General features: G+C 55.4%; 45 protein-coding genes (1 of these 45 cut by a window edge). 23 read left to right on the top strand and 22 right to left on the bottom strand.

Annotated elements, in window-relative coordinates; genetic code table 11:
- The first annotated feature begins 105 nt into the window (after window positions 1–105).
- Both CGZ80_RS08995 and CGZ80_RS08990 read left to right on the top strand, forming a co-directional pair.
- Complete coding sequence (locus CGZ80_RS08995) at window positions 106–723, top strand: PDC sensor domain-containing protein (protein WP_143543815.1); 618 nt, start codon at window positions 106–108, stop codon at window positions 721–723.
- Window positions 724–897: 174 nt separating this feature from the next.
- Entirely contained in the window at window positions 898–1,470 is a 573-nt protein-coding gene (locus CGZ80_RS08990) for a DUF1579 domain-containing protein (RefSeq protein ID WP_143543814.1), read from the top strand.
- Window positions 1,471–1,531: 61 nt separating this feature from the next.
- Here CGZ80_RS08990 and CGZ80_RS08985 read toward each other — a convergent pair whose 3' ends face one another.
- Complete coding sequence (locus CGZ80_RS08985) at window positions 1,532–2,392, bottom strand: hypothetical protein (protein WP_143543813.1); 861 nt, start codon at window positions 2,390–2,392, stop codon at window positions 1,532–1,534.
- Window positions 2,393–2,414: 22 nt separating this feature from the next.
- Window positions 2,415–3,932, bottom strand: a complete 1,518-nt coding sequence (locus CGZ80_RS08980) for a hypothetical protein (RefSeq protein WP_143543812.1) — start codon at window positions 3,930–3,932, stop codon at window positions 2,415–2,417.
- Between the two features lie 209 nt (window positions 3,933–4,141).
- On the opposite strand from CGZ80_RS08980, the gene CGZ80_RS08975 reads away from it, so the two are divergent.
- From CGZ80_RS08975 to CGZ80_RS08935, 9 genes are all read left to right on the top strand, one after another.
- On the top strand, window positions 4,142–4,444 hold the full coding sequence (locus CGZ80_RS08975; RefSeq protein ID WP_094413482.1) for a hypothetical protein: 303 nt from the start codon (window positions 4,142–4,144) through the stop codon (window positions 4,442–4,444).
- A 17-nt stretch (window positions 4,445–4,461) separates the two neighbouring features.
- Window positions 4,462–5,400: a DUF6745 domain-containing protein gene (locus tag CGZ80_RS08970; RefSeq protein WP_094413480.1), complete on the top strand. Its 939-nt coding sequence runs from the start codon at window positions 4,462–4,464 to the stop codon at window positions 5,398–5,400.
- A gap of 253 nt (window positions 5,401–5,653) precedes the next feature.
- Window positions 5,654–6,832, top strand: a complete 1,179-nt coding sequence (locus CGZ80_RS08965; protein ID WP_158222619.1) for an STM4015 family protein — start codon at window positions 5,654–5,656, stop codon at window positions 6,830–6,832.
- 4 nt (window positions 6,833–6,836) lie between these two features.
- On the top strand, window positions 6,837–7,973 hold the full coding sequence (locus tag CGZ80_RS08960) for an STM4014 family protein (protein ID WP_103296396.1): 1,137 nt from the start codon (window positions 6,837–6,839) through the stop codon (window positions 7,971–7,973).
- Window positions 7,973–8,581 carry an HAD family hydrolase gene (locus tag CGZ80_RS08955; protein WP_094413474.1) on the top strand — a complete coding sequence of 203 codons (609 nt, stop codon included), beginning with the start codon at window positions 7,973–7,975 and terminating at the stop codon, window positions 8,579–8,581. Before CGZ80_RS08960 ends, CGZ80_RS08955 begins: the two co-directional genes overlap by 1 nt.
- Window positions 8,575–9,369 carry an STM4013/SEN3800 family hydrolase gene (locus CGZ80_RS08950; RefSeq protein ID WP_094413472.1) on the top strand — a complete coding sequence of 265 codons (795 nt, stop codon included), beginning with the start codon at window positions 8,575–8,577 and terminating at the stop codon, window positions 9,367–9,369. The genes CGZ80_RS08955 and CGZ80_RS08950 overlap by 7 nt, the downstream gene beginning before the upstream one ends.
- On the top strand, window positions 9,350–10,684 hold the full coding sequence (locus CGZ80_RS08945; RefSeq protein ID WP_198953659.1) for an STM4012 family radical SAM protein: 1,335 nt from the start codon (window positions 9,350–9,352) through the stop codon (window positions 10,682–10,684). The genes CGZ80_RS08950 and CGZ80_RS08945 overlap by 20 nt, the downstream gene beginning before the upstream one ends.
- Complete coding sequence (locus tag CGZ80_RS08940) at window positions 10,681–11,610, top strand: STM4011 family radical SAM protein (protein ID WP_198953658.1); 930 nt, start codon at window positions 10,681–10,683, stop codon at window positions 11,608–11,610. Before CGZ80_RS08945 ends, CGZ80_RS08940 begins: the two co-directional genes overlap by 4 nt.
- 89 nt (window positions 11,611–11,699) lie before the next feature.
- Window positions 11,700–12,812: an alkene reductase gene (locus CGZ80_RS08935; RefSeq protein WP_094413468.1), complete on the top strand. Its 1,113-nt coding sequence runs from the start codon at window positions 11,700–11,702 to the stop codon at window positions 12,810–12,812.
- On the opposite strand, the gene CGZ80_RS08930 is transcribed toward CGZ80_RS08935, so the two are convergent.
- The 3 genes from CGZ80_RS08930 to CGZ80_RS08920 are packed head-to-tail and all read right to left on the bottom strand — an operon-like array spanning window position 12,788 to window position 15,858.
- Window positions 12,788–13,885, bottom strand: coding sequence for a hypothetical protein (locus CGZ80_RS08930; RefSeq protein WP_094413466.1), 1,098 nt, complete (start codon window positions 13,883–13,885; stop codon window positions 12,788–12,790). The two genes, CGZ80_RS08935 and CGZ80_RS08930, sit on opposite strands and share 25 nt — an antisense overlap.
- Window positions 13,886–13,922: 37 nt before the next feature.
- Complete coding sequence (locus CGZ80_RS08925; protein ID WP_198953657.1) at window positions 13,923–15,131, bottom strand: hypothetical protein; 1,209 nt, start codon at window positions 15,129–15,131, stop codon at window positions 13,923–13,925.
- A 34-nt stretch (window positions 15,132–15,165) separates the two neighbouring features.
- Window positions 15,166–15,858, bottom strand: coding sequence for a YqjF family protein (locus CGZ80_RS08920; RefSeq protein WP_094413568.1), 693 nt, complete (start codon window positions 15,856–15,858; stop codon window positions 15,166–15,168).
- A gap of 175 nt (window positions 15,859–16,033) precedes the next feature.
- On the opposite strand from CGZ80_RS08920, the gene CGZ80_RS08915 reads away from it, so the two are divergent.
- Window positions 16,034–16,882 (top strand): PEP-CTERM sorting domain-containing protein, encoded by an 849-nt coding sequence (locus tag CGZ80_RS08915; protein WP_094413464.1) that lies wholly within the window; start codon window positions 16,034–16,036, stop codon window positions 16,880–16,882.
- Between the two features lie 7 nt (window positions 16,883–16,889).
- Here CGZ80_RS08915 and CGZ80_RS08910 read toward each other — a convergent pair whose 3' ends face one another.
- The 3 genes from CGZ80_RS08910 to CGZ80_RS08900 are packed head-to-tail and all read right to left on the bottom strand — an operon-like array spanning window position 16,890 to window position 18,621.
- Window positions 16,890–17,213: a hypothetical protein gene (locus tag CGZ80_RS08910; RefSeq protein WP_094413462.1), complete on the bottom strand. Its 324-nt coding sequence runs from the start codon at window positions 17,211–17,213 to the stop codon at window positions 16,890–16,892.
- On the bottom strand, window positions 17,213–17,572 hold the full coding sequence (locus CGZ80_RS08905; protein WP_094413460.1) for a 4a-hydroxytetrahydrobiopterin dehydratase: 360 nt from the start codon (window positions 17,570–17,572) through the stop codon (window positions 17,213–17,215). The genes CGZ80_RS08910 and CGZ80_RS08905 overlap by 1 nt, the downstream gene beginning before the upstream one ends.
- A 32-nt stretch (window positions 17,573–17,604) precedes the next feature.
- Window positions 17,605–18,621, bottom strand: a complete 1,017-nt coding sequence (locus tag CGZ80_RS08900) for an alpha/beta fold hydrolase (RefSeq protein WP_094413458.1) — start codon at window positions 18,619–18,621, stop codon at window positions 17,605–17,607.
- A 92-nt stretch (window positions 18,622–18,713) separates the two neighbouring features.
- On the opposite strand from CGZ80_RS08900, the gene CGZ80_RS08895 reads away from it, so the two are divergent.
- Window positions 18,714–19,169 carry an FxsA family protein gene (locus tag CGZ80_RS08895; protein WP_094413456.1) on the top strand — a complete coding sequence of 152 codons (456 nt, stop codon included), beginning with the start codon at window positions 18,714–18,716 and terminating at the stop codon, window positions 19,167–19,169.
- A 10-nt stretch (window positions 19,170–19,179) separates the two neighbouring features.
- Here CGZ80_RS08895 and CGZ80_RS08890 read toward each other — a convergent pair whose 3' ends face one another.
- The 4 genes from CGZ80_RS08890 to pepT all read right to left on the bottom strand — a co-directional run bounded on the left by CGZ80_RS08890 (window position 19,180) and on the right by pepT (window position 24,466).
- Window positions 19,180–21,150: an ABC transporter ATP-binding protein gene (locus CGZ80_RS08890; RefSeq protein WP_094413454.1), complete on the bottom strand. Its 1,971-nt coding sequence runs from the start codon at window positions 21,148–21,150 to the stop codon at window positions 19,180–19,182.
- A 391-nt stretch (window positions 21,151–21,541) separates the two neighbouring features.
- Window positions 21,542–22,075: a SpoVG family protein gene (locus tag CGZ80_RS08885; protein ID WP_233148318.1), complete on the bottom strand. Its 534-nt coding sequence runs from the start codon at window positions 22,073–22,075 to the stop codon at window positions 21,542–21,544.
- A gap of 60 nt (window positions 22,076–22,135) precedes the next feature.
- Window positions 22,136–23,122: a 4-(cytidine 5'-diphospho)-2-C-methyl-D-erythritol kinase gene (locus CGZ80_RS08880; protein ID WP_094413452.1), complete on the bottom strand. Its 987-nt coding sequence runs from the start codon at window positions 23,120–23,122 to the stop codon at window positions 22,136–22,138.
- Window positions 23,123–23,218: 96 nt separating this feature from the next.
- Complete coding sequence (pepT, locus tag CGZ80_RS08875) at window positions 23,219–24,466, bottom strand: peptidase T (RefSeq protein ID WP_094413450.1); 1,248 nt, start codon at window positions 24,464–24,466, stop codon at window positions 23,219–23,221.
- Between the two features lie 197 nt (window positions 24,467–24,663).
- Here pepT and CGZ80_RS08865 point away from each other — a divergent pair, with 197 nt between their 5' ends.
- Window positions 24,664–25,488, top strand: coding sequence for a 3'-5' exonuclease (locus CGZ80_RS08865; RefSeq protein WP_094413446.1), 825 nt, complete (start codon window positions 24,664–24,666; stop codon window positions 25,486–25,488).
- A gap of 190 nt (window positions 25,489–25,678) precedes the next feature.
- On the opposite strand, the gene CGZ80_RS08860 is transcribed toward CGZ80_RS08865, so the two are convergent.
- Window positions 25,679–26,557 carry a DUF1571 domain-containing protein gene (locus CGZ80_RS08860; RefSeq protein WP_094413444.1) on the bottom strand — a complete coding sequence of 293 codons (879 nt, stop codon included), beginning with the start codon at window positions 26,555–26,557 and terminating at the stop codon, window positions 25,679–25,681.
- A gap of 192 nt (window positions 26,558–26,749) precedes the next feature.
- Here CGZ80_RS08860 and CGZ80_RS08855 point away from each other — a divergent pair, with 192 nt between their 5' ends.
- A complete protein-coding gene (locus CGZ80_RS08855) occupies window positions 26,750–27,988 on the top strand; it encodes a serine hydrolase domain-containing protein (protein WP_094413442.1) in 1,239 nt (412 codons plus the stop codon).
- Between the two features lie 3 nt (window positions 27,989–27,991).
- Here CGZ80_RS08855 and CGZ80_RS08850 read toward each other — a convergent pair whose 3' ends face one another.
- Window positions 27,992–30,262 carry an efflux RND transporter permease subunit gene (locus CGZ80_RS08850; RefSeq protein ID WP_143543811.1) on the bottom strand — a complete coding sequence of 757 codons (2,271 nt, stop codon included), beginning with the start codon at window positions 30,260–30,262 and terminating at the stop codon, window positions 27,992–27,994.
- Between the two features lie 5 nt (window positions 30,263–30,267).
- Window positions 30,268–31,074 (bottom strand): alpha/beta fold hydrolase, encoded by an 807-nt coding sequence (locus CGZ80_RS08845; protein ID WP_158222618.1) that lies wholly within the window; start codon window positions 31,072–31,074, stop codon window positions 30,268–30,270.
- Window positions 31,075–31,519: 445 nt separating this feature from the next.
- On the opposite strand from CGZ80_RS08845, the gene CGZ80_RS08835 reads away from it, so the two are divergent.
- Window positions 31,520–32,854, top strand: a complete 1,335-nt coding sequence (locus CGZ80_RS08835; protein ID WP_094413434.1) for a PQQ-binding-like beta-propeller repeat protein — start codon at window positions 31,520–31,522, stop codon at window positions 32,852–32,854.
- Here CGZ80_RS08835 and CGZ80_RS08830 read toward each other — a convergent pair.
- Both CGZ80_RS08830 and CGZ80_RS08825 read right to left on the bottom strand, forming a co-directional pair.
- Window positions 32,851–33,516, bottom strand: a complete 666-nt coding sequence (locus CGZ80_RS08830; protein ID WP_143543810.1) for a tetratricopeptide repeat protein — start codon at window positions 33,514–33,516, stop codon at window positions 32,851–32,853. The genes CGZ80_RS08835 and CGZ80_RS08830 overlap by 4 nt on opposite strands.
- A 187-nt stretch (window positions 33,517–33,703) precedes the next feature.
- Window positions 33,704–35,068, bottom strand: coding sequence for a hypothetical protein (locus CGZ80_RS08825; protein WP_233148317.1), 1,365 nt, complete (start codon window positions 35,066–35,068; stop codon window positions 33,704–33,706).
- Between the two features lie 229 nt (window positions 35,069–35,297).
- Here CGZ80_RS08825 and CGZ80_RS08820 point away from each other — a divergent pair, with 229 nt between their 5' ends.
- Window positions 35,298–37,394: a redoxin domain-containing protein gene (locus CGZ80_RS08820; protein WP_094413430.1), complete on the top strand. Its 2,097-nt coding sequence runs from the start codon at window positions 35,298–35,300 to the stop codon at window positions 37,392–37,394.
- A complete protein-coding gene (locus CGZ80_RS08815) occupies window positions 37,394–39,733 on the top strand; it encodes an efflux RND transporter permease subunit (RefSeq protein ID WP_094413428.1) in 2,340 nt (779 codons plus the stop codon). Before CGZ80_RS08820 ends, CGZ80_RS08815 begins: the two co-directional genes overlap by 1 nt.
- A gap of 57 nt (window positions 39,734–39,790) precedes the next feature.
- Here CGZ80_RS08815 and CGZ80_RS08810 read toward each other — a convergent pair whose 3' ends face one another.
- A complete protein-coding gene (locus CGZ80_RS08810) occupies window positions 39,791–41,290 on the bottom strand; it encodes a vitamin K epoxide reductase family protein (protein ID WP_233148316.1) in 1,500 nt (499 codons plus the stop codon).
- Window positions 41,291–41,477: 187 nt separating this feature from the next.
- On the bottom strand, window positions 41,478–42,125 hold the full coding sequence (locus tag CGZ80_RS08805; protein ID WP_158222617.1) for a BON domain-containing protein: 648 nt from the start codon (window positions 42,123–42,125) through the stop codon (window positions 41,478–41,480).
- Window positions 42,126–42,599: 474 nt separating this feature from the next.
- On the opposite strand from CGZ80_RS08805, the gene CGZ80_RS08800 reads away from it, so the two are divergent.
- Genes CGZ80_RS08800 through CGZ80_RS08785 form a run of 4 tightly spaced genes read left to right on the top strand, consistent with a single transcriptional unit; the run spans window position 42,600 to window position 45,328 of the window.
- The gene (locus CGZ80_RS08800) at window positions 42,600–42,830 is read left to right on the top strand and encodes a hypothetical protein (RefSeq protein WP_094413424.1); all 231 of its coding nucleotides are present in this window, start codon (window positions 42,600–42,602) and stop codon (window positions 42,828–42,830) included.
- A 29-nt stretch (window positions 42,831–42,859) separates the two neighbouring features.
- Window positions 42,860–43,390, top strand: a complete 531-nt coding sequence (locus CGZ80_RS08795) for a TIGR03067 domain-containing protein (RefSeq protein WP_094413422.1) — start codon at window positions 42,860–42,862, stop codon at window positions 43,388–43,390.
- Between the two features lie 55 nt (window positions 43,391–43,445).
- The gene (locus CGZ80_RS08790) at window positions 43,446–44,429 is read left to right on the top strand and encodes a diacylglycerol/lipid kinase family protein (protein ID WP_103296395.1); all 984 of its coding nucleotides are present in this window, start codon (window positions 43,446–43,448) and stop codon (window positions 44,427–44,429) included.
- Window positions 44,429–45,328 carry a diacylglycerol/lipid kinase family protein gene (locus CGZ80_RS08785; RefSeq protein ID WP_094413418.1) on the top strand — a complete coding sequence of 300 codons (900 nt, stop codon included), beginning with the start codon at window positions 44,429–44,431 and terminating at the stop codon, window positions 45,326–45,328. Before CGZ80_RS08790 ends, CGZ80_RS08785 begins: the two co-directional genes overlap by 1 nt.
- Here CGZ80_RS08785 and CGZ80_RS08780 read toward each other — a convergent pair.
- The 3 genes from CGZ80_RS08780 to CGZ80_RS08770 form a co-directional block, all read right to left on the bottom strand.
- Window positions 45,275–46,375, bottom strand: a complete 1,101-nt coding sequence (locus tag CGZ80_RS08780; protein ID WP_094413416.1) for a YheT family hydrolase — start codon at window positions 46,373–46,375, stop codon at window positions 45,275–45,277. The two genes, CGZ80_RS08785 and CGZ80_RS08780, sit on opposite strands and share 54 nt — an antisense overlap.
- A 99-nt stretch (window positions 46,376–46,474) precedes the next feature.
- Entirely contained in the window at window positions 46,475–49,459 is a 2,985-nt protein-coding gene (locus CGZ80_RS28565) for a sulfatase-like hydrolase/transferase (RefSeq protein WP_233148315.1), read from the bottom strand.
- A gap of 362 nt (window positions 49,460–49,821) precedes the next feature.
- Window positions 49,822–50,037 carry a hypothetical protein gene (locus CGZ80_RS08770; protein ID WP_094413414.1) on the bottom strand — a complete coding sequence of 72 codons (216 nt, stop codon included), beginning with the start codon at window positions 50,035–50,037 and terminating at the stop codon, window positions 49,822–49,824.
- A 523-nt stretch (window positions 50,038–50,560) separates the two neighbouring features.
- On the opposite strand from CGZ80_RS08770, the gene CGZ80_RS08760 reads away from it, so the two are divergent.
- Window positions 50,561–57,671 carry the 5' portion of a cadherin-like domain-containing protein gene (locus CGZ80_RS08760; protein WP_158222616.1) on the top strand. It continues 5,438 nt past the right edge of the window, so the window shows 7,111 of its 12,549 coding nt (coding positions 1–7,111); the start codon lies at window positions 50,561–50,563; its stop codon lies off the right edge, out of view.

Below are 57,671 nucleotides of genomic sequence, written 5' to 3'. Positions count from 1 at the left end.
GCGGTCCGGCATTTCCGCTTTGATCAATCTTTGAACGATGATGACTAAGCAATGAGCAAATCTATTTACTTCGCCGGCTGTTTGACGCTGTCAACCGTTTGGGTGATGTCGCTTCCTGTTCGAGGCGACAATGCGTTTATCAACATGCCTGATGAGATCGGTGAGAAAGAAACGATCCAAATCGCCAAGCATTACGCGAAAGATCACCTGGAGCCAGCACTGCGTGCCTCTGAAACACTTGTCGACGAGCTGAAAAAGGTAAACAGGGATCGTGCGGAGTGGCAGCCATTTAGCGATCGGTGGAAAGCTTGGAAGCCCGACGAGGTGGAGTTGCATCAAAACAGCTATGACTATGCTGAATACGTTTGGTCGGCACGAAAGGATCGACGTTTCCGCAATCATCATTTGCGGTCCGGTCTTGCAAATGAACTGCGTCGGATCGCGGAGGAGTCCGAGGGTGTCATTTCCGAATTGTTCGTTGTCGACGCGCTCGGTGGAAATGTGGCGGTTACCTCTTGGACGTCAGATTGGTTTCAGGGGAACGAAGCAAAATTCATAGAGCCGGCGAAATCGCTGGATATTTACGTCTCTGCTTCCCGGCGTGACGACACCGTCGGCAAAACCGTGGTGCAGGCGAGCGTGCCTGTAGTAGATCAGGACGGGGCCCTTCTGGGTGTAGCCATCGTTTCTCTTGATGTTGAGCTGTTGTCGCTGCACAATTGAGTTTCGTCGAGTTGGATCAATTCACGCGACTGAGCAGCTGTTTTGCAGGGTGATCTTGAAAAGATCCTAAATCGACGGACAGGGATCAAAAATTCTCGGCTCGATGTCGAATTGTTGAATCTCCGTTCGACCAGACTCAAACAGCTCTCTCCTTCTAAAACTTTGGAATCAACGATGAAGTTCTTTTGTGCGCACGCAGTAGCGATCGGATTGTTGGTCGTCGGATTTTCGGTCCAAGGCGGACGCGTGATGGCGCAGGAAATGCCTCCTGCCGCAAAACCGACTGCTGAACATCAATGGCTAGAAAAGTTCGTCGGCCAATGGGCGACCGACTGCTCGGCGAACATGGGGCCGGATCAACCTGCGATGGAATGCAAAGGGACGATGTCGTCGCGGAACTTGGGCGGATTCTGGGTCATCAACGAAATGAAAGGCGAGATGTCGGGTGCACCGATGGTTGGGATCCAAACGGTCGGCTTTGATCCCGACAAAGAAAAGTTCGTGGGAACCTGGATCGATTCGTCGACTTCATTCATGTGGAAGTACGAAGGGTCACTCGATGAAGACAAAACGACATTGACGCTGAATGCCAAAGGCCCAAACTTTTTTGCCGAAGGCAAGCTGGCAAACTTTCAGGACATCTATGAATTCACATCCGACGACGAGTTCTTGCTGAAGTCGCAAATCCAAGGTGAAGACGGAAAGTGGATCGTCTTCATGAGCGGCAAAGGCACTCGTGTGAAGTAAACACAAACATCTGATTGCCAGTGCGTGTCTTGCAAGGCGAGACGTTGCGATGATTGATCGTTTAGTTCAGCGGGACAGTTTTGTCTTGGAACCGAAAGTACAGATCATCCGAGTCTCGCCAACTGGTATTGGTGACTGAGCGAACGTTCTTCCAAATCTCGCTGCCGTCGAATTGCAAATAAGTCTCTTTGTCCGTCATTCGAATCGGCGAGAATGACCATTGCCACGCCGTCGACGAGTCTTGCAACGCTTCGACAATCAAGCCACATTCCAGGTCGTTGCCTAAGTCTCCCATCATGCCGACGAGGGCACCGAAGCCCGATTGCTCGCCGCGGGTGATTGGATAGATCATCAGCGGAGTGGGGAGCAGACGCAGTTCCCAACGCTTGCCGCTCGGTTCCAAGCAGTAGCCTTCGAATCGACGCGCGATTTGTCGTAGCGCCAGATTGAACCGTCTTTCCGTTGGTGCTGATGTGATGATGCCCGAAAGATTGATTCGCGTCGCTGGCGAACGTGGATTCCAGAGGGTTCCGCTATCGGAGCGGCTTACCTGCAGCAGTGTCGGCGCCAACGCATGCAGCTCGTGCACCACGCGTCGCTGTGATGCGTCGCCTTGCCAGGGGAACGAATAAATCGCGGCAATCGCAACCGGCTCTTTTCCTACGTTCCAAACGAACACATGTCCCAGTTGACCGCTGTTTCGCCGGGTATTGGTCCACTGTGAAACCGGTGTGGGTTGCAGCTTGATCGTCGTCTTCGGCTGCCCTTCAAGAACGAAGGAATACGCCTCGGCCGATTCCTTGTGGATCGGCAACAGGCGTTCGAGAGTGATCGAAGATGGCGGTGTGTCTTGTGATTGAGAATGCTCGGCGTCCCAACACAGACAGCCCCAAAGCAGGATCATAACGCTGGACCAACGCATGGCGGATTCCTCTAGTCGGTGACTACACGTCTTGTTGCAGGACTCGCTTAGCTAGTGATGTCGTGGGGGCTTTGTCACCGTGCAACAGATGCGAGCAACCGGCGAGATAATGGGCTCGCCATTGCGGGGCGATTTGTTCGTAATCTTCGAGTGCGGCGGAGCTGAACTTGTAGTCGTGGGCGTCGTTGCCTTTGAGGAAGACCATCTCGCGTGCGCGGGCGATCAGCGCTTGGGCGGAATCGTTTTGCTGTGCCAAAGTAAACGTTGACGCGGCAGCGGCTTCGGGGTTGGCACCGATTTGTGCGAACAGCCCGTCCAGACTGACATCGCCGGCAGGGGCGCCTTCGAGGCTTAACAGGTCGGCGCTCGCCAAATTGCCGCGTGACTGGGCCGATTGTCGGAAGTGTGAAATGAACGCCGCGTTTTGCAGCAGCAACCACTGCCGGGTGCGATCGTCATAGACGCTGCGGTACAAGTGGCGCATGGCGTTGGACGTTGTCACAGCGTGCAGCGGAACGATAGACGCTTGGCGGGCGACCAGTTCGGCGGCGGCCAGCATCACGCCGTCATAGATGCTGTCCGGATCTGTGCCGGAGTTGACCAATTCGACAACCGTCTGGGAAGCCTCTTCAGGCGATGCGGTGCGAAGTGCCTTGGCGAGCGTCGCCGACTCGACAGGCTTGCGTTTGGTCGCGAACCAATTCGATGACAACTGATCGACACGTTTCCAATTGCTCCGTCCAACCCGATCAACCTCCAGATCTGATTTCGCCGGATTGGGGTCACCGGTGTGATTCAAGATCGCATAGCAAAGCGACCGGACGACTGGTTCGGCGTGTTGCCAACCGATTACATCAAGCGTCCGAAACGCGTTGGCCAAGTAAATGGATTTGTGACCGATGCTGCGATAATCGCGTGCGGCGTGCTTGGCCAGTAGGTTCAGGATTTGGCCGGCGGTGGCGGTGCGGGCAACGACGGTTGCCGCGGCATCGGCGGCTTCGATATCCCAGTTCGCCATCGCTTCGTCGAGTGCCCCGAGGGCTTTCGCTTGGTCGGGCAGATCACCGGTGGGGGCGGCAGCCATCGTCCAGTCGCCTTCTTCGACGTCGGACTGTTGAGCGCGTTTGAAGTAATCGATGCTCCATAACAGCGGCGTCCAGCGATGCTCATTGGCCGCGGCCAAAGAAGCTTGGTGGGCGGAGTGAACGACCAAGACGCTGTGAAATTTAAAACCGACCGCAGGTCGCGGCTGGACGTTGCGGATTCCGGCCAATAGCAACGCCGCAAGTAGGTCTTGGTAGCTTCGTCCGGCATGGATTTCGCTAAACACTCGATCGACGATTCGGTCGCGAGGCGTCGTTTCCAGCAGTCGCACGAGAGGCTCGATCTCGGGATTAAATAGCACGCGGTCGGGCGTGACGGCGACGTCGTCCGCGGTCAGTTTGGGCAGCCATGCGAGCGCCGATGCGCCGCCGGCAGCAGCGGCAAGCGTGTTGCGGACAAACCGACGTCGATCGTGAGCGTGATGGTGGCCAAGCATAGCGAATTCCGGTGGGGAGAATGTTGGGGAGGATTCGAGTTCGGGCGGGGAAGGATTCCATTGTAGCGCCTTGTCGATGTGGTTGCCGAAATTGATTGACCAATTTGATTTTGATGAAACATTCGGCAGGGTGACCAAAGGCGTCCGCAGTGGGCCTATCATGGCGGAGTCAGAACGGTCTGATCCCTCGAATCACATGGAATGCAAGCATGGCCCAATACCGTCATGGCGATGTCATGGTCGAATCCGTCAAAGCGATTCCCGAGACGCGTCGCAAAGCCAAGCACACGATCCTTGCACACGGCGAATTGACCGGGCACTGTCACCGCATCGCCGAATCAGGTGCGGCAGCACTTTACGAAACGCCCGAGGGAATGTTTCTGCATGTGACCGCAAAGCAGGCGACTTTGGTTCACGACGAACACGATTCGATCCGGTTGGACGCCGGCTACTACCGTGTCTGGCGACAACGAGAGTATTCGCCTGAAGAAATCCGTATCGTCCGCGACTAAGCAAGGGAAATTGTGCAATGAAAACGCTCTCCCCCGAAGAAGCCCGCCAGCATCTGCTCGCCGAGGAGAAGGCGGCGATTTGCGTGGAAGGCAGCATTGACCTGCGGCAAACGAAACTGTCCTCGATCGCCTGTCGCTTGCAGTGCAATGATTTGGACTTGTCCGGGACACCGATCGAATCGTTACCAAAGTCGCTCAAGGTTCGGTCCAGACTGACGCTCGACAACTGCACCTCGCTGCAACGATTGCCCAAAGGCCTAACGTGTGGATCGCTCAGTCTGCGTGGTTGTGTGTTCATTGACCGTTTGCCCGAACAACTGAGCACTTGGTTTTTGAATGCGAGTGGTTGCCCAAGGCTATCGAGCTGGCCAAAGGAAGCGACGATTCGCAACGGAAATGTCAACTTGCGGAACTGCGTCGAAATTCGCGAGCTGCCGGGTTGGCTGGGGCCGCTCGGCCAATTGGATCTCGGCGGATGTGTGAACTTGCACGCGTTGCCCGAAGGCTTGCAGGTTTCCGGTTGGATCGACATCGGCGGCTCTGGCATTCAATCGTTGCCGAAGTCACTGGCCAATTCACCGCTTCGGTGGCGAAGCGTCCCCATCACGCACCAGATCGCGTTTGAGCCCGACAAGATCACTGCGAAGCAAGTCTTGGACGAACGGAATGCCGAGCTTCGGCGGGTCATGATCGAGCGAATGGGTTATTTAAAGTTCGCCAACGATGTCGAGGCAAAGGAACTTGATCGTGACACCGATGCGGGCGGCCAACGTCAATTGCTAAAGATCGATATCGACGAAGACGAACCGCTGGTCGGTCTGGTTTGCAATTGCCCGTCAACGAACAGACAATACTTTTTGCGCGTCCCACCGCAAATGCAAACCTGTCATCAAGCAGCCGCATGGATGGCGGGATTTGATGACCCAAAGCGATACCGACCGGTCATCGAAACTTGAGTCTGTGCCTTGAGTCTTGAACGACTGCTACGTCAGTCATGCAGTCTGCTAAACTGACGCGTTCTATCGGCCTGTTGATTTTCAAATAAACTCTCCCCGATGTCGCTTTCTGCTGTGTGAAAGCGGTGGTTGAGAACGCTACTCCCGCGGATCGAAAGGTGACGCTTGAGAATCAACAGCCTGTTACACCGGCCCCGATACGCTTGCATCGAAGAAACAGGAATTGTTTATGGATCGCCGCGAGTTAGTTTTCATGGATTCGACATCCAACAAGTTTTGGCGGATCGAACTGAATGGTGATTCTCACACGGTAACTTTTGGCCGTGCGGGAACGGACGGCCAATCCAAAACAAAAACGTTCGCCGATGCCGATGCGGCAAAGAAGGATTATGACAAACTGATTTCGGCAAAGCTCAAGAAAGGCTATGTCGATGCGGACAGTGCGTCGGCCGCGACAGGTGAGGACGCCGACGCGCTGCCGGTGCTTGCGTTCCGATCGATCTTGAAAGAAGACGATGTCGGACACAACGCGAAAACGTTTATCGGCAAACGCATCGCGGATTACGACCCAAACAAAAAACCGACTGCGGGAGGCAAAACTGTCTACCGTTTCCGCAGCGACTGGGACTCACAGGATTGCGTCCCCAATTTGAAACACTTCTTGGAGACGGATGCTGCCCGTGAAGCGGTCGGCATTGTGATCGGTAACTGGACCGGTGATGACACCGGCACCGATCCTAGCGAAGTGATCGAATTGCTTTGCCAGAACAGCAAACGGCTCGCTGCTCTGAAAGCGATTTACTTGGGCGATATCATCTCCGAAGAATGCGAGATGTCTTGGATCCAACAAAGTGATATCGGCCCGCTGCTAAAAGCGTTTCCGAATCTCGAACTGCTGCGCACACGTGGCGGTGAAAACCTAAAAATTGGACATCTGAAACACGATAACTTGCGAGGTTTGATTTGCGAGTCCGGAGGACTGCGAGCCGAAGTCGTCCGCCAGATCGGACGATCCAAGTTCCCTGCACTGGAACATTTGGAATTGTGGCTTGGCACCGATGAGTATGGTGGTGACAGTTCCGTCGAAGATCTGCAGCCGATTTTGAGCGGCGACTTGTTTCCGCAACTGAAATACCTAGGTCTGCGCAACTGCGATTTTGTCGATGACATCGCTGCCGTGATTGTGAACAGTCCATTGATCCAACGGATCGAGACGCTCGATCTGTCCTTGGGTGTTCTCACCGACGAAGGCGGCCGAGCGCTGCTGTCGCTACCGACCGACGGAACGCTGCAGCACGTCAACCTGCACTTCAATTACATGACCAACGACGTCATCAAAGAACTCAAAAAGCTGCCTTTGAAAATGGATCTGTCGAAGCCATCTCACATGGATCAAGACGACGAATGGCGGTTTGTCGCGGTCGGTGAATGATTTGATGCAGTCGGATGCAGAAAAAAGATCTCGGATCGACCGTGAATGCTGGGTGATCGGCGATCCGGAAAGTCGTCGGGTGCAGGACTTTCAACGATCGGCGATCGGATTGGGGATGCGAGTTCCCAATTGTCTTGACTGGAATGATCTGATCGCGAGCGAAGGTCGTTGTCTGGAACAGATCCCGCCACTGGCACGCGTAAGGATCGATTCCTTCGGGCAACGCTGTGAAACGATCGCAAGCCTGATCGAACTTGGCGGCGGAGACGTCTTTCCAAAACGAGGCCAAGTCCTTTCGCTCGATCATCAATACCAAGGCATCGTGCGTGCCATGGAGATGGTTGAGTGCTGGAGATGTCGACGGTTGGAGTCAAAACATGATGTCATCATCGACCAAGTTCCTGGCGATCTTGCGGTGATGTTCGATAAGTGGGCGACACATCAACTGATGCTGCCCTATCGTCCCAAAACCGTTCTATTGCCGACCGAAATCGATGCGGCTGGTCAAGCGATTCAATCGTTCGCCGATTGTTGCGGTGGACGTGTGTTTGTCAAACCACGCTATGCCTCGTCAGCGTCTGGGGTTTGTTGCTACCGAACACAACGTGGACGTCAACAATTGATCGCGGCAATCGAAATCGATCGTTGCGGCGATGACATCCGTCTGTTCAATTCGTTGCGTGTGCGTTCATTTACCAACCCCGCGGACATCGATGCGATCTTGCGTGTCTTGATTCCGCAAGGCATGATCGCCGAAGCTGCGGTCAGCAAAGCCCGGTTGGATGGTGAGCGATTTGATTTACGAATCGTTGTGATCGACGGCAAAGCGGATCATTTGGTGGTGCGTCAAAGCCCTTGGCCGATCACGAATCTGCATCTCGGAAACCGGCGTGGTGACTTGGAACTGCTTTATGATTCCGTGGGCATTGATCGAGTGAATGACTGTCGTCAGCTTGCGATTCATGCGGCGGCGCAGTTCCCACGAACACGGTACAGCGGTGTTGATATCCTGTTGCCACGAGTAAATCCGCCGCTGGTTTGCGAAGTGAACGCGTTCGGTGATTTCTTGCCGAACTTGACGGCCTCTGGGAAAACGGTTTACGCATCGATTCTGCAAATCGATGCGGGGGCTTTTGTCTAATGGCTCGCAGCGTCCTCGTCTTTGACCTCGACCAAACACTGTTCGATCGCCGGCAAGCGTTTACGGATTGGATTCGCACCTTTGGATTGAAACCGGAAACACAAGCGGACTTGCAGCGAATCGACCAAAACGGATACGGCGATCGATCGTATTTCTTTGAGACGTTTAGAGTTCAGACGGGGTTGCGTCTGGACCAAGCAACATTGACTGCTGGCTTGCTACAGCACATTCACAGGGATCACGTGCTGCTCGACTGCCTTTCAAAGCTTCGGTCTCGATACACCCTTGCGGTACTGACCAACGGCGGTATTGAAACGCAACATGCCAAGTGGCAAGCCTTGGGTTTGGAAAATGTGATCGCTGCGGACCATTTCTTTGTGTCGGAACAAATCGGCTTTGCGAAACCGGATCGCCGTGCATTTGAGTTTGTAGCGGACCGGCTCGGTACTGACGTCGCCCGTTGCACCTACTTTGGTGATCAACCAACGATCGATGTCGACGGGGCGATCGACGCGGGGTGGAACGCTTGCCTCGTGACCGGGCCAGGCGAATTGCAAACGCAGCTTGAAGTGCGATTGCAAGCGACGGGAGAACCGATTCAATGTTAGACCATGTCGGCCGCAGCAATCTGTTGATGTTGACGTTGGACACGCTTCGCTACGACGTCGCACAAGACCTTTGGAAACAAGGACAAATCCAAAATCTGGCCCGCTACTTGCCGGCGACCGGATGGGAACGTCGTCACTCGCCGGCCACATTTACTTATGCGGCGCACCATGCGTTCTTTGCAGGATTCCTGCCAACACCGACAGGACCCGAACTGCACACACGGCTGTTCGCATCCGAGTTTGGTGGCAGCGAAACGACGGGGCCAGAGACATTCGTGTTTCCGCAAGCGACGCTTCCCGAAGCGCTCGCGGAGATCGGCTATCGAACGATCTGTGTCGGGGGCACGGGATTTTTCAATCCCAGCAACTCGCTCGGACGCGTTTTGCCAGCGCTCTTTCATCAGTCGTATTGGACGGAGGCGATGAGTGTCGTCGGTCGAGATTCGGCGGCTTGCCAGGTCGATTGTGCGATCGGGGCGATTGACGAAGCGGGCGACCAGCCAGTGTTTTGTTTCATCAACTTCTCTGCCATCCACCAACCAAATTGGTTCTTCGCGTCGGCCGAACCACCCGAAGATGGACGTGACACGGTGGAAGGTCACGCAGCGGCGCTGATCGAAATTGATCGCCAATTGCCACGACTGCTGGACCATCTCAAAAGTCGCGGCAGCCTGTTCGCGATGGCGTTTTCCGATCACGGCACGGCGTACGGCGAAGACGGTTATTGGGGACACCGTGTGGCCCATCCTTGCATTTGGGAGGTGCCCTATGCCGAATTTGAATGGTGAAATGACAACGCGTTTATCCGACGCAATCGCGGGCGATCACTATGCGGGTTATGCGTATGCCTATCCGCACAAGACGTCGTATCGTTTGTTTGATCATCCGGTCGACTTACCAACCGCATGGTCGGACGAGGACAAATCGCGGTTGTTCTTGTATGTGCATCTGCCGTTCTGCGAGATGCGTTGTGGGTTTTGCAACTTGTTTACCGCGTCGCAGCCGCCAAGCGAGCTGGTTCGACAAACGTTGGATGCTATCGAGACGCAATCTCGCGTGGTTTCGGGGCGTGTCGAACCGCAGCGTGTGGTCCAAGTTGCCTTTGGCGGTGGGACACCAACTTACTTGACCGCAGACGAGCTGGAACGCTTGTTAGTGATGATGCGTTGTGATTGGCCGATCGAATCGGAGGCCCCGTTCTCGGTCGAAGTTTCGCCGGCGACGGTGGATGCAACCAAGCTGACCATCTTGCGCGACCATGGCGTCCGTCGGATCAGTATGGGTGTGCAAAGCTTCGTGTCTCGAGACCTCAATCAGCTCGGGCGACCTCAAGATCATCAAACCGTCGAGCATTCGATCGAGCTGATCCGTCAGAGTGGAATCGACTTGTTCAACTTGGATTTGATCTATGGCAACCAAGGACAAACCGAATCAGATTGGTTCGCCACGGTCCGCAAAGCACTTCAATACGATCCAGGGGAACTGTTTCTCTACCCGCTTTATGTTCGCAAACTAACGGGCCTTGGCAAAACCGGACGCAGCCCGGCGGAGAACCGGCGTCACATGTATCGGCTTGGGCGAGAGCTGTTGTTGGATGCGGGGTACCGACAGATTTCGATGCGAATGTTTCGCAAGAGCGGCACTGACTACGGCACACAACACTGCTGCCAAGAAGACGGCATGATCGGGCTGGGACCGGGAGCGAGAAGCTACACCAGGGAACTGCACTACAGCAGCGAATACGCGGTCAGCGGATCGAGTATTCGCAAGATCATTGACAAGTTCAATCGTCGCGATCCAGAAGACTTCGCACTAGCGGACTACGGTGTTTGGTTGAACGCAGAGGAACAATCGCGGCGATACCTGATCCGATCGTTATTACAAGTCGACGGTTTGGACCGACAGGCATTTGCATCGCTTTTCGGTGCTGACGTCTGCTTGGTGCTGCCACAAGTGGAACAGCTTCTGGAGTCTGGGTTTGCTGAGCTGACAGCCGAGCGTTTGATGCTGACTGCCGAAGGACTCGCTCATAGTGATGTGATCGGGCCGTGGCTGTATTCGGATGCCGTGTTGTCACGCATGGAGCAATTTGAACTGCAATGAAATTTGCCCCGTCAACGACAAGACTTCTCTATCGCGGTTCGTTATCGAGCTGCAATTATGCCTGCGGTTATTGCCCGTTCGCCAAGACGCGGAACACCAAAGCCGAGTTGGATCGTGACCGGCAGCAACTACACCGCTTTGTCGATTGGGTCGAACGCGGCGATCGACCGCTCGGAGTGCTGTTCACGCCGTGGGGCGAAGCGATCATCCTTCGCTATTACCGCGAGGCGATGGTACGACTTTCGTTGATGTCACACGTCCGGCGAGTCGCGATTCAAACCAATTTGAGCGGTCACCTGGACGATTTGGGCGGAGGCGACGTTGAACGCTTGGCGATATGGGCGACCTATCATTCGAGTGAAACCGATCCCGATCGTTTTCTAGCGCGTTGTCAGAAACTGGACCTGTTGGGAATCCGATACAGCGTCGGTATGGTTGGCTTCCGCGAACACTTTCAAACGATTGCGGAATTGAGGAAACGACTGCCTTCGCACGTTTACCTTTGGATCAACGTTCCCAAGAGCAGCGGGATCATCTACAGCGACGAAGAACAGCGGTTCTTAGAATCAATTGACCCGTACTTTCGTTGGAATGGCCGGCGTTGGTCAAGTCGCGGCAGAGCTTGCTCGGCGGGTACTTCATCGCTGTCGATCGACGGTGAAGGAGACGTGCGCCGCTGTCACTTTGTTGATGAAGTGATCGGCAACATTCACCGTGATGACGTCTGGCCTCGGTTGAAAGAACGGACCTGCCCAAATGCAACCTGTGGCTGTCACATCGGGTACGTCAATCGCGATGACTTTCCATTACGACGAGTCTTTGGGGATGGTTTGCTGGAGCGAATTCCCGCGGAATGGCCGGAGGTGAATGCGGAAATGATGATTCCGAAAGCGGTGCAGAGCTTGCCGGTGGTTGACGACTGCTAATGCTTTTCTGTCGGCGAAGTGTAAGACTGGCGATCCGCTTCGGTAGACCCAGATAACTTCTGACGCACCTCATCCAATCCGGTTCAACGATGAATAATCCTAATCAATCCAGCGAATTGTTTCGTCCTCTGCAGATCGGCTCGCTTGAGCTGAAAAACCGAGTGGTGATGGCACCTTTGACGCGTGCCCGGGCGGGGGAAAGCCGAGTGCCGAACGAAATGATGGCGGAGTATTACGCACAGCGTTCGTCGGCAGGCTTGATCATCAGTGAAGCGACAACGATCTCTGAACAAGGCATCGGTTGGCCGGACACACCAGGGATTTACACCGACGAGATGCAGGCAGGCTGGAAACGCATTGTCGATACGGTACACCAGCACGGCGGCCGAATCTTTATGCAGCTTTGGCATACAGGCCGATCGTCACACAGCGATTTTCATCACGGCGAACTGCCGGTTGCGCCATCGGCAATCGCGATCGACGGCGATGGGGTTCACACATCGAACGGTAAAAAACCGTACGAAACGCCGCGGGCACTCGAGACCGACGAATTGCCGGGTATTGTCGACGACTACCGAAAAGCGACCGAGCGTGCCAAGGCGGTCGGGTTCGACGGCGTCGAGATCCACTCGGCCAACGGATACTTGCTCGATCAGTTTCTGCAATCGAAGTCCAACCATCGCACAGACCAATATGGTGGCAGTGTCGAAAATCGATACCGCTTGCTGGGCGAAGTCGTCGATGCGGTGACGTCAGCCTGGTCCGCCGATCGAGTTGGCGTGCGGTTGGCTCCCAATGGCGCGTTCAACGATATGGGATCGTCCGACTACCAGGAGCAATTCCTCTACACCGCACAGCAATTGGATGCTTATGGGCTGGCGTACTTACACGTGATGGACGGCAAAGGCTTCGGTTTTCACAACCTGGGTCCGGCGATGACGCTTAAGGATTTCCGCAAAGTCTTTTCTGGCAATTTGATGGGCAATGTTGGTTACACCAAGGAAGCTGCCGAGCAGGCAATTGCCAGTGGCGATGCAGACTTCATCGCGTTCGGGCGGCCTTACATCAGCAACCCTGACTTGGCGTTGCGATTCGAAAATGATTGGCCATTGGCAAAGATGGCGGACATGTCGCTATGGTATTCGTCAGGGGCACACGGCTACACCGACTTCCCGGCCTACGAAGCGACCGCTTCGGTTTGAAAGCGGGTTCGAAGTCGTTGCCAATCTAATTGATTGGCGAGATGATCCGGGGCAAGGTAGTACGTTGCCCCGGTTTGGTTGGTGAAGATCAGCAGCTGTTCGTATTCGGTACTTACGGTGACTTCGTTAAGCGACATCCGGACACCGGCGGGGCCCCACATGACAGCCAGTTCGGTTGGACTGATCCAACCGGATTGACGCCAGGTTTGCGTGGAACTGCCAAAAAAGTATTGCCGCCAACTGATAACGGCGGAGATCAAGACAAATGAACCGACACTAAAGAAAAAGACGTTTCCCCAGGTGTTAAAGGCACCGGACACCAATGCGGCGACAACCATACCGATCCCTCCGATCGAATTGGTCCAAGCCGCGACGAGCACCTCTCGGATACGTTGCGACTGCTTGACGGTCACTTCACCGGCGAAGGTGATCGCATCTGTCGGAGCAGGATGGAGCCGTTGCCAAAGGGCAGCGTTTACTTCTGCAGCGTTTACTTCCGCACTTTGATCAGACCAAAGTTGCTTGATTCTCACCGCCACCGTTTCGTCGTAGCCGTCAAAGAGGCGGTCGGTCAAAGCGAGAAAGCGATAAGGGTTCACGTCAAGTGGGACCTTGATTCCAATCGCCGAAGCGTATGCTTTCTGTAAGAACGTGGGGCTGAACCAATGCTGGCGGACGCCATCATCAAAGGTCAAACCGTCTGCATTGATCGATCCTCTCGCGACGCCGAGTAAGTCTGGGTATCGCTTAAGCAACCGCTTGCTTCGCTGCGTCTGGTTGACGAAGTAACGATAGACCCAGAAAGCGGCGCCCCCCAGAACGATCGCCAAGATGGCTACGGTGACAAAGGTCGGATCCCAGCCGCGCAAGATCATGCCAGCGATCATAGCGACAACGATGAATGCCGAAAGCGTTCCTAGGAGCACCGCCAATGTCAGACACAGCGAGCGTTCAAAATTGCGCCGATTCGAGAAGCGGATGTAGTCAGCGGCCTCGATTTCACCATCGAATGACAATTCCGTTCGATCGTCGCCGACAAACAGCGTGCTCGCGTAAGGATTGATTTCGTTCATCGAGTGCCATGACCTCTGTAGCGATGATTGAGTCGCACTAGCCCGCCGGGATTCCAAAAATGGCGATCACGATTCCCAGAATCGCAAGGATGCCGTAAAGAAACGCCCATGCCGATTGATGGCTGGCGGCCAGTCGCGCGGCGACAATGGATTGCATCGAATAGTAAATCGCGAAGGCACGTGACGCATACGCGATGATTTCGAACACGTCAGCGGTCCAGGTCAACAACACACCACCGATCGTGACAACAATGTAGCCAATCGATTGTGGAACACGGTTCCGAGACAGTTCACTGATCAACCCGCCACAACCTGCGGTGTCGGCAACCGCGGCGCTGAACTGGGCGGCGAGTGCTGCGGCAACCAACATCGCTGGCAACACCGGTGCGACGACATGCGTGACGTCAATGATCGCCGTTTCGCTGGTGCCCATCGTGCTGGCGTCGAAAGAAAACGCCATCAACGCCGCGTAGACCAAGTAGATGCCGGTCGCGATCCACTGGGCAAGTTTCATGGTACGAATCCGCGTCGGCGCATCGTATTGTTTGCCGAGGTAGCGAGATGTCTCGAATCCTTGGACACAGATCACCAAACCGAACACCAGGAACAAAGACGCCGAACCAAAGGGCTGTGCCGGGTTGTGGACCGTTCCGCTGGTGTTCAGCAAGTGACCTAGATAAACGACCATTCCAATGAGTAGTCCGGCGATGATCGCAAGCTTGATTGTCACCGCGGTTTCTTCGAGGTCTTCCAGTCGCTTGAGTCCGTGACGAAGGCCGAACACGCCAATGAAGATCAGCACCGCCGTGGTCACCAGTCTGGCAAAAACTCGTTCGTTGGCATTGGTCAGCGAGACGGCAAACGATCCAAGCAGGTTCAGGTAGTAGGTGACCGAAACGATGTACGCCAGCGCGAGTGCCCACGACGAAATCGCTTCGAGAGTACGAATGCCGTTCGCTTGTCCTTCCGGCAAGGATTCAAAGTGGCTGATGTTGAATCGAATCGCGGACCCAAATCCGTACGCCACAGCGCAGAGGGCAAGCATCACCAGGGGAGCGTATTGACCGTACTCGCGTGAAAGGATTGGCCCGAGCACCAAGAAACCGCTGCCGATGATCGAAGCAAGTGGCGTCACGGTCGCTCGCCAGATCAACGACTTTGAGACCGGCGGAAGCAGTAATCCGTAGGCCATCACGGCGGCGCAGCCGACGACGATCGCACTGATCCAAATCTCGGGATGTTCCATCGTGGTGCTAATTTGAAATGGATGAAACAGTGAACTAAGACGTGGCGACGCGAGGGCAACCTGTGATCAACCAAGCGCGAACGTCGATCGACTTGGCGACCAACACATGGGGTTCACGATCGAAGTCAAACCCAAGTGCTTGTCCCATACTGTTGTCGTGTTGTTCGTAGTCGGCCTGCGCAAGTTCCCAAGGCGGATGATTGATTTCGCCACGGTACACGCGACCGTCGGGGCTGGCGCTGTAAAGGCAATACCGTGCGGTCAACCAGTGCTCGAAACTTCCCGGTGATGCGATCGCATAGTCGCCTCTCGCTTTATAGCGGGCTGAGAAGTTGGCCGTGGCTTCGCCCCGATGGGTGCGCCGACTTTGGTATTCAATCGCACCGTCTTCAACGTTATGGATGTTCATTTTCGCATCCATATAAGGCAGATGAAACGTTGTTCGGGCCAGCCGGACTGCGAATCGGCTGGCGGCATCTAACGAGAAAAACCACACGCCTGGCTTTCCACCGACGGAAACGTAGGTGCGAACGTTTAATTCTGGAAAACGACTGATGCCGGGAACAGCGGGACAACACCTTGGTGCGACGTCTGACATCAAGAACGGCACAACGCCGACCCAAGCCGATCCTTCGTACGTGTCCAGCTCGACACCTGGTGGAAGCCACTTTGCCACTGTGGACGGTTCCGCAGGCCAGTGCGCAAAGCATAGTTCCGACCATCTCATACGCATCACCCAAGGCTGTTTGGGCAGTGGCCAAGTCCGATCGACGCAAGGTTGCATGGGCGTTTTCTGTGATCGTAATTTGGGGCTGGTTGTTGACAGCCCGAAGGGGCGGGTTTAACGTCGGTGCATTAAGGGGCGACCAGTGGAAAACCGTTCTTACAGCGAGTGAGCAACCATGTCGGTGTGCCAAACTGTTCTGCGATCATTCTCACAAAGTCTTGTCGTCCTGATTGCGTCGGCGTTGATGAGCAACACGGTGCGAGCCGATTACGTGTTCAATCAACTTGGCGACGTTTACGAACAAGATTTTCAAGACTTTGAAGGTACCGGATTAGCGGCCGGCGGCGGTGCGGGAACCTTGGATTCGAACCATTGGTCATTCAGCTTTTTCTCAAGCATGATGTCTGCGAGTTCGACCATCGGAGGTACCGAAGGCAGTGGCCTGTTTGGACGTGGAATGGGAGTCGGCGGTGAAACCGAAACTGGCGTTTACGCTTATTCAACCGGCGGCGGGAATGTGGCGTTGGGTTTGCAGTTGGACAGTGAAGGCTTCGACTCAGGATTGCCGATCTTCACGATTCAAAACAACACCGGATACGACGTCGATCTCGTTAATGTCAGCTACGACATGATCGTGTTCAATCATTCGGACACCGCATCGTATGCCGATCTAGAGTTTACGGTTGGATCCGAATACACCGATCCAATCTTTTTCGATACCCCGTCGCTAGCAGATGTCTCGCCGACTTGGGAAGTGACACCGATCGAATACACGCTGTTCCTTCCGACCGCTTCGACGGGGAATTTTATGGAACAGGTCCCGGTCGTCGCTAACGGCGAAAGTTTTGACATCAGCTTGTCGGTTGGAATCCTTGGAGGACCTGGACGGTACTCTGACTCAATTGCGATCGACAACCTACGCATTTCGCTCGGTTCGACAGCGATCCCGGAACCTAGTTCACTTGTCCTGTTCTGCTCGATCGGCAGCATCTGTTTGCTTCGTCGCAAACGCAACGCGGCATAGCCACCGACTAGAGTTCTTCGATGGCGTTCTTGATCGTTTGTACCAAGCGGGCACGGCTGTAGACGCCCAAGTGGCTTTCGTTGATCGGCAGCTTGAGTTCTTTCGCGATCCGCATCGCCAAGTCCACGTCACGGACGCCGTGGTATTGATTGACCATGCCGTCGTCGGTGTAGATCGTTTCGGAGTCAGTCTGATAGCCTGACTCGAGCGCGTCGGCCATCTCGGCGATCCAGCTTTCAGGGACGCGCCGTTGGCGGCAGTGATCGACGCTCCAAATTTCATCGCCGGTGCATTCGGCCAGTAGTGCCAATAGGTGATGTCGAGCCGGCATTAGTCGTTCGCCTTGAGAAGCTGGTCAATTCTTGCCGCCAAGATGAAATCGTTTTCGCTGAGTCCACCGATCGCGTGCGTGGTCAACACGATTTCCAAGTGTCGGTACCCGGTCAGGTGCAAGTCGGGGTGGTGTTGTTCGCTTTCAGCAACCTCAGCGATTTGGTTGATCATCGCGACCGCCTTGACGAAGTTCTTGCAGTTCAGCTTGCGATGAATCGCCAGCCCATCGTCGTTAATTGTCCATGCGTCCAATGCGCCAAGCAGCTCGTTGGCTTCGTCGGCAGTCAACTTCGGAACGCCACCTTCACAAGGGACGCATTTTTTGGCGGCGAGCGTTTCAGCGTTGGGAAGGGTCATGGTTTCACAGGCACTCTGTTTCAATGGTCTCTCTAGGCGATCATCGATCTCGAAAACGGGATCGTTGCCCTTTCATGATAACCGCTTGATTCGCGATCTCCGATGCCATCCGATGAAGCAGCTCCCTGGCCGCTGCACCGCCGCGAGATCCACCCGGCGATCTGCCGGCCAACTCTGTCGCCGTCGACATCATGCAGCAAATCATGTAGGGCGTTTGGCCACTCAACGAATGTGGCAAACTCACCTGCACGCATGACGAAGTGCTGGCATGCGGTGCGATCGATCAACGCATCTTGGTCGCCGACGATGACCATAGTCGGCGTCGTCAATTCAGATGCATGATCGAGTGCAAAACGGCCTTGCGCCAGTAGCTGGGTTGCGTTGTACAGCGAGATGCGCGAGTGCTGCAGCGGGTCGTTTCGAAACTGCCGGACGGCGTTCGGATCATTGGTGAGCTGGGTGATGTCTGGCGTTTGGCCCATCCGAATCCACGGTACCAAATAGCCGGTCATCCAAGCGGCCAACAGTTGAGTTCGGTCCAGGGGCTGCGGCGGTCGGAATAGCGGTGCGAGCAGAACCAAGCCGTTCAGGTCAGGCAATCCTGCCGCGGCGAACTCATGTTGTCGTAACGTATAATTGACTGCCAAGTTGCCGCCCATGCTGTGCCCCAGCAAGACGTGACGCTGACACCCCAGTCGATCACAAAGCTGTTGCCGCAGGTCAGCGACCATGCCCAGCAACGTGTCGTAAGGGATGCATGCCCCGTGTCGGCCCGCAGACCGACCATGGCCGGGAAAGTCGATGGCGGCGACCGCCCACCGTTCGTCGAGCAGCTTAGCGGCGAGGTCGTCAAACCTGGCGCCGTGATCGCCGAGCCCGTGCAGGGCGATGACGGTCCCCATCTGGCAAGTGTCCGGCCCATTGCGGCGTTGCCAGAGGTGACAATGCACCCCAGGGTGGTTGGGCAGGTGAAGCGTTTCAGCAGTCATGACCGTCCTGGCATCGCGAGTCGTTTGACGGAATTCGCTCCCCAAAAACGCGTTCGGCACGGAATTCGCAATTTGAAGCGAATCGTGTGGGCGTTTGTCAGGATGGCACCCGCGGCCAACAAGATGCCTGAACCCCGTCCCGAGGGACAAAGATGTTATTCCGACTGCTTTTACTGTTTATCTTCGTTCCACTGGTAGAGCTGTATTTGCTTTTGCAGTTGGCTCACGCGACCAGTGCCGGTGCGACGTTCCTGGTCGTGATTTCGACAGGCGTCCTGGGGTCCTACTTGGCCAAACGCGAAGGCCTGATGGCGTGGCAGAAATTTCACAACGCGTTGGGCGAAGGCCGGGTGCCGAGTCGTGAGATTCAAGACGGTTTGATGATCGTCTTTGCCGCCGCACTGTTGCTGACGCCGGGGATGATCACCGACGCCGTCGGATTCCTGTTGTTGGTCCCGGTCGGCCGTGACTTCATTCGCAAGACCGTGCTGTCGCGATACTTTGCCGGTTTCAAAAACGTGCAAATCCGCAGCAGCTTTTTCGAAAGCCCCGCGCGTCAGCCGTTCAACGATTCGAACACGATCGACGGCAAAGCGACTCGTCGTTAAGCAGCAAGCATCAAGCGACCTCGCGGACTTCGGATCCGCAAAGGCTGCGATAGAAACGGTTTTGGTCTACCAAATGGGCGTGATCGCCGGCGGCCGCGACACGCCCTTGTTCGATCACCACGATCCGATCCGCCATCGCGAGGGTGCTGGACCGGTGGGTGATCATCACGCCGGTGCGGCCGACCAAGAATTTGCGAAGTGCTTCGTGGATCAGCTGTTCGCTTTCCAAGTCGATTTGGCTGGTCGCTTCGTCCAAGATCAGGATGTCAGGATTTCTCAGGAACGCGCGTGCGAGTGCGATCCGTTGCATCTGCCCACCGGACAGACGCATGCCATCCACGCCCAGCAGCGTTTGGTACCCGTCCGGCGTCTTCTTGCAAATGAAGTCATCGGCAAAGGCAAGCTTGGCGGCGTGGATCACTTCGTCCAAACTTGCGCCCGGGCAACCGTAGCGGATGTTGTTCTCGATCGTGTCTTCAAAGATCACGGTGCGTTGCGTGACCAGCGCGATCCGTTTCCGCAGGTCTCGCGTACGCATCTCGTTGATCGGGACGTCGTTCAGCAACACCTGTCCTGATTGTGGATCATCAAATCGGCACAGCAAGCTGATGATCGTGCTCTTTCCGCTGCCGTTGGGGCCAACGATCGCGACGGTTTCCCCGTGTGGAATCGTGAGGTCGATGCCACGCAGGACTTGCGGGCCAGACGAATATTGGAACTGGACGTCGTCGAAGCGGATGTGCGAGTGGGGGCGTGCGACCGTCTTTGCCGACACGGGATCTTGCACGCGTACGTCCTGGTCGATGATTTCCATCACACGATTGGATGCGGCGATGCCACGTTGCAAGCCGCTCCATACGTCGGCCAGCTTGCGAGCCGGATCGGACGCACCGATCAGGAAGCTAAAGAACAAGAACACTTCGCCTTGTTGAAGCGGTTCGGTGGTGATCCGCAGCCCGAACAGATGCGTTTGTTTGGTCAGTACGAGATAGCCACCGGCCAAGATCGCAAGCGAGACCGTGGTGATCCCCATCATCTCGGTCGTGCCACGTGCCAGCGTGTTGTAAAACTCCATCTTCATGCTGCGGTAGTAATACGCGAGGCTGCCACGGCGCAGGCGGGCGCGTTCGAACGCCTGGGTGTTCGACGCTTTGATCAAGCGGATCCCCGAGAACGAATCGTTCAGCATGCCATAAAGTTGACTCATCTCTTCCATCGCCCGGCGGCTGGCGCGGCGGATCGCGCGGCTGAGCTTCGACATCACGATGGCCAGAATCGGCATCACGATCATCACCAACAACAGCAAGCGTGAGCACACGATCGCGGCGCCGCACAAGCATGCGATCATCTTCAGCGGCTCACGTGTCATCTTGCCGAGCAACGTCGCGACACCGTTGTTGACCAGCGAAACGTCATTGGTCAGGCGAGCGGTCAAATCCGCCGAACCGTTCTCGCCAAAGTTATCTAAGTCCAGGTGGAGTGCTTTGCGAAAGAACAGTTCACGGAGGTCGATCGAAGTCCGACCGGCGACGTATTGAACCCACATCATGTTGGCGACCAGCGCGATCAACTTCAGTGCCGTTCCCACCACCAAGAACGTCAGAATCGCCAACAACGTCCCGAATGCGGTTCGTGGTGCGTACGCGTCGACATACGGTTTCGCCAACGCATACCACTCCGCGCGAGAGGTCGCGCGTTCCAATTCCGTTTGCAGTTCGCTTGGCGATTCGTGACTGTCCGTTGCCAACAATTCGCGGATTTCGACGGCCCGCTGTTCGTTCGTCTCAATCGTTTCGTCGACATACTGGGCGACCGATTTGCCGGCAAAGACGATGTCGACCATCGGCAAGACCGCGCTGATGTTCGCGCTCCACAACACCGCGATCGCCAGTGAAGAAAGGACGATCCCGATCAGGGCCCACCAGCGGCGGACGGCGAGACGAAGTACACGTGCGAAGGGGCTGGTCACCGAGCCATCCATGGTCACTGTGGGCGTTGTTGCTAGCAATCAAGTCATTAGGGTGAACGGCTGGTTGATTTTCGAGTGTCGTCTTTCGTTCCGCGAAAGTAGCGTTTTCTTCTACTGCTTTCGCGGAGCAGAAAGCGCCCTTGGGAGAGAACGAATTTGAAAATCAGCAGGCCGTCAAACCCCGGACGAGCTTTTAGCAGGAGGGCGCCGTGACGTCCAGACTTTCGTGTGGGTGTGGGTGATTTAGATGGGGGTGGGGAGGGAAAGATCGGCTAAAGCCTAGACTCCAGCGCGGATGCCCCAATCAGCCGCATTCGCGATAGCGAGCGGTTGAGTGGTTTCGAGGTTGTTGGGTGGCGGGAGACCCGAGAGAAAAATCGGCTAAAGCCTAGACTCCAGCGGGCTAGAAAATGCCGGCTCCGAACTGGTCGTTGTCGTCGCTGGCGGGATTGGCGACTTGCTTGTCCAGTTTTGGTTCTTCGGTGCGTTGCTTGGGCGCGTTCGGCGATTTGTGAGCTTGGTCGATGAACGCGGTTTCGACATCTTCGCCGGCGTCACCGAAATCATCGTCGTAGCGCGACCGATACCCGGGTTGGTTGTATCGGCTGAGTTCAATTTCGAACTCTTCGATCACCGCGTCTTGGATCAGTTCGCGACAACCGCTGTTAATCGGATGGGCCACATCGGCATACAGCTTTTGTGGTGAATCGAGCGCACCGTCGCTGTCAAACGAAAGCTTCGCACCGCAATGATTGCAATAGTTGGCACGCAAGTGATTCTTTTGATGACATCGATCACAATGACCGGTCAACTTGCGGCTGGGCATGGCGACGAAAGGGCCGTTCGAGCCATCGATGATTTTCAAGTCGCGAACGACAAAGCATCCATCGATGGTGATGGAACAAAACGCACGCAGTCGATCTTCGGATGACTCCATGAGTTTGATTCGGATCTCCGTGATTTCCACAATCTTCACTCCCTCTCTGATGTCGGCGCTTTAACTCGGATCGAACTCAATTGATGCGGCCGCAGAAACACTCCGTGTTGCTCGCCATAAGGTCGGTGCTGAATGAATCGCTCGAAGCTGTTCGAAAGCCTGTTGTGCGTGCTCTGCATCACGCGCTATCCCGAAACATGCCGACCCGCTACCGGTTAGTTGACACGGTTGGAGTCCAGATTGCCACAGTGATTCCAACAATTCACTCAGCTCGGGCAGAATTTCTAACGCCGGTTCACTCAGCCGATTCATCATCGTGGTTGATAATCCATCAACTTGACCGTGGTCCAGCGCAGCGATTAACCCTGTGGATGTCATCGGCTGTTGCGGTACTCGAAGCCTGCGATAAACATCAATTGTCGGTAGGCTCGCACAGGGATAGCCGACGACAAAGTGGAGATCTGTGCGCATGTTAACCGGCCGAAGGATCTCACCACGCCCCGACGCATGACACGCCCACACCGCCGGCTCAGGCAGTGCATCCGCAGCCAATGGCAAGAAAAACGGTACGTCGCTTCCGATTGATGCGGCAAGCTCATGCAACACCGCGTGTTCGTCGGCTTTGCCATGAATCGCGGCAGCACAACTGATCGCGTGCGCCGCGTCGCTACTTGCGCCCCCCATGCCAGCGCCCGCCGGGATCCGTTTCTTGAGTTGAACACGAAATCCACCTTCGATGGCGAACTGGCGTCGAAATGCTTCCAAAGCACGAACGACTAAATTGCGATCGTCGGTTGGGATTCCAAGCAATTGCTGTGCGGCTTCCCCATTCGGTTCCAAACCCAACTCACCAGCAACGTCTTCGAATGAAGGCAACCAACTTGCACTCAGTTCGATGACGGGTTCAGGAATCGACTCCACCGTCAGCTCATCACGCAAATCGATTGCTGTCATCACAGTGTCGATTTCGTGATAACCGTCGTTTCGCTTGGCAGGGATCTCGAGGAACAGGTTCAGCTTGGCTGGCGGCGAGGTACGAACTTTCATGGCGCGTGTCGGTAGCAACCTGCAGTCGTGCAGGGATTCAAAGCGTGATCAGATGAGAGGAAAGGTTGTTTGCCAGAGCAGCGGTTGCGTTGACAACTACAGTCGCTCGTCGGACCACAGTTTCAACAGTTCGACCAAGTGTTCGGTGGCGGCGACCATTTCGTCCAAGCAAGCGAATTCACGAACGCTGTGGATGTTGTGTTGTCCGCTGGATAGGTTGGGTGTTGGCAAGCCTTTTTCGGTCAGTACGCTGCCGTCGGTCCCGCCACGGATGATTTCCTTTTTGAAGGGTCGACCTAGATTCTTGAACGCTTTGACGGCGAGATCGATCGATTGTGGAAGGTTGGCCAAGCCTTCGCCCAAGTTGCGATATTGTTTGCGGACTTCGACGACAACTTTTAATCCCGGCCAGTCGCTTTCAACTTGGGCAGCGATTTTACGAAGCTGATCAGCGTATCCGCCCAAGTCATCGGTATCGAACGAACGCAGAATCAAATCCACGGTGACTTCGGCGACTTGACCGACGATCGTATTGGCATGGATAAAGCCTTGTCGACCGGCGGTCGTCTCGGGCGTGTCGGTTTCCCGCGGCAATGCGGCGATAAAATCTGCCGCGCCTCGCAGTGCATTGATCATGCGGTCTTTGGCGATCGCGGGGTGAATGCTGTCGCCGATGAATTTGACCGTCGCACCATCCGCCGAAAACGTTTCGACGTCGATGATGCCTTCGCCACCACCGTCAAGCGTGTACGCGACATCGGCGGCAAGAGCTTGCAAGTCGATCTTGTCGGTCCCGTGTCCGATCTCCTCATCGCAAGTAAAGACGACTTTCAAATCACCGTGCAACAGTTGTGGATTTTCGAGCAGCGTTTGGGCTAGTTCGGCGATGATCGCGACGCCGGCTTTGTCATCGCCGCCAAGCAGCGTCGTGCCGTCGGTGGTGATCAGCGTCTTGCCAACCAACTCTTTCAAATCCGGGCACGCATCGGGAGTGATTACCTCGCCGCTTTCAAGTGGAATGTTGCCACCAGGATAGGACTCGATGACCTGCGGACGAACCGAATGACCAGGTGCGTCAGGCGAGGTGTCAACATGGGCCAGCAGTGCGACGACGGGCGCGTGGTCCGCTTTGACGTTCGACGGGATCGTCGCATAAACCAAACCGTGTTCGTCTTGGCGAACGTCACTCGCACCCATGTCAACCAACTCTTGGGCCAGGATCTTGCCCAGGTCACGCTGGCATTCGGTGCTGGGGTACTGATCGCTCTTGGGGTTCGCGGTGGTCCCCACCTGGACGTATTTCAGAAAGCGTTCCAAGAGTCGCTGACGATTGATTTGGATCATGGTGATTTGCACAGGTCAGGGGATGTTTGCTGGCCGAAGCCAAGTGTTTTGCTGGTCGGGAGCACTGGGATGCGGCACAATGGCGAGTCAAGCCAAAAACGCTGCCCGCCTATCTTATGCACGGGACGCGGATATGATGGCAATGGACAAACCTTGGTCAAATAACGTGATTCCGGCGAAGGACTCGGTGGATTTGGATGCCTGAAGAAGTTTCCCATTTAGTATTCGATTGCGAAAGTATCGCCGATGGCAACCTGATTGCCAAAGTCCGTTATCCGGGCGAATCGCTGTCACCGAGTGACGCGATCAAGCGATACCAAGACGAATTGATGGAAGAAAAGGGAACGACATTCATTCCGCACACCTTCCAAGTTCCGATCTCGGTGGTGATTGCCAAAGTCGATCGCAACTTCGGTTTGATCGACGTGGTGTCACTGGACGAACCGACCTTCCGCAGCCACGTGATCACCGCACACTTCTGGAAAGGCTGGGAAGTTTACAAGCGACCGCAATGGGTGACGTTCAACGGGCGTTCGTTTGACCTGCCGTTGATGGAGCTCGCCGCGTTCCGATACGGCATTTCGATCCCCGCTTGGTTCTCCAACGAAGGGTATCGTTCGCCCCGCAATCGCTACAGCGTCGATTCGCACTTGGACCTGCAGGACTTGCTGACCAACTTTAGCGCCGTTCGCTTTAATGGCGGGCTGAACCTCGCAACCAAAATGCTGGCCAAGCCTGGAAAGATGTCGGTGACCGGCGATCAGGTGCAGCAGCAATACGATGACGGCGACTTGGTCGGAATCAGCGATTATTGTCGCTGCGATGTGTTGGACACCTACTTTGTGTTCCTTCGCGCGATGGTGCTGCACGGCAAGCTGACGCTGGAGCGCGAAGTCGAACTGGTTGCATCAACGAAGAAGTGGATCGAAGACGCGGCCTGCGACTGCAAAGCGTACGAAGCCTATCTCGACCACTGGCAAGATTGGGTCGACCCCTGGGAAAGCGAAGTCGCCGAGACCTAGGGAAGCCTTGTGACGAGGCTCCCGCCTCGTCACACGATGTCTTTCAGGCTCCCGCCTGACCATGCATCCGCCCCAGTCTGCGGCAGGCAGAGCCTGCATCCAGTACGTCACAAGGCCGGAGCCTTGTAACGAGTGTGAGGAGAGAAAAATCGGCTAAAGCCTAGACTCCAGCGTGCAGCGTTCGACCGGGCTAATCGGCGTAGCGATAGTCGGGGTTTGCGGGGTCGAAATCGATTGCGGATAACCCGGTATTCACTTCCACTCGCAAGTAGTTGTACTCCTCGTCCAGCACCGGTTTGCCGCCTGGCGTCGTCGGCCAAGTCCAAGCACAGTACCGAATCGGGATGTTCAAGTCGTTATCGAACAACACGACCGCTTGGTGAAATCGAAAGTGATCTCGCGGTTCGGGGTGAGTGATTGTGACGCGGGTGCACTGGTGGTTACCCAGTTGAGCGGCGGGATCGATTTCCACAAAGCACTCACCGTGCAAACGGTCTTCTTTGGCGACGCCAATGATTTGTTCGAGCAGATTCTCGATGCCGATCGAGCGGATCGAATACCGCTGGCCGCGCATCGCCAGGGAACCTTCGGGATCCAGGTGAAGCGTCAGCAGGCCAGCCAATCCGCCCTGATGGACCACGATTTTTCCTTCGTTTTCGTTCTCAACCCAGATAACTTCGCGGCCTTTGACTGAGCTGGGTTTTAGATAATCCAGGTAAACGCTCATCGGCGCCAGCATCTGACCCGAATCAACTTTGCGATTTTTGATTTTCAGGTGCGCGAATTGCAGGGGTGGCAAGTTCCCGTCAACGCGGCATCGTTTGGCGAAAAGTGCTGTGTAATCGTTGACGTTGGCCCGAACGTGCCTCAGGCTTTCTTCGGCCAATCGCAATGCCGGATCGATCGGATGAGTTCGAAGATCCAAATCGGCCTTGCGAAAACTGACGGGGGTCGCGTCCAACTCGTGCGAGTGGCTGACGGCGGGGGGATCGGCGACCAAGAGGGAGGTCCAGCCGAAAAGAGTCATCAACACGACGGCGACGCGTGATGATCGAGCAAAAGAACGCATAACACAGTCTACCGGTGGGAAGAAAAGAGAAGACCGCTTCGATCGAAGACGACTAGATGTAGAGTCGGTTTTCCGATTGCCATATTCGATATAGTTCTTCTACGATTAAAAAAACAAGGTCAGATTCACGATTGGGCATTGACAGCGACGAATGAGTTCAATGACGGAAAACAGCCGAGAGTAATACGAGCCATGCGAACGATCTCATCCGATACCCTGGTCCTCAGCGGCCACGTTGCATCCGGTTTCGAACCGGTCGCCGAAGCGTTCGCAGAAAATTTTCGCTCGCGTGGTGAACGCGGAGCCGCCTGTGCGATCTATCATCGCGGCGAAAAAGTCGTCGACTTGTGGGCCGGCACCCGATGTCATCGAAGCGGTATGCCATGGAACGAAGACACGCTTTCGCTCGTCTTCTCGGTGACGAAAGGGATGGCCGCGGCCGCCATGGCAGTTGCCCACGGACGGGGCTATTTCGAATTGGACGCGCCCGTCGCCGAGTACTGGCCCGAATTCGGATGCCGTGGCAAACAAGCGATCACGATCCGGCAGCTGCTGGCACACCAAGCCGGCCTGATCACGATCGACAACTCGATCACCCCGCAAGACCTCGCCAACCAAGACTTACTCGGCGAGTTGCTGGCCAACCAAGAGCCTCTTTGGACCCCCGGAAATCGGCACGGCTATCACACGTTCACGCTGGGTTGGTACCAAAACGAACTGATCCGCCGCACCGACCCGCACGGCCGATCGCTGGGGCAGTTCTTTCGTGACGAAATCGCCGAGCCGCTCGACGCACCGTTTTATATTGGGCTGCCCGATTCGATCCCTGCCGATCAGATCAGCCAAACACACGGCTATCACAAGATCCGTGCCCTCGCCCACCTGAACGAATTGCCGCCGGGAATGATCATGGCCGGCATCTGGCCACGATCACTGACGGCGCGGTCCGTGAAGTTCATGCACCTCGGTGACCCCGCAGCGCTGGCCGAACCCGAGTTTCGCCGCGTCGAAATCCCATCGGCTGGCGGCTTTGGCCAAGCCCGCGCGGTGGCCAAGATCTACGACGCGTTGGCGCGAGGTGGCGAAGCATTGGGCCTATCCGACAACACCTTTGCCGAACTCTGCCGCCCGGCTGAGCTGCCCATTCGCGGTTCTCGCGATGCGGTGTTAAAGCTTGATGTCGCGTACGGGTTTGGATTTTCAAAACCCAGTGATGGGTTCCAATTCGGAAGCGATGAAGCCGCCTTTGGCTGTCCTGGCGCCGGCGGTTGCTTCGGGATGGCAGACCCGTCGAAGCAACTTTCGTTCGCTTACTTGACCAACACGATGAGCTTCCGAATCTTCGATGATCCGCGCGAACGAGCCATCCGCGAAGAACTCTATCGCTGCATCGATTCGGCAGCAGGCGTTCGAAGAAGCCTCGCCGCGTAGCCGCTACTTCGCATCGTCAGAACGTTTTTCGAAGAACCTGCCCAGTGGCCCGGCAAGAATTGCGGGCAGCAAGATTAGGTCGCCGACCAAGGCGGATAGCAACAGCAGGACCATCAAGTACGCGAAGTGCAGCACTGGCACAAAGGTGCTGAGTGCGAACACGATCAGGCCTGACGAACAGATCAACGTCGTATGCACCATCGCGCCAGAGCATCGGCTGAATGCGTCACGAATCGCGTCGTGCCGAGACAGACCTTCGTCGATGCCACGACGAAACCAAGTCAGCAGGTGAACGGTGTCGTCCACCGCGATTCCCAGCGCCGCACTGGCCGTCATCACCGAACCGATTTGCACCGGGATGCCGCACCACTGCACGCCGCCAAACACGATCACTGCCGGAAAGATATTGGGCAGCATCGTCAAGCAGGTCGCGCCAATACTGCGCAGCACGAACAGCAACACAAACGCGATGATTCCGAACGCGACCAGAAAGCTGCGGAACAAGTCCATCAGCAGTTGCCGCTGGGCTTTATAAATCAACGGGATCACACCCGTGAAAGTCCCTTTGATGTTCTGCTCGTCCAGGGTCGGCGATACCGTTTTCTCGATCCGCTCGGCCAACAACCCATAATCAAGGTTCCCGATCGCGTCGGCTCGTACCGAGATTCGCCACAGGATTTCTTGATCCGTTTCGCGCAAGTACCGCGTCTCGGTCAATTGATCATGGATCGATTTACCGTTGATGACTTTGCGAACGACGATATCGCGGACCGTGTGACCGCGCGGCAAAGCGGGGCTGAAGTTGAATGCCGACATCGTGGCCACGTAGTCGCCAATCTTGGCAATTTGTGATTGGACTTTGGCAACCAATTTGATTTGCTCCACCCGATCACGGGCGTCCGACTTGTCGAAGTGCACAACCACTTCCAGCGGCACCATCGGGCCGACATGTTCTTCCAACCAACGGTAATCGTTGATCACGTCGCTGTCCGGCAAGAATCGATCTTGCAGCCGTACGGTCGATTGGATGGACGGAATTCGTGAGCCACAAACCGCCATCACCGCGATGCACCCAATCGCCAGCCAAGCGTGTCGCCCGATGATGAAATCGGCAAAGCGACGCGCCAACCGCGATTGTTCGACAACAGGCTTGCTACGGATACGCGGCGGAAAAACACGCAGTGCCGCTGGCAACAATACGAATAGACTGATCACGCTCAGCACGACGCCGATCGACGAGAACAAACCGAACTCTTGAATCGGTTCGATCTTGCTGAAGATCAACGAGATCAATCCGATTGCCGTCGTCAGTGCGGCGAGCGAACATGGAACCCAGCCGTGCGAGACGGCCAAGCGAACGGGTGAGATGCCTTCGGGGTTGTCTTCGAGTGCGTCGCGATAGTAGTTCGCCAAGTGGACCGCCGACGAGACCGTCAAGACATAGATCAGCGGTGGCAGCATCGTCATCAACAGATTCATACGGCTGCCGGTGACATACAACACGCCGAGCGACATGCCGGTGCAGTAGATCGCTGTGACCAAAACGGCGATCGCCAACTGGATACTTTGCAGACGAAATGACGCGACACAAAACGAAACGATTGCAGACAGGCCCGCCAAGCTAAAGAGCAGCTTGCGGCTTTCGGCATCGATCATTGCGGCGTCGACGGTGGGGCCGGCAAGCTTGAGTTCGTCCGCAGGGATCCCGACGAGTTCTGCGGCTTGCTTTTCGATTTCGGCAACCGCACCGGTACGGTCGTCTTGGCCGTCGGGGGAGGTCGTCAGGATTAAACAGGTCGAGAGGTGGTCTGCCCCGATCAGGGACCCCGTCAAGCGATTGATCGCGGCTTCACGCGACAGGCTTAACGGCGAACTCATTAATCGCTCGACGGTGGATTGGCCCGTGCGAACCGATTGAAAGTATTTGGTCGCGGCCAATGACTCGGCCAATTCCGTGGCGCGTGGGTCATCCAAATCACAGCCTGGCCAACTGACCACGGCAATTTCGTCGGTGCCGAACTGCTCGCCGAACCAGTCGTAAGTTTCGGTTGCTGCAAAAGACTTCGGCAGCCACTGGCGTGGATCGTTGGATGTACTACGCAGCGCCTTGATCGCCGCGAACACCACCAACGGTGCAAAGATTGCGGCGATCAGCAGGATCGATACCGACGTTTTTGTCCGTTCAACAACGGCAGGCCGATCGACTTCTTCGGGCGTCGGTGCGGCTCCGGAAGGATGGTCGCCAGTCGGGTCAGCGTGATCAGAGTGGGACAAATCGATTATTCGTCGAAGCAGGTTGGCAAGAACTCTTCCAACAGGTCCGCAAAGGCCTCGGGGCGTTCCCAGTTTGGCGCGTGTCCGCAGTCATCGATAAATTCCAACCGCGAGCCTTTGATACGACGTTGAAATTCACGCCCCGTCGATGGCGGCGTGATCGTATCTTGGTGACCCCAGATGATCATCGTTGGGAGGTCTAGTTTTGACAGTTCTTTTTCGACCGTCCGATCACGTGTCGCACGCGACACTCGCAAAATGAATCGCACGTAGTCACGATCGGTCACCGACTTGTACCACTCGTCAATCAACTCGTCGGTGACGAGTTCCTGGCGAAAAACGATATCGCCAACCGTTTTGCGAATGTACTCGCGTGACGGTCGTGGACGCATGCCGCCGATCGGGCTCCGCTCGAAAAGACCCGCGCTACCGGCGAGCACCAAGCCCTTGGCATAATCGTTTTGGCTGGCACACAGGTCAATTGCCACCAGACCGCCAAGTGAATTTCCGCACAGGACAAAGGGCTCGATCTGCATCGCGTCGATCATTTGGCGAACTTGATTGCTCAAGTCCGCGATCGCACTGATTCCGTGTTTGCGGCGACCGGGCTGGTAATCGACAGGCAATTGGGGAGCGATCACACGGTAGCGACTCGCCAGTCGCTCCATCACATCTTGCCAGTGCTTTGGCGATCCGAATAAGCCATGCAGGAACAGAACGGTTTGGTCCCCGCTGCCCATCTCGACGACCTGTTTCGGATCAATTCCGGTCGTCTTTTCGGCCTGCGTATCGGAAGAACGTTTGAGAAGCACAGACGGAATATCGGTCGAACGAAGTTGAAAAATCCTAGATGAGAGAGAGCTTTGAGGTCCCATTCGGGCCGCTTCAAAGCATTCCCGCATACAAAACCCTGGCGCTCCTGCGGTCGCATTCTAGCTAGTCACGTGAAGTTGGTCGAATCGGTTTCTTTCGTCTATGCGAAAAATTGCAATGCACGCGATTTATTGCGTAAGGCGGGGGTTTTAGCGAAGTACCTGCCGCAAGCGGATCCGTTCGTCCTCGTTATTCGTCAGAATCGTCCTCGCCCATCCATCAACATCGATGTTGTTGCGGCTCAGGCTGCCTGAAATGGGGGTATGATTTCCGCTGGTTGTGACTGGTTCGCGGCGTCAATACGTCTTGGGCGAGTCGTGCGTGGGGCGTGCGTAAGTCATGTCCCGCTTTGATATCAACTCATCTTTTTTCGGGACAATACACATGCGGCTTCGAAGTCTTCGTCAGCCCCTCGCTGCCCTTTTGTTGCTCACTCCGGCCGGCACGTCCTCGGCTGAGTGGCCGGGTTGGATGGGGCCGAACCGTGACAATCGCCCTAGTGATTTGAAACTGCCAGCCGATTTCACCGCCAAAGCGCCGGAAGTGGTTTGGAAAACGCCCACCGCTGGCGGATATTCGGGACCGGCGGTTGCTGGCGGTCGGGTTTACTTGACCGACTATGAATCCAACCAAGACAGCACGGTTGCGAATTTTGAGCGAGCCAAGCTGACCGGCCGCGAACGAGTGCGCTGTCTTGATGCGAGCACTGGCAAGGAATTGTGGAGCCACGCCTACCCCGTTTCCTACTCGATCTCGTACCCGGCGGGGCCGCGCTGCACGCCAATTGTCGATGGCGACACCGTGATCACGTTGGGTGCCGAAGGGCAACTGATCTGTTTCCAAACTCAAGACGGATCGATCGTCTGGAGCAAAGATCTGCCGAAGGAATATTCCACGAAGGTCGCTTTGTGGGGCTATGCAAGTCATCCACTGATCGATGGCGACAAATTGATTTGTGTCGTTGGCGGTACCGGTTCACACGTGGTCGCGTTCAACAAACGCACTGGCGAAGAGATTTGGCGTCAGGGCACGGCCTCGGAGCAAGGCTACGTTCCCCCGACGATTATCAACGCCGGTGGGACGCGTCAATTGATCACCGCTGGAGCCGACGCGGTCAACTGTTTGGATCCCGAGACTGGCAAGGTTTACTGGACGACACCGTATGAAGCGACCAACGGTTCGATCATCATGTCACCGGTGACGACAACCATCGATGGCAAAACGTACTTGTACATTGGCGGCTACTCCAACAAGAACCTGCTGCTGGAACTTGCCGATGACAAACCTGCGATGACGGTCGTTTGGCAAGACGAAAATAGGCATGCCATTTCTCCAGTCAACGTACAGCCGATCCTTGACGGAAACATGCTGTACGGGTTTGACCAAAAGGGAACGTTGATGGGCGTCGAGTTGCCATCGGGAGACCGACTTTGGGAAACCGGCCAGCCGATCGCCGAACGTCCGATCCAATCGGCGACCGCATTCATTATGGCACCCAAGGGTGATGATCGTTACTTGATGTTCACTGAACTCGGTGATTTAGTGATCGCCGAGATGACGGCCGATGGATACAACGAAATTGACCGGGCGCACGTCATTGAACCGACCGGGGTTGCTTTCGGACGCCGCGTCGTTTGGAGTGCACCTGCCGTTGATGATGGCAAGCTGTTTATTCGCAACGACAAAGAAATTGTGTGTGTTGACGTGAGCGATCGCTAGTTGGCAAACGTGCTCTGAACGCCGACATAGATCTTTCCGTCGTTATCCGACGGGTCGATGTCAAACATGCGTAGATACAACCGCCCTGTCTGTTTATTGACAAAGTCTTCACCCGGCTTGATCGGAAACGGCTTGGCGGTTTCGAGCTCGGCGGGCGAGCTCGCGATCAGGCCGATGAGTGTGCCGAGTTTGATCCGAGAGTCTTTCGGTTGCAGCTTGTCTGGGATTTGAATTCCTTGATAGTCCGTCTCCATGACGACTTTCCAGGTCCCGCGGACTTCAATGTGGACGGGCATGTCTTGTTGCAACACGACGCCGCTGTCCTGCCATCCCGACTTCGCATCGACCTCGATCACTTTGCGGTCTTGCATCTTTTGCATCTGCATGATGCGGTTTAGGCCCGCTTCGGCTTCGGTGTGTTGTGGGACCAACCTCACCATCGCTTCAAAAACATCGCGAGCTTTATCGAACTGCTTTTTGCGTTCGTATTCGTAGGCAAGCTTTTCCGCTTTGACAATAAAGTCGCGGTGGAGGCTAAGCAGTTGTGGGTCGCTGGGCAGGTCCGGTTGGCTTTGCTCAGGCCTTCTTGCCGCGCGACGTCCCGGTGATTGCCCATACGACTCGATCGTTGGGAAAGCGAATGAAGCGATCGCGACAATCATCAAAAGAAGACGCGAACGTGTAGCACAAGAAAAGAATTGCATAGCCAGACACCGGTCAGAAACGAAACTGCGTGCAGGCCGGTGAGGGGCTGACGTCTTATCCAGAGCCCATCCCGGCACCGCAGAAGCCTACCTTGCAAACAGCGATGCGAACCAAGATGTACTCAGCGAACCGAGCATGAACTGATTACGGCTTCGCGTCGAATTGATGATCGGCGACAAGTTCGTCCAAGTCCAAGCGGTAGAGGACTTGGTTGTAATCGTGACGGGGTGTCGGATCAGTGGTGCTGGAAAATGTGTAGGTATACGTCGCTTCAAATAGCAGCAGCGGAGACCCGTCTTCGGTGAACTCTGGATGCACCTGCGGGTTGTAAAAGGTGTAGCGATTGTGCGTGACGACTTTGATGGCGTCTTTCCACGGCCCGAGCGGCGAATCCGCTTCGGCGTACCAGAGCTCTCCCAGTTGCGAACTGTCTCCGCCAAACTGCGTGAACACGGTGATCCATTTGTCGCGATAGGAATTCCAAGCGATCGCGCCACGGTGTGGGCGAATCGAGTCTTGGTTGTCTTTTGTCGGAATCGATCGCTGCGGTTGAAGAACCTCCCAAGTCGTCGGGTCGAGCCAGGATTCGAAGGTGGCCGGACAACGAAGCGTCGGAAGCGGATCGCCGAACAGCATCCAAGATTTGCCTTCTTCGTCTTGCCATGCAACCGCATGACCTTGCGGGGTCGGCTGCGGGCGGCGTTGATCTTCCGTTTTCTCCCACAGCACTTTGGTGCGCTCAAATTCGTTGGTCGAATCGTTCCAGACACATAGCCCGACTTCGTACTCTTCGAGCGGCGGTCGGATTTTCGAATACGTCGAAACGATTCGGTCGTTGCCCTCGCGGTCTTTTAAGCACGCATTGCCCATCAGCCAAGTCGGGCCGGATCCAGGCATCGGGGCGACATCACGCGGTACACCGGCGTCATCGGTGAAGTAGTCGTATCGCAGTTTGACCGGTGGTTGGAATACGCTCAGGGGTTTCAGATCGGTGACACCGCCGATCGTATTGAATCGGCCCAAGGGATAGCTTGCCAGCGTCGTGTCACCCCAGCACCAGTAAAGCTTGTTCCCGCGGATCGCGTTTTGGACGCTGTCACAACCGAGGATCCGTTGCTCTTGCCAATCCAAATGCTGCCCCAGTTTTTGGCTCTCGGCAAACAGTCCGCCGCCGGTGATTCGTCCCAATCGCTTCGCGGGAAGACGCCGATTGACTTTGATCGTGACCTCTCCGCCTTCTGTTGGGGTCACACGAACACCGCGATAACCGAAGCCGTCTTTGGGAACGGAGTAACCGTGGCCTTCGATTTCCAACCAGACTTCGGTATCCATCAACTCGGGAAGGTCGAATGCGACAACGCCGGCATTGTCAGTCACCATTCGGACATGGTGTGTCGTCCGCAGTTCCACCAAGGGGACCGGCCAGCCATTTTCTGCGTCAATCACTTTGATTTGAAATGGCTCGATCGCGTTGGCGACCGTTCCGAGCAAAAGCATCGCGATTGCCATTAGTGCGCTGACGTTCAATTTCGAACGACAAAATGTCATCAAAGCGAGACAGGTCAATTGGTTCACCATTCGGTTGGGGGTTGTGAATCTTGTGTAAAGGATCACACTCCGGCGGGAAGCAGTTTCAAAGGTGGGGTGTCGCTCTTGCATTGGAGTTTCGATCGGCGGAGAATCCAACCGACTCCCTTGTGCAACTATCCGTCGCCCCCTTTGCTTGAGTCACGATTCAATGATTTCTCAAAACGGTTTCAAGCGTCTTTGGCTCACGATCGGTCTATCGATCGCCTTATTGGGGCCGGGGACGTTCAGCGGACCGTTGGCGAGCGTTGTCGCCGCCGACAAACCAGCCGACAAACCAAACGCGTTGACTTTTGAACTGCCCGATACAGACGGGGCCAAGGTTAATCTGTCCCAATCGTCAGCGGCACCAGTCAATGTGTTGTTTTTCGTCGGAACCGAATGCCCGTTGGTAAAAATCTATGCCAGCCGCGTTTCCAAGACGGTCAAGACGATCAACCAAAAACACCCCGAGCATGCGCCAGCAGTACGCCTGATTGGCATTTGCAGTACCGCTCAGGATTCGCTGGAAGATTTGCAATCGTTTGCCAAGGAACAACAGATCGATTTCACCCTGGTGAAAGATTTCGGCGGTGACGTCGGCAAAAATTTTGGTGCGACGCGAACATCCGAAGTCATCGTGTTGGATCAAGACCTCTCGATTCGTTATCAAGGTCGTGTGGATGACGAATACGAACCAGGTGTCTCGCGAACAAGAATCAATCGCGAAGATCTTGCCGAAGCGATCGAAGAGCTTCTCGCTGGCGAACCGATCACCGTTGCCGTGACCAAGCCGGTCGGCTGTTTGATCGGATACGCCACCGATGATCCCGTCACCACCGAATTGACGTACGCGCGTGACATCGCACCAATCTTGGACCGACAGTGCAACGAGTGTCATCGCAGCGGTGATATCGGGCCGTTTGCATTGACCGACTATGCCGAAGTCGTCGGTTGGGGGCCGATGATGGTCGAAGTCATTGAAGATCAACGGATGCCGCCATGGCACGCCGATCCGAAACACGGCGAGTTTTTGAATGCTCGTCACATGCCTGACAAAGAGAAACAGGCGGTGAAAGACTGGGTCGAAGGTGGTATGCCATTTGGCAATGTCAACGACCTGCCAAAGACGTTGGTCAATCCGCCTCGCACCATCGCTGAAGATGGCGACAAATGGCAATTCTCGCGTGATCCCGACATGGTCATCTCGATGTCTGATCAGCCATTCGTTGTGCCGGCCGATGAGTCGGTTGACTATCAATACTACGTTGTCGATCCGGGGTTCAAAGAAGACACCTGGGTCGTCGGTACAGAGGTTCGCCCCGGCAATCGCGCGGTCGTTCACCATTGCATCGTTTTCATCCGTCCTCCCGACAATGCAGATTTTCGTGGTATCGGATGGCTCGGTGCGTATGTCCCTGGACAGCGTGGCGTCGAGTTTCCACCCGGATATGCACGCCGAATTCCGGCCGGTTCCAAACTGGTTTTCCAAATGCATTACACGCCAACGGGCACCCCGCAAGAAGACATGACACAAGTTGGATTGTTGATTGGCGATAAAGACCAGCTAAGCGACGAAATCATCACGCTGACTGCGATCAATAGCGAATTCGAAATCCCGCCCCACGCCGATGGTTATCCGGTGACGGCATCGCTGCGTCGTTTGCCACGCGTCGGCCAGTTGCTTGCCGTCGCACCTCACATGCACTTGCGGGGAAAAAGCTTCCGCGTCTTTAGCGATCAAGACAGCGATTCAGATGCCAAGCCTGAACCGAATACTTTGCTGTCGGTTCCACACTACGATTTCAATTGGCAACACGTCTACGCGTTCGCAAAACCGATTCAATTGAACTCCGTCAACAAGATCTGGTTTGAAGCCGAGTTCGATAACTCGGAAAATAACCCCGCGAACCCCGATCCAGAATCACCGGTTTATTGGGGTGACCAGACGAACGAAGAAATGGCGATTGGTTTCTTTGAAGTCGCAATCCCACGCAATATCACCGACGAGATGCGAAAGCGAGCTGCCACGAGTGGACAAGCCGCACGGCAGGTCAGCGAGGAAGACAAGCGGAAGGCACATGAATTGGCCGCCCGTTACATCGAACGCTGGGACACCGACCAAAATGGCATACTGAATCGCGATGAATTGCCGCGATCGATCGCCCACTTCGGGATGGACCAGTTGGACCGCAACCACAACGGATCAATTGAACTCGACGAGATCGAGCAACTGCACCTTAGACGTTTTAAAAGTCAAACGAATTGATGACACGCCTGCTGACTCGTTGCTTTGCGACGGCCGTTGATTACCCGGTTCTGGTGTTTTTGTTTCTGCTGTCGCTGACCGCGATCGCGACGATCGGGCGGCGAGATCCGGAACTGATCACGGATTTATTCGCTCGACCCAGCGAAGTTGAATTGCCAGAGACGCTTCCACTTGCGTCAGCGGATGAAAGCGAACAAGACTCGTCCGCAAACGAAAACGGCGGGCGAGGTGGCGTTCGCGGCGGTCAATTGCAAATCAACGACAACGATATTGCGCTGATCGTTCAATGCGATAATTTCTTCTCGCCTCAAGGCAGCGAGGCGATCTTGTCGATGGTCGAACGTCTGCGTTCGTTGGAAGTGGTGTCGAGCCTGTTTTGGATGGATGACACGCCTCCGATCAACTTGTTCGCGTTGCGTGATGCCGTCATTCCCAGGCCCAGCTCTTCGGACCACCAGTTTGATCGAGCTCGCTCGCGTGCACTTTCCCATCCGTTGATCGCGGGACAATTGTTATCGAAGGACGGTCGCACACTGCTGCTCTTGATCAAACTGGATTGGTTGTTTGTCGAAGATGACAACGCGACGGTCGAGCAGATCCAAAAGGTGGCTGTCGACACCGCAGCAGAATACGCGGGTTTGGACCTCAAGATTCAAGTCGCTGGCCGTGTTCCGACGACGATGGCAATCCTGAACGCACGTGATCAGAACCAAAAACGGTTCGTCTGGATCGCCCTCGGTATGGTGACTTTGATGGCGGTCATCTTGTTTCGTGGATTTGCCAGTGTGCTGATCGTCGCGGCGCCGCCGGTCATTGGGGTGTACTGGGCACTCGGATCGCTTCCGCTTCTGGATCTGAAAGACAATCCCTTCAACGAGATCGTCACCCCGGTATTGATCGGGATGGTCGGGTTCACCGACAGCATCCACCTGTTTCTGGACATTCGGCGCCTACGCACTCAAGGCTTGTCGCCGGCTGACGCTGCTAAACGCGGCATTGAACGCGTCGGGTTGGCTTGCTTTTTGACTTCGCTGACAACCGCAATCGGACTCGGTTCGCTAGGGCTCGCGCAGAACGAAGTCGTACAAGAATTTGGAATGAGTTGTGTCGTCGGTGTCTGTTTGTCATTTTTGGCCGTGATGTTGATCATTCCGTTTGCCTGTGCGACGCGGCTGGGCAATCGAATTCAACTGACGTCCAAGGAGAATATGATCGATCGCAATCTCGCACGTATCGGTCCGGTGATCGAATGGTCGATCCGGCACTCGCGAGTGATGAGCGGGGTGGCGATTGGCGGTACGATCGCGTTGTTGTTAGTGAGTATGCAGATGCAGCCCGATCAAAAGGTCGCGATGCTTCTGCCGAATGACGCACCCGCGCTGGTTGCGATGGAAACGCTCGACAAAGCAATGGGCGGAACGGAGCCGGCAACCGTCCAAATCGATTGGTCGGAAGATGTCGCCGACGGCTCTGACGAAATTCGCGAGGTCATCGCGGCAGCACAAACGCTGCTGGATCAGGAGGAATTAATCGGTAGCCCCGTGTCGTTGCAGCGATTCATTGACGTTTTGCCGGGTGACCCGAATGCGAAAGGCAGGCTGTCGATTACCGAGCTACTGCCGCCTCCGCTGAAGCATGCTTTTTATAAACCCGACGAGCGTTCTGCTGTCGTTCGATTTAAGATTCGAGACGTTGGGATCGCGGCCTATGCACCTGTGTTCAAACGAATCGACGAAGGACTAGCGAAGATCACTGAGGAGCATCCCGGTTTCTCGCTTCAGTTGAGCGGTCGGCCGATCAGCCGTTGGAAGAATCTGTACCAAGTCGTGCTCGATCTCGTGTATAGCCTTGGTAGCGCGTCGATCATCATCTTTGTCGTACTGACGATCGCGTTCCGGTCGATTCGGCTGGGGCTGATCGCGATCGTGCCCAATACGTTTCCGCTCGCATTTACCGGCGCGTGCTTCTATTGGATGGGACAGTCGCTAGAAATCGCGGCTGTCTGTGCCTTCACTGTTTGTTTGGGAATCGCAGTGGATGATACGATTCACTTCCTATCGCGGTACCGTGAAGACGCGCGACGGATGAACGAACAAGATGCGATTCGGTCGGCATTCGTCAGCACAGGAAGCGCATTGATCATGACGACGATCATCTTGGTTTTGGGAATCTCGTCGGTGCTGATCAGCGGAATGCGAGAGCAACGAATCTTTGCGACGATCACGTGTTTAACGATCGGATCGGCACTGTTCGGAGACCTGTTGCTGCTCCCGCCATTGCTTGCCTGGTTTGGAAAAGGACAGCAAGAAATCGTAGCCGAATGCAATGACGAGGAATAATACGCCCAAGTAGCTGATCGCCATGACCGAGAGATCATGACGTCGCAGCAACGTTGCTTATCGCAGGTTTCGTTCGATCAAGTTAATGAACGATTGGGATGATTCGACAGCCCCGGCGACAGTCGTTTCTGGGAACAGGATCTTGGGGATCGTTCCACTACCAGCCCGTTGATACAACGTCACATGCTTGGCAATGTATTCTGATGGGCCAGAACTTCGCATGGTCGATTCCAGTTTGTCAGCGTCGACCATTGTTCGTGCTTTCGCGTATGCTTGGTTGTAACTTGGTTTTGATTCGAACAAGTAGCTGTGAAACGGCTCGAACTGCTCGCGATCGGTCATCCAGACTGCCACTGCCAACTTAGCGAGCTCGCAAGCTTCCGCATGACTGGAACTGGTTGATCGAACGGTCGGATTGCAATCGCGGTCAAGCGGTACCGGCAGCGAGATCACGGCCAGCCGATCGCCGAAGTGTTTGCGTGCTGCCTCGAGTGATCGGTGGGTGCGTTGGCAGTGTGGGCAGGTGTAGTCGAAGAGCTCGACGAAGACCAATTCCGCGTCTGGCTTCCCGATCAACGGCCACGATGCCGTTTCCAACTTGACGTTTTTCAGCAAGCGGACCGTGTTGCTTACCGGCGCCTTCTCTGCTTCCTCACCTTGATTCTCGGCCACCGAATCAGATTCGTCAGCGGTTTCCGATCCCACCGTGATTTCGGTGGCAAGCATCGACATCGGGTGGGCGAACGACAGCGCCAGCGCGGACCATTGCTGGGCCGTTGGGAGCTGGATTTCCAGGTTCGGTGAAGGTTCCGGTGTAACGATCGAAACGGTCGGTGCTTCGAACAACTCGGCACCGCCGGCTGGAGCTTCAAAATCGATCATGCCTTCGTCCGAGACATCATCTTGCGAATAGTCAATCACTTCATAGGTGATGGGTTCTTCGTTGGTCATTTGCAAACCGATGAAGCCGGCCATGCCGGCGACCGCCGCCGTAGCCAACCAGGGTTTCGCAAGTCCGCGCGTTGTCTGCCCGCTCATCAGGTAGGCACCCAGAACGACCAGTCCGGCGGTGTGGGCCGCCAAGCAATATGGACAGAGGTGTTGCAGCCAGAAAAACTGTAGGCCCATGAACCACAGACCGGCGGCGGCAATTGAGAACGCAACCAGGCCGATTACCGACCAACGGATCGTGTTTGAACGTTCCGTGCGAGGCTCCCAAAACAACATCGATAAGATCGTTAGATGCGACAGAATCGCTGGAATGCTCACCGGAACCGACATCACGGAGGACCATCGGCTGTGGAGGACATTCGAGCAATCAAACAGGTCGCCACCGCATCCGGCAACGCTTGTGGAGGTCAGCGACGCCCATGCGAGGTACGAGCTGGTGACAAGCGCGATCGATGATGCGACAAGCATCACCCACCAGGACGCTGATCGCTCGAAAACAACTTTTCCAGCGATTGACGAAGATTTTCCACCAACGGCACCGTAGACCGGGTCGTAGCCGGTGGCTTGGTTTCTCAATTTAGGACGGTAAATATCAGCAAGAGACATAGCACGGCGCTCGGATGGAAAGTTGTTAATCTCGGTGTTCGCCCGGTGTTTTCAGTGACTGGGCGATATAGGCATATACCATGCCAATTCCGCGATGAATCAATTTTGCGAAGCTCGGCGGGCAGTCGATCATTTTCATGACGCCTGCCGGCCGAGTGGCGATCCGTGCCTCAGTGGTTGCGGCGTCTTATTTAGGGGAGTGCGCTTCGACCGCATCGGCGACCAATTCGCCTTCCACAACGCTCGCGTCGACCATCACTAAAAAACCTTGACGCAGGTCACTTTCGTCGACGCTCTCACCGTCCAGGGTGACCGCTGCGGTTGCTGGGATTTCCGCATCCACCAGTCCGCGTCGGAAGTCTCGCACCATGATGTGGTTATCCGCGATCAACTCGATCGTGCCGCGAATGCTCTTTTGTGTTTGCAACGTTGCCGTCAGGTCCGCGACCGTGTTTTGGCGAATCGAAATGATGTCGTTGCGAAGGCTGACCAGCTCCGTTGCTTGTCGGTCCAAAGAGCTACCAGTTCGGTCGACGCGAATACGATTTTGGACCGCACGGACACCCGCGAGTTCTTCGACGACGTCTTCGATACGCATGCGATCGATGAAGCTCGGCGCATGCCCGCGAAGTTCGACACGCCCGGCAATTACCCGTGCGTGAATGTCTGGAGACATCAACTGAAAACTGCTCTGCAGCTTTTTCTTTACCGTCTGCTGGACGGCCAAGTCGGGTAGGCGAGTGCTTGCCGGTTCATCCGCAACAGCGGTGCGAGTCGCGATCGGAAGAGTCGCCATCAAAACGGCAGTTGCTGTGAAGTATTGGAACGCGCGCATTGCAATGTTCCTCCTAAGAAAAGTAGTTGAAAAGCGGCATCGCGATGCCGTTGGGAAAAGTGTCGTCGTGTTAATCGAATCACGACTTTTGCATCTCATTCCATTCCGACCAAGGGAGTTCCGTTGGTGGAGTGCAAGGTTCGTCCGATATGTCAGGATCGGGAGCCAAAACGGAAACATCGATCATGGATTCCTCGGCTAGGTCGCCCAAGAACAAATGTGATGTGCGAAACAATAGTGAGGATGATTCGTTTGGTCCCCAAGGACGGTCGTCGGTCGTCCCGACAGGTCGCCGCTCGACGTGTCGGGGCGACGACGTTTTTCCGAAGCAACGTCCTGGCAAATAGTGGTCCGGGACTCGATCCGTTTCCGGCAATGAACTTAGGTGCATAGTGATCCCCTCCGTCGACTTTCTTTGACAGAGTTCCTGAACGAGAAGCAAAGAAAAGGTTGTTGCGGTGTCATGCTCGTTGCGTGCCAAAGACTGAGGAGTTTCGGAAGTTAAAAACCGCGACATCCGATCGATTACGTCTGGCCATCGTCGTTCGGATGGCTCGCGTTCGATACGACGCCATGCTGGTCGAATTGCGGTCACGGGCTTTCATTTCGGGCAGCGACCGGCACGCCGGAGCGTCCGCTGGTGTGATTCTGCGCGAAACTCGGCCGAGTGACGGCTTTGGTATGACGGTTGCCTTTCGCAAGTAACCTTCCAACCACTACTCAGGAGAACTCCAATGCGTTTCGCATCTCTTTTCGCAGCCGCTGTCTTCGCTCTTCCCACGTTCGCTGGCGATCCGGTGGATGACCCCAAGGACACCACGATCGAAAAACTTCAAGGTCGTTGGGAAATCATCGAGGGTTGGAACCAAGGCCGATTGCTTGATAAAGCCGAACTCGAAGGTTCGTACGTGATCATTGCAACGAACCAGATCACGACTTACGACAAGGATCAAAAGCAGGCCTACCAAGCGATGTTCCGAATCGATGAGAGCGCGAAGCCGATTCGAATCACGATGACCTCGTTGCCGCCCGATAGCGAAGCGGAAGAGAACAACTCGATTAAAGAGCCAACGGAACAGCCGCCCGTTGCTGCGGGAATCCTGAAGTTCGTCGGTGATGACAAGCTGACGCTTTGCTATGCCCTGCCGGGCGGGGAAGCACCGACCAAATTTGAATCTCCGAAAGGCAGCAAGACGATGATGTTCATCATGCAGCATCGCGAAATCAAACGCGACCTCGTGAAGTCGACCGGTCCGATCGAATAGGCCGAACGTCTTGCCGTCTGGACCGCTTGTCGTCTTTCTCAAAGGGGAATTCGCGATGTCATTTGCTCTTTCGCTGCCTTCGAACTCGAATCGGGATGCTGCCACTGCTGATTCTGACAAGCCGTCCGTTGGTGGCAGCTACAAACTGCGGGTGCCGGTGTTTGCACTGATCAACCCACAATCGGGAAGCGGTTGTGGCGAAGCGGTTCAGGCACAACTACATCGGGCCGCCGAGCGTTGCGGCGTGCAGTTTGAATGCGAGCGACTTTCCGATGGGAACCGTGATCCCGTTGGGCGGGCGATCGAGCGTGGCGCAAAGACGATCCTGGTCATCGGCGGTGATGGGACCGTTTCGAAGGCGGCGAGTATCGCGGCGATGCATGATGTTGATTTCGGCATCGTGCCGACGGGGACCGCAAACTTGATTGCCAAGTCGCTCGCTATCCCCGAAGACACCTCTGCTGCGATCGATCTAATCTTCGGCGGCCATCGCGTGGAAAAAATCGATGGGATGCGACAGGGGATTCAACTCGCCTTTTCGCACGTTTCAATGGGGACGTATTCCCGGATTGCGGTCAAGGAAAACGCGGTTGCCAAGCGACGTTTCGGTAAGTTGGTCTACGTCGCACGTGCCTTGCGAGAGATCGTCGCAAATCGCGATTGGCGTTTCGATCTTGACCTTGATGGTGTTCGGCATCGCCGCCGAGCATCCTTGGTCTTAATCGCCAACGTACACCCCGTTGGAATCGCGGGGATGAGTTGGGGAGATCAAATCCGACCAAGCGACGGGCGAATCGAGGTCTGCGTCATTCGTGCGAAAGGTTTTCTTGGACACGTATCGCTGCTCTACAACGCTTTGAAAGGCAGGACAGCAGAGAGCGACCAAATCGAATATTTGACGGCGACAACGTCGATCAAAGTCTCTTCCAAGCGACCGCTTCCCGTTCGTGCGGACGGCGAAATCTTAGACCGGGCAACAATTGATATCGACGTGATTCCAGCCGTGTTGCCCGTGATTGTTCCACAACAAGTGAATTGATGAGTGATCGACGAACCGTCCTGCTAATGATGAACCGCCAAGCCGGAAGGGCTGATGCTAGTCAGCTCATCGAACGGGCCAAGGTTCGGTTCGCAGACAAAGCAATCGACCTACAAGTGTTTTCATGGGACCGAACGGAGGTCGATTTAATCCATCCAAGAATCGATCAGGCGATCAGCGAAGGCGTGTCGACAATCGTCGCTGCCGGTGGCGATGGGACCGTTTCGCGAATCGCACAGCGGCTGATTGATACCGACATAAACTTGGGGATCGTTCCGCTCGGCACCGCAAACCTGATCGCCAGAGAACTTGAACTTCCCTTGGACCTTGACGAATCGATGCGACTGATCGCCGAAGGTTCAAAGCTCCGCTCGATTGACGGAATGCGTTGTTTGGATCGCACCTTCTTTTCCCACGTCAGCATGGGGACCTATTCACGATTGGCCGAACTGGCAACGCCAGCTCAGAAAGCTCGGTATGGAAAAGCGGTTTATTTGTGGCACGGCATCCGCGAGATCGTGAAACGCCAGCAGTGGCAGTTCGACATCGAAATCGATGGTGAATCGATGCAGCGAAAGGCATCATTGGTCATCGTTGCGAATCTAGGAGCATTTGGAATCGGTGATTTAACTTGGGGACACCACATCACGATTGATGACCATTCTGTGGACGTGTGCGTGGTCAAAGCCGTCACGCCATCAGACTACGGTCGGCTGACCGTGAATTTGCTTTCCCAGCGTCTACATCGGTCAAAGTATGTTGAGTACCACACCGCGAAACGATCAGTGACCGTCAAGACAAACGCAACCTTGCCAGTACGAGGTGATGGGAATCGCACCGATGCGTCAATGATTGACTTGCAGATCTTGCCGGGGGCAATTTCGGTGTATGTTGGCTGATTGTTTTTGATCAGCGATGGAACGTTCGGACTGACGAGCAAGGATGCCTACGCAGCGTTCGTGCCACCGTGCCGAGTCGCCTTTCCCATGAAAACCGACATGACCTCCATCGTTGACGATGACGGGGTGCAGTTTTGGATAGCGATCCCAAGGCACATTGGCATAACTTTGCTTGGGGACAATCGGATCTGAATTGGCGTAAATCAGATAGGTGTCGACATCGATGTTTGAAAGAACCGGCGCGGCAGAGTTTTCTTTGTAGTACTCCTCGACCGAATCAAACCCACAATGTTTTGACGTGAATTGCTCGTCGAATTCCCAAACCGACTTTACCGATCGCACCGTTGCCCGTTCTTTCTCGCTTAAACAAGAGTTTTCACGGAGCACTTCGCGTTTCATCTTGCCAAGAAGGTAACGCTGAATCGGGCGTCGAGTCATTCGCAGTAGCTCGCGAGATGTTGCCTCAAGATTCAGCGGAGCAGAGATGGTCACCGCGGCTGAGATCGGTACATCTTTGGCCTGTTCAGCCAGGAAACGCAATAGAACGCTTCCGCCGAGTGAAAAGCCCACCAGCAAGACACCGTTTTGCAGTTCGTCGGCATACTTGGGGTCCTGCCGAACGGCTTCGAACATCGCGCTGACGTCTTCGCTTCGGCCTGGGTGGTGAATCGACTGGCAACGTTCGGCGGAGCTGCCCGCGCCACGGAAATTCAGTCGCAAGACGCGATGGCCTTCGTCCAGCAATGTTTTGGCACAAGACCGGATGTAGGAACTTTGTGAAGTGCCGCCGAGTCCGTGAAGCAGTACGACGAGCGGCCAGGGGTGACTGGGGCCTTCCGGCGGTGACATCAAGTCTGCCGTCAACACGTCGCCCGTGTCGTCAGTCGTCGGCAGTTGAAGCGACTTGGATTGGAATTTCCGCAGATCACGCTCTTGCACGCGGAACATTCGCGTGCGGCCGGTTTGCAAAAAGCCGCCGAGCCACGGCGGCTTGGGGTGAAACTCAGGAAAGATCGTCTGCCAAGTCTCTCGTGAGGAAGTCGTCATTTCGGATCAGGATGGAGCGAAAAAGGATGAGTCCACCACCTCATACAGCAAACGATGTTCCAGGCCGGAGCATCCTGATCCAAATTTGAAATCCTAACGCTATTTGACGACCAAATTGCTAAACACTGCTTCGGTGTTGACCACACGAAGACCAACCGTGCCTGACGCGAATGTCTTGTCAGTGTGACTGATTTTTGCAGCGCCATTGTGCAACACGTCGATTTGAGCACCGGTCATTTTGATGGCAAGCTGTTGCGGCTTTGTCACATCGATTTCTGTTTCGGCACGACGAAGTTCTTTCCAGCTGGATCCGTCCATCCGTCCCAAAATGACCAATTGAGTTTGGGGGATCAGCCCGGCAAAGTAGGCGCGTTGTGCGTCATAGCCGACCGAGGGTGCGGAGCAACGAAACAGGATTCCTGCGTCACGCGCGTTTTCCTTCCCCAAGAAATCGACCGCGACAGATGCTTCGAAATCATTGGGGACGGGATGATTGAGAACGACCTTTTCACCGCTTCGATAATCATTGATCGGTGCTTCGGGTACTGTCCCCAATCGAATTTTGTCACCGTCAGCGGCGAAGAACTGATGGTGTCCGAAGTACGTGTAATCATCGGTTGAAGTTGACGTCTGCGGCTGAGGATCACCTGAAGGAAGGTCTAGGATCGTTCCGGGCATCACAGGTTCGCCAAAGACCGGGAAACCCCGACGTCCGACTCGCATCGGTTGCACATAAATCACGCGTCGCCATCCCGGATTGCGATCACGTTTGGCATGAAAGACGTGCCACCATTGCTTGCCATCGAGCGATTGGACAAAGCACGAGTGCCCGACGCCATAGGTCGCCGCTGTGCTTTTAAAGATCGGTTGGGGCCGCTTCTTCCAGGACTGCGGATCCAACGGATCGTCGCCGACGAGTTCCAGCAGACCGAGTTTGTAGGTTGCTAGCCATGACGCGCCGCAAGAATACGCGATCGAAACACGCCCGTTGGACTGAAAAACTTCGGGGCCTTCGTTCAGTCCTCGCGAATCGGCGTTTTCCTCCGTTCGTTCCCAAAGGTAATCGGCGTTGTCACACAGCCGCACTCGAGGGCCCTCCAATTCGGTAGGCGACTTCATCGCTGCGATGTAAAGGTACTGTTGGTCTGTACCAGGCGCATCCCATCCTGACCAGATCGCATAACGTTTGCCTTGGTGTTCAAGGACCGTCATGTCAATCGCCCAGATGTTCGGCGAGTTGCGATCCGGGCCTTCGCCGGTCGCCATCGGGCCGAACAGTTCGTATTCGCCGATCGGGTCGTCGGTCTTTGAACGCAACACGAATGCTTTGTGGTTGTGATTGTCACCATCATCGGCAGCAAAATAGATATGCCAGTGACCATCCAAGAAGTGCAGCTCCGGTGCCCAAATCTCTTTCGAATAGGGGCCTTCGTCAGGAGCTTGCCAGACAACGTGTTTCTTGCCGAACGATGTTAGTGAGTTGCTGGTGTGAATCGCGATGCCGCGGTTCCCATCGGAAAAGCACCACAAGTACCTTGGTGCGTTGGGGTCGCGAACGACCCATGGGTCCGCTCCTTCACCAATCGGATTGGCGAACTTGTTGGGTGGTAACGCGCCAAGTGAGCTTGGGCCTTCCCATTCTGGATCACCTGCGTCTTTCGGAAGTGTTTCGTTCCACTCTATCAATTCCTTGTGCAATCCGTCGGCGATGTCTTCGTGTTCGTCGACTAAGTTTTTTGATTCGCTGATGTCAGCGTTCAGGTCGTAGAGCTGCGGATCGCTGCCGTCATAGTTGACCAAGTATTTCCAGCGGCCATCGCGGACCGCCAAGTCGGGGTTGTCTTCTCCATCGGAGCCGGCGCGATCGGGTGGACGTCGCCAGAAGATCGGCTCGTTGCGACTTGCCGCCTTTTGTCCCAGCAAGGTTGACATCAAGTTTTCGCCATCAAGCTTTTGCTCGGGCAGATCTGCGCCGGTGAATTCGTACAACGAGCGATTCACATCGAGTGCACACAGGATCGACGTTTCGTTTGTCGTGCCGGCAACACCGTCTTTCAAGAAACCGGGGCCCCAGACGATCAAAGGCGAGCGGATACCGCCTTCGTACAACCATGTCTTGGCGCCACGAAGCGGATCTGACGACCCGGCGCCATGCTCGTGGCCGTTGTCGCTCATGATCAAAATCAACGTGTTGTCACGAAGCTTTGAATCGTTGCGGACGCGATCGAACAAGCTGGCCAATTGCTGATCCATCGCATCAAGCACGGCGTAATAAAGCTCGCGTTTTCCTTCGTTCGTTTTGTCGCGCAAGACTTTGGGTGGAAAGAAGGGTGAGTGAACATCGTCCGGCCAGACGTTGACAAAAAACGGTTTGTCAGCCGCTTGTGATTCGTCGATAAACTTCAATGCGTTGTCGACAAATTCTGCGGTGATGACAGACCGATCCTTCCAAACGATTGGCCCGCGTCCAAGGTTTCCCGATCCGAGATCGTGTTTGCGAACCGGCTTGCCGTCGTACGAGTCTTTCAACGGTAAAACGCGTGGCCCAAGTCCTTCGAAATTCGTCAGGCTGCGGTCATATCCGTACTCGGTGATCAATGGTGCTTCGCCGACATCTCGCTGACCGCCCATGTGCCATTTTCCGAAGTGCCCCGTGGCATAGCCGTCTTCTTGCAATTGACGGGCAAGCATCGGCGCGTCTAAGTCCAACCACTGCGCCATCCCACGCGACTGATTCAACTCGCGATGCGCAAGGTACGAACTGATTCGATGGCGATGCGGATACTGGCCAGTGCTAAGTGCGACACGTGATGGCGAGCAGATTGGCGAGTTCACATAAAAGTTGGTGAAACGTAAGCCTTCAGCCGCCAGTTGGTCGATATTTTCGGTCGTGGTCCGTGTCCCGCCAAAGCACGACAGATCCGACCATCCCATGTCGTCGATAAAAACAGTGATGACGTTCGGTCGACTCGTTGTCGATGCGTTCGCTGCGTCACCTTGGGCGGCAACTTGCCTTCCGTTGGCCAGGGCGATGATCGAAAGACAAACCGCAATCAACTTGCTTGCAGTACGTGGGCACGGCATAGACACACTCTTCAAAACAAAGGTCGGACTTGGCCAACAGGGCACTCACCAAGTCGAAAGGGAGGAAGCGTGTAAGCATATCCCAAATCGCCAATAGGTGTATCGAAGAGGTCGTTTTCGATTCACGAAAGCGACGTGCCGTTAAGATCGTTTTCCACTCCGTGAAGACATTTTCCCCGGACGGGTTTGGCAGCGGAGTGCTGTAGGCAAGAAGGCCTAGCAAAGAGCGTGCGGATTTTCATTCCCGGTAGCTTTGGGTAATCAGATCTGACTTCTGACTCATAAAGCTACCGGTTCGTGTGATTCGTGTCCTTACAGAGATCTTGATCCACGATGATCGAGCCGCCAACGGGGGACTTGGATCAATAGGTGGCGTGATCGGTGTTGATATCGACGTCGATGCGACGATCGATTTCATCTGCGGCGTCTCTGGTGGCTCGGACCATCTCAGAGGTGTCTTCTTGAACGCTTTGGGAATCCATACGCACGGTTGGGTCACCGCCCGTATTGTCGTATTTCAACCAACCGACCAAAAACAATGCGGCAACAACGACGGCCGCGATCAGTAACCCACGCATTGGAGGGCCTCCTTTGAAGCGAAATGGGGAAACAATGGAGTGACATTTTGAGGTGTCGCGCCTCACTCGCCCGATCGTTACGAAAACGGACGCGAGACCGATCGGAAGCAAATCGTGGGCCAACATTCGGGCCTCGGATCACAACGCAGCTTCGCTCTTAAAATCGACATCTTTTGATGGCGAGAACGCTCCAGTCTGGCTGCGAATCCCCCAACCTGAGCAACCAGAGTTCGGCGTTTCGATCACCAACGCTGCCGCGAATGGATGAGGTCTAACCGACACAAGCGGAACAGGCGTGCCAAGTGACGTTTTCCCACCGGTCGGAACGCCCTCAAGGTGCTTGTTCCGTTGACGGGGGAAAGGCTTCACGCTTTAGCCTGACATAGAGTTGCGCACGTATTCTGCGCGGGCGGTACGCAAATTTTGTTTGCAACTTCGACGCCCCGCGGAGCCACCCCCCATCGTCTCCGTCTGACCGCAGGCGACCGGGGCGCCCTTCGTGACTTGCAACTTGAAACCGATCGTGTCTACCAACCTACCGAACCGCGTCTTCGATTTCTTTCTACTCGAAGACCGAATCCTGTTGAGCGCCGATGGACTTCATCAAGGCGATGGCGACTTTAGTGGTGACTTGGAACACTTTGATCAAGTCGTCAGTGGATTCACGATCGAGGTGGACGAGTCGCACGAGGTCGCCGTACTTGAAGTGGAAACGGTTGCGGTGTTGGAGCAAGCTGACGCCGGCAATGCATCACAGGTATTTGACGGATCGGAACAGAGTGACGCGGACTTCGTTGCCGATGGGCAAGCCGACACCGACGGTCAAGGCTCGGTCGCGGCGAAGACTTTGGAAGTCGTCATTGTTGATGCCGGAGTGGAAAATGCAGACGAGCTGTTGGCGGGACTCCGCGAGCAATCGTCTTCTGAAACCGAATGGGTTGTCGTGCGGTTGTCAGCCGATCAAGACGGTATCGAACAGATCACCGAGTCGATGGCAAACCTATCGGGTGTCGACGCAATTCATATTCTCAGTCACAGCGATGGCAGCAGCATCCAGCTCGGTAATACGCGACTGGACAGTCAAACCGTCAACGGGTACGCGGGTGCCTTAGCGAGCTGGCAAAGTGTGCTTGACTCTGACGCCGATTTGTTGATCTATGGTTGTGACCTCGCTTCATCGGATGCGGGACGCGAGCTGCTTGATTCGCTTGCGGCACTTTGCCAATGTGATATCGCCGCGAGCGATGATGCGACCGGGCACGAATCGCTTGGTGGCGACTGGGACTTGGAATACACCCTGGGCGATGTGCAAACGCAAGTCGCGATCGGCTATCACGCACAGTCCGCATGGTTCGACACGTTGGCTACGATTACGGTGACCACGTTCGCCGATGAACTGGACGGCAACACCACCGACATTAGTTCGCTACAGGCATCTTCCGGCGGTTCTGGTATTTCATTGCGTGAAGCGATCATTGCGGCCAACAACACCGCCGGTGCCGACACGATCATTCTTGGTGACGGCGTCTACTTGTTGGACATCGCCGGACAGTTCGATGATGCTGGGTCCACCGGCGACTTGGATATCCTCAGCGACATTACGATTAGCGGAAACGGTGCGTCGCTGACCAGTATCGATGCCAGTTCGCTTTCCGACCGGATCTTTCATGTGCAAAGCGGCGGAACGTTGTCAATCGATTCGCTGACCTTGAGCGGTGCGTCGTCAGGAACTGAAACGGGGGCGGCAGCTTACGTGCAAGGCACATTAACGGCGACCGACACCGTGATCTCCGGGAATACCGTCGGCAATACCAACGGCGGCGCGATTTCATCCGTCGGCACAACGACCCTGGAACGTGTCGCGATCATCAACAACACGTCCGGTGGGCTGGGCGGCGGTCTGTATGTGTCCGCAGGCACCACGACGTTGAATAATGTCACGGTCAGCGGGAACCAAACGGCTTTTGATGGTGGTGGTATCCGTGTCGCAAACGGTGGTACGATCGTCAACATCACACACTCCACCATTGCGGACAATGATGCATCCGGGGGGAGTGGCGGCGGTTTGGCAGTCACCGATGCGACCGTCAACGTGAGCTATTCGATTTTTGCCGACAACACATCGCAGTTCAATGGCAACGACGTTAACGGCCCAGTGGTCAGCGGTGGCTACAACATCATCGAGCACAACGTCGGATTCAGCGGCACGGTCGGAAGTGACATCCTGGGGAGCGATCCTTCCTTGTCGGCGCTGACTGCCGAAGGTGACACCTTCGTTCACACGATTGATGAAACCAGTTTGGCATACAACGCAGCGACCGGATCAGCCGAAACACTCGATCAAACCGGCAGCACACGCGATGCGAATGCAGACATCGGTGCCTACGAATTTTTGCCCAATCCGAGTGACTTGCAAATCACCTCGACCGGTGATGGTGGTCTGACGATCAACAACGACGGTGGCGACAACCTGTATTTAATCGCCGATGACGGTTCGGCAGTTTTCGGCGGACGAACGCAGTTCACCTTTGAAACTCAATTCGCCACGACGGATACCGTTTCTGACTCAACACTCGTTTCCTACGCGACAACAGCAAATGACAACGAAGTCCTGTTTCTGTTTGAATCAGGTGGCCCATCGATTCACATCGGTGGTACCAAAGTCCAACTGACTGCGGTCAACTACAATGATTACCGCGACGGGAACCCGCACACGTTCTCATGGACATGGAACAATTCGGCGGGCGATTGGTCGATCTACGTTGACGGTGCCTTGGTCGAAAGCGGTACGGGGCTCCGGGCTGGCTATACGATCGGGACCGGCGGGGCGCTGACTTTTGGACAAGAGCAAGATAGTGTTGGCGGAACGTTCCAGCTCTCACAAGTGTTCAAAGGCACGTTGTTCAACTCGCGAGTGTTCTCGGATATTCGCAGTGCAAGTGAAATCAGCGCGTCCTACGGCAGCTCTCTGCCTTTTAATGAAAGCGGCTTGGTGGCCGAATGGAAGTTCGATCATTTATCGATTGACGGAGTGTTGACCGAGACGGTCAGTGGTAACAACCTGACGTTGAGAACTGTTTCGGGGTTCACTGCCAGTGAAGCAATCCTGACGCTTGCCGTCGATGAGAACGCACTCGATGGAACCGTTGTTGGAACAGTGCAAGGGATCGATCCTGAACGCGAAGCGTTGATCGCATCGATTTTGGCGTCGGACTCGACGCTGGTTTACAGTGCCGAAACTGGCAAGTTCTATCGTGCGGTCACATCGCCAACGAACTGGACCACCGCCGAGTCGACTGCGTTGTCCACCAGCCTGAACGGTGTGAACGGGCAGCTGGCAACGATTCATAGCGCCGGTGAGCAGGAAGTTCTCGCCGGTATTGCCTCGACCGCTGCACAGCAATTGTTCCTTGGCGGTACCGACTCGACGTCCGAAGGCGATTGGCGTTGGCGACAATCAGGTTCCAATGCGGAAACGTTTTGGTCCGGCGGAATTAACGGAACCAACGTAGATGGTTCCTATACCAATTGGATCACCGGTGCGCAACCTGACAACAGCGGCGGAAGCCAGCACTACTTGGTCATTCGCCCGACCGGCGAGTGGGACGACGAAGACAACAGTGGTGGCGGTGACAACGGCTACATCATCGAATGGGATGCAGATGCGGTACTGGATGCGGCACAGCCGTTGACGTACACGCTCTTGTCACAAACCGTCGCGGGGGCCTTCACGATCGATAGTGACAACGGCCGAATCCTTGTCGCCGACAGTTCGTTGATTGACTTTGAATCGAATTCGACGCACACCATCACCGTCCGCGTGACCGATACGGACTCGAATACGCGTGACGAATCCTTCACGATCGTGGTCAATGATATTCAGGAAACCACTACCGGGCCATCGAATCTATCCAGCGGAGTCGAACTCAACAGCGACGGAGGCAATGATGCGTACTTCATTGCCAACGATGGCGATGCAATTCTTGGAGGTTTGAGCGAGTTTACCTTCGAATCTCGTTTCCAAATCGACGACTTTGATTCGTCTCCAACCCTGTTTTCCTACTACAGCGGAAACGATGCGGCTCGGCTGCGCTTCGATGCCACCGATCATCTGGATTTCCGAATCAACGGCGTCAGCGTAACGACCGCGAATACCTATAGCCAGTTGTTCGATGGCGATTCGCACCACCTCGCAATCAGTTGGGACAACACACATGGCGACGTGCAAATCTATATCGATGGACGCTACGCCGAGACACTGACGGGGCTACAAGCCGGCTACACCATCGCCGCCGGTGGCGAGTTGGTGATCGGCAATGACCAAGACGGGGCAAACTCGGGATATAGCACCGATCAAGCATTCCACGGGGCGTTCTATGATGTTCGAATTTGGAACGATATCCGTACCGAAGCGGAAATCTCGCTGAATTATCAGCAGAAGCTTGATCTGTCGCCAGCTGAAGCGGCCGCAGCGGGCCTCGTCGCGAACTGGCAAATGGAACTGAACGGATCTAACGAAATCGTTGACATCGTTAGCGAAGGTACAACAAACAATCGTCTATCGATCGGTCATGCCAGCGGAACAGGGTTTACGACAAGCACCGTCACAACCGACTTGCACGTCTATGAAAACAGTAGCAACGGGACATCGGTCGGCTTTGTGACGCCTTCACAGTCCGATCCGGAAACCGATGTGGTGTCCGACGGGCTGTTTCTAGATTCAGCGACGAGTACTGACCAGTTCGTTCTGACGGGAACGTTTGGCGGTTGGACTGTCACTTCAGGCGATGTGGATTTGCTTTCGACAGACACCTGGCAATCGTTGCTGGGCGGCCGCTTGGTCGATTTGAACGGCAATACCGCTGGTTCCATTGAGCAGTCATTGAGCACGACTGTCGGACAGCAGTACCAAGTGGTGTTTAGTCTGACCGGCAATTTCACCGGCGGTGATGCGGTGAAAGATTTGCGTGTGAGCGCGAACGGATTGTCGCAAGACTACACCGTCGACCAACCGGCAAACTGGGTTTGGGGTGAAACGAATTCGCTCGAAACACGCAGTTTTACATTCACCGCTGACTCTGCGACCACGATGCTGGCATTCGCCTCATTGGAAGCTTCGGGAGGCGCCTACGGACCGATGATCGGCGACATTCGAGTGATCGAAATCCCCGATGCGGTGACAACGATTCTCAACAACGATTCGACACTGCAATACGACGCCGCGACCGACAAGTTCTATCGCTACGTCAGCAATGCGCAGCAGTTCTCTGTCGCGCGGGCAAACGCGATTTCGTCGACGCTCAATGGTGTTTCAGGCCAACTGGTAACGATTCGGTCGGGCTATGAGAATGATTTGATCCAAAATATGGTCAGCAACAATGCTTGGATCGGCGCGTCAGACGCGACCAGCGAAGGTTCGTGGCGTTGGTTGGACGGTTCCGCTGATGGCGACGAATTCTGGTCCGGAAATCAATTCGGATCCAATATCGATGGAAAGTATTACAACTGGAACGGCGGCGAACCAAACAACACCACTGGGTCGGATCCCAATGGTGAACAAGCGATGGAGATGCACAAGACCACCGGCCGATGGAATGATTTGCCTGACAATGGCAGCAACACACGTGGCTATGTGATCGAATGGGATGCCAGTGAAGTATTCTCGGGTTATTCCTACAGCTTGACCGATAGCGCCGGCGGACGATTCGCGATCGACATTGCAACGGGGGAGATCACTGTTGCCGATGGGGCGCAGCTTGAATACGAATCGGCGACTTCCCACAACATCACCGTTCAAGTTGCTGACGCGTTCGGAAATACCTACAGCGAAGTTTTCACCATTGGCGTTGATGATGCGAAAGGCGACGCCCAATGGACCGTTCCGATTGCGCCTGTGGGACAATCGGTTGACGAAGACAGCGTGTTGACTTTTTCGGCGGCCAACGGAAATCCAGTCACCATCGATGACGGATCTTCGCAGGCACCGATCGTGACAACCACCTTGTCGGTTTCAAATGGCAACTTGACGTTGGGATCGACCTCCGGGATTACCTTCCTTGCTGGTACTTCCAACGGGCAAGCAACGTTAACGATTTCGGGGACGGCATCGGATATCAACACCGCTCTTGACGGATTGCAATACGCACCGTCTGCGAACTACTACGGTAGCGATTCACTAACGGTTACCACCGGATCATCGGCGGCAACGGAAGCCGACCTGTATGCCCGCTATGAGTTTCTCGACGGATCCTTAGATGATCAAAGCGGAAACGGATATGACGGAGTCGCCGTTTCCGATCCGGCTGTGTTTGCGGATTCGGATCGCGGTGACGTGATCACACTCGACGGTGATGACGCGATTTCCGTTATGAACGGGACAGCAAGTCTAGCCGATACGGTCACGATCGCCGCTTGGGTGAATCTCAATGCAAGTCAGAACGACGCGGTGTTTTTATCGATCGGTGACGCGTTTTATGTGACGCTCGATGTCTCGGGCGGATCGGTGGGGATGTCGGTTACCGCAGGAACGCTGACCACGACAACGGGAAACGCCGCCCATCAAATTGCGGGCGATGGTTGGCACCATGTCGCGGCGACCTTCGACGATGTTAGTAATCAAGTCAACTTGTATTTAGACGGTGTGTTGATCGCCAGTGTCAGCGGGAGTACGGATGTCGATTGGGCTGCTACGGCATCTCAGAACATCACAATTGGCGGACAGTCAGACGGTTCGATGGCGTTCGTCGGTAGTCTCGATGATGTTCGCGTCTACGACAAAGTGTTGACCGAAGCAGAGGTGGTCGCCGTGATGGGGGACCAAGGTTATGACAGTGCTGCAGTTGCCGTCACGGTCAATCCGATCAACGATGATCCAACCAACAACGGCAGTCTACCGAGTGACATCCTGGTAACGATCGACACACCGAGCAACGTTCACCTTTCTGAAGTGGACTTTGCCGACGTCGATGCGGGTAGTGGAAACGTCACGGTGACGTTGACAACCAGCACCGGTGGTCAGTTGACCGCGTCTTCTTCCGGCGGAGTCACTGTCGGGGGCACCGCTACGGCGCGTACCTTTACTGGGACAATCACAGACTTAAACGCCTACTTTGACGACGTAACGCAGATCAAGTATCAGCATGGTACGCCGGGCACGACGGGAAACGATGTCGATTCGATCAGCGTCGTGATCAATGATGGCGGCAATACCGGGAGCGGTGGCGGAGGCGACGTCGCACTCGGTAGCGTCAACGTCGATATCAGCCCACCCAACCAAGCGCCGGTGCTGACGCCCTACGGTCCCGTCTACAACACCGCCGAAGACGCTCCCCCGCTTGCGGCATCCATCGCGACGGTGCTTGGCTCGAGTGTCTCCGATGCCGACCCAGGTGCAGTGCAAGGTTTGGCGTTGTACGGGTTCACAGGCAGCGGCGGTTTGTTGGAATACAGTCTTGATGGGTCAAATTGGATCGCGGTCCCACCGGTCTCGACCACCGGAGCACTGCTGCTCCGTGCGAGCGACTTTTTTCGCTTCACACCGTCAACATCGAATGGCGGCACGATGAATCTGGATTATCGCGCGTGGGACCAATCATCTGGAACCGCGGGAACGCTTGCTGACGTGACGGTGACCG

The sequence above is a fragment of the Rhodopirellula sp. MGV genome (genome assembly GCF_002251265.1).
Classification (GTDB): Bacteria; Planctomycetota; Planctomycetia; order Pirellulales; family Pirellulaceae; genus Stieleria; species Stieleria baltica_A.
This window is presented reverse-complemented; position numbering and strand designations above follow the sequence as displayed.

Bases quoted from the DNA above. Each gene is read 5' to 3' on its own strand.
- CGZ80_RS08995 (WP_143543815.1), top strand. From the start codon at position 106: ATGTCGCTTCCTGTTCGAGGCGACAATGCGTTTATCAACATGCCTGAT.
- CGZ80_RS08990 (WP_143543814.1), top strand. From the start codon at position 898: ATGAAGTTCTTTTGTGCGCACGCAGTAGCGATCGGATTGTTGGTCGTC.
- CGZ80_RS08985 (WP_143543813.1), bottom strand. From the start codon at position 2,392: ATGCGTTGGTCCAGCGTTATGATCCTGCTTTGGGGCTGTCTGTGTTGG.
- CGZ80_RS08980 (WP_143543812.1), bottom strand. From the start codon at position 3,932: ATGCTTGGCCACCATCACGCTCACGATCGACGTCGGTTTGTCCGCAAC.
- CGZ80_RS08975 (WP_094413482.1), top strand. From the start codon at position 4,142: ATGGCCCAATACCGTCATGGCGATGTCATGGTCGAATCCGTCAAAGCG.
- CGZ80_RS08970 (WP_094413480.1), top strand. From the start codon at position 4,462: ATGAAAACGCTCTCCCCCGAAGAAGCCCGCCAGCATCTGCTCGCCGAG.
- CGZ80_RS08965 (WP_158222619.1), top strand. From the start codon at position 5,654: ATGGATTCGACATCCAACAAGTTTTGGCGGATCGAACTGAATGGTGAT.
- CGZ80_RS08960 (WP_103296396.1), top strand. From the start codon at position 6,837: ATGCAGTCGGATGCAGAAAAAAGATCTCGGATCGACCGTGAATGCTGG.
- CGZ80_RS08955 (WP_094413474.1), top strand. From the start codon at position 7,973: ATGGCTCGCAGCGTCCTCGTCTTTGACCTCGACCAAACACTGTTCGAT.
- CGZ80_RS08950 (WP_094413472.1), top strand. From the start codon at position 8,575: ATGTTAGACCATGTCGGCCGCAGCAATCTGTTGATGTTGACGTTGGAC.
- CGZ80_RS08945 (WP_198953659.1), top strand. From the start codon at position 9,350: ATGCCGAATTTGAATGGTGAAATGACAACGCGTTTATCCGACGCAATC.
- CGZ80_RS08940 (WP_198953658.1), top strand. From the start codon at position 10,681: ATGAAATTTGCCCCGTCAACGACAAGACTTCTCTATCGCGGTTCGTTA.
- CGZ80_RS08935 (WP_094413468.1), top strand. From the start codon at position 11,700: ATGAATAATCCTAATCAATCCAGCGAATTGTTTCGTCCTCTGCAGATC.
- CGZ80_RS08930 (WP_094413466.1), bottom strand. From the start codon at position 13,885: ATGAACGAAATCAATCCTTACGCGAGCACGCTGTTTGTCGGCGACGAT.
- CGZ80_RS08925 (WP_198953657.1), bottom strand. From the start codon at position 15,131: ATGGAACATCCCGAGATTTGGATCAGTGCGATCGTCGTCGGCTGCGCC.
- CGZ80_RS08920 (WP_094413568.1), bottom strand. From the start codon at position 15,858: ATGAGATGGTCGGAACTATGCTTTGCGCACTGGCCTGCGGAACCGTCC.
- CGZ80_RS08915 (WP_094413464.1), top strand. From the start codon at position 16,034: ATGTCGGTGTGCCAAACTGTTCTGCGATCATTCTCACAAAGTCTTGTC.
- CGZ80_RS08910 (WP_094413462.1), bottom strand. From the start codon at position 17,213: ATGCCGGCTCGACATCACCTATTGGCACTACTGGCCGAATGCACCGGC.
- CGZ80_RS08905 (WP_094413460.1), bottom strand. From the start codon at position 17,572: ATGACCCTTCCCAACGCTGAAACGCTCGCCGCCAAAAAATGCGTCCCT.
- CGZ80_RS08895 (WP_094413456.1), top strand. From the start codon at position 18,714: ATGTTATTCCGACTGCTTTTACTGTTTATCTTCGTTCCACTGGTAGAG.
- CGZ80_RS08890 (WP_094413454.1), bottom strand. From the start codon at position 21,150: ATGGATGGCTCGGTGACCAGCCCCTTCGCACGTGTACTTCGTCTCGCC.
- CGZ80_RS08885 (WP_233148318.1), bottom strand. From the start codon at position 22,075: ATGGAGTCATCCGAAGATCGACTGCGTGCGTTTTGTTCCATCACCATC.
- CGZ80_RS08880 (WP_094413452.1), bottom strand. From the start codon at position 23,122: ATGAAAGTTCGTACCTCGCCGCCAGCCAAGCTGAACCTGTTCCTCGAG.
- pepT (WP_094413450.1), bottom strand. From the start codon at position 24,466: ATGATCCAAATCAATCGTCAGCGACTCTTGGAACGCTTTCTGAAATAC.
- CGZ80_RS08865 (WP_094413446.1), top strand. From the start codon at position 24,664: ATGCCTGAAGAAGTTTCCCATTTAGTATTCGATTGCGAAAGTATCGCC.
- CGZ80_RS08860 (WP_094413444.1), bottom strand. From the start codon at position 26,557: ATGCGTTCTTTTGCTCGATCATCACGCGTCGCCGTCGTGTTGATGACT.
- CGZ80_RS08855 (WP_094413442.1), top strand. From the start codon at position 26,750: ATGCGAACGATCTCATCCGATACCCTGGTCCTCAGCGGCCACGTTGCA.
- CGZ80_RS08835 (WP_094413434.1), top strand. From the start codon at position 31,520: ATGCGGCTTCGAAGTCTTCGTCAGCCCCTCGCTGCCCTTTTGTTGCTC.
- CGZ80_RS08830 (WP_143543810.1), bottom strand. From the start codon at position 33,516: ATGATTGTCGCGATCGCTTCATTCGCTTTCCCAACGATCGAGTCGTAT.
- CGZ80_RS08825 (WP_233148317.1), bottom strand. From the start codon at position 35,068: ATGGCAATCGCGATGCTTTTGCTCGGAACGGTCGCCAACGCGATCGAG.
- CGZ80_RS08820 (WP_094413430.1), top strand. From the start codon at position 35,298: ATGATTTCTCAAAACGGTTTCAAGCGTCTTTGGCTCACGATCGGTCTA.
- CGZ80_RS08815 (WP_094413428.1), top strand. From the start codon at position 37,394: ATGACACGCCTGCTGACTCGTTGCTTTGCGACGGCCGTTGATTACCCG.
- CGZ80_RS08810 (WP_233148316.1), bottom strand. From the start codon at position 41,290: ATGTCTCTTGCTGATATTTACCGTCCTAAATTGAGAAACCAAGCCACC.
- CGZ80_RS08805 (WP_158222617.1), bottom strand. From the start codon at position 42,125: ATGCGCGCGTTCCAATACTTCACAGCAACTGCCGTTTTGATGGCGACT.
- CGZ80_RS08795 (WP_094413422.1), top strand. From the start codon at position 42,860: ATGCGTTTCGCATCTCTTTTCGCAGCCGCTGTCTTCGCTCTTCCCACG.
- CGZ80_RS08790 (WP_103296395.1), top strand. From the start codon at position 43,446: ATGTCATTTGCTCTTTCGCTGCCTTCGAACTCGAATCGGGATGCTGCC.
- CGZ80_RS08785 (WP_094413418.1), top strand. From the start codon at position 44,429: ATGAGTGATCGACGAACCGTCCTGCTAATGATGAACCGCCAAGCCGGA.
- CGZ80_RS08780 (WP_094413416.1), bottom strand. From the start codon at position 46,375: ATGACGACTTCCTCACGAGAGACTTGGCAGACGATCTTTCCTGAGTTT.
- CGZ80_RS28565 (WP_233148315.1), bottom strand. From the start codon at position 49,459: ATGCCGTGCCCACGTACTGCAAGCAAGTTGATTGCGGTTTGTCTTTCG.
- CGZ80_RS08770 (WP_094413414.1), bottom strand. From the start codon at position 50,037: ATGCGTGGGTTACTGATCGCGGCCGTCGTTGTTGCCGCATTGTTTTTG.